We start from the raw sequence: 57,671 nt of genomic DNA on the forward strand, positions 1-57,671 counted from the left end.
CTAAATAGCTAAATTAGGTGTTTTTGTTTGATTCAGCTATTAAAATGTTGAAAAAATACCCCGTTTCATTCAGGTTCAAATTTAAGAGTTCGATTGAATTTAAGAATTCGAAGTTAGTCCCAATCTTATGAAAAATAGCTGTTAAAATCGCTTTAGGAGACTTTCCATAAAAAGTATTATTTTGAGGGTCCAAAATATTCATACCATGCCTTTAGATAAATTATTGCGAATCCTTGGACTGCTGATGATGGTATTTGCTTTTATTAGCGGAGTATATGTTAAATTTTCTTCAAATGGAGGTGAATGGAGCCTAGATAGTGGCTATTCTTTCAAAATAGGTCTATTTTTGATTGGAGCCGCTATGTATTATTTGGCGCGAAAAAAAAGTAACTAAAACAGAACTATGTCAAAGATTGCACTTATTACCGGAGCAACTTCAGGAATTGGAGAAGCCACTGCTATTGAATTTGCAAAACACCATTACAACTTAATCATTACAGGAAGACGGGCAGGAAGGTTAGTTGAATTGGCTAAAAAACTAACTAGTGATTATAATGTCCAAGTAAAAACATTGGTTTTTGATGTGCGCATAAATGACTCTGTGGTTGAATCTATTCATTCATTGCCTGAAGATTGGAAAAAGATTGATGTGTTAGTTAATAATGCCGGTTTGGCGAGTGGATTAGATCCCATTCAAAATGGTGATTTAGAAGATTGGGACAAGATGATTGATACTAATGTCAAAGGATTATTGTATGTTTCTAAAGCTATCATTCCAATGATGATTGCCAACAAAAAAGGCCACATAGTAAATATTGGTTCAATTGCTGGAAAGGAAGTCTATGCGAACGGGAACGTATACTGTGCTTCTAAACACGCCGTGGAAGCATTGACAAAGTCGATGAGAATTGATTTATTGAAAGAAGGAATCAAAGTGTCTTCAGTAAGTCCTGGTTTGGTAGAAACTGAATTTTCTCAAGTGCGCTTTCATGGTGATACTGATAGAGCCGCAGAGGTATACAAAGGGTTTGAGCCTTTAAGTGCTGAAGATATTGCTGAAACGATTTGGTTTATAGCTTCTCGTCCTGCTCATGTAAATATTAATGATGTGTTGATTATGCCAACTGTTCAAGCTTCGTCAATCTATATTAACAAATAACTATTTATTGAGTCAGCTGAATTTTTAGTTTTTCCTGCTCTTCATTGAAATTTAAATAGCTTTTAACTTTGACCAATTGCTGGATCAATTCCAATTGTTTTTTGACAAACTTCTGATGTGCTTCAGACTTTGGTTGAAAAGGACGATGCAAACTGGCACTTACCAATTGGTTGATTTGTTTGTTTAACTCTTTAGTGACTGCGTTAAAGTAGGTATTCCCAAATCGTTCCCATACATAATCAATGGCAATTGAATTGGGGTGAACCATGTCTTCATTGAAAAATCGATAATCACGCAGGTCGTCTATAACTAATTCATAGGCCGGAAAGTATTGCAAAGTAGGCTCTTTCTGTTGCAACTGTTGAATGGCAACCTGTAGCACACTTTTGCTCCATTGATTTTCTCTGAACCCATCGCGTAAATGACGGACTGGACTTATGGTAAAAATGATGTTTAGCGCTGGGTTAAATGCTTTTAAAGAGGTTAATAGGTTGTGATATTGAATTGTAATGTCTTCAACCGTAATGAGTGATTTATTGAATTGTGTAGCTGGGAACTTGTGACAATTGGCCACTAAGCGGTTATCTGATTTTAGCCAATATCCCCATGCGCTTCCAAAAGTGATGATAAGGTGCTTTGCCTTTTTTAAATGTAAATGCGCTTGCTCAATCTTGGAATTTATTTCTAACAGAACTGAATTTTGATCCATCCCTGAATACTGACTGTGGTGGTTCCAACTTTGCCACAACTCATTTTGATAAACTAAATCCTCTTTGCTGTAAGTTTTACAATCAATTGTTTCTTGAATTGCATTCGCGATTGCTAAAGGGTGATACAAAATCCCAAATGGATTTTTTAATACTTGAAATTTATTTGTAATCAACTTATCAGCGATGTGTTCCGAAAAGCAAGAACCATATAAAAGGATTTTCTCTTCATGGTGAACTTGAACTTTTGAGGCAGATATAGGAACAATCGTCCGAAAAGTATTTTGCTCCATCATCTCAACTTATTTATTCGCAGATAACTGTTCTTGTTTCGGTTTCTTGTTCAGCTGCACTTTTACCAATTTCGCGTTCATTTCAGTCTGGAATGCCAAGAAGGCAGCCTTGTGCGATTCTTCAATTGGCTTTGCAGGAGGAAATTTTTCTGCTAAATGATCCACTTGTTTTCCATTCTTCCAAAAGCGGTAACAAACGTGAGGGCCTGTCGCTAAACCTGTACTTCCAACATATCCTAAAATGTCACCTTGCCGAACTCGCTGACCTGATTTCACATTTCGCTTGCTCATGTGCAAATACTGAGTTGTATACACGCTGTTGTGTTTCACTTTTACAAAGTTTCCATTAAATCGAGAATAGGCCGATTCAATGACTACACCGGTTCCAGTGCTCATAATTGGAGTTCCAGTAGGTGCAGCGTAATCTGTTCCCAAATGGGCTTTCCAACGTTTCTGAACCGGATGAAAACGACGTTGGGTATATCTAGAGCTTAGACGACTAAATTTCAAAGGAGACTTTAAAAATGCCTTTCTCAAACTCTTAGCATTTTCATCGTAATAATCGCCGCCTTCTTCAGTCTCAAAAAAGTAGCCGTAGAAGTCATCATTGAAATGGTGAAACTGAGACGCTTTTACTTTTCCTATGCCAATTACTTCTCCATCCACCATTTTTTCTTCATAAACGACTTTGAAATAATCACCTTTTTGGATTCGGTAAAAGTCTATGGACCAAGCATACACTTCTGCTAACTCTATCGCTAAAGAAGGGCTGCCACCATTGTCTTGAAGACTTTCATAAAGCGATGAATTAATCACTCCACCCATTGTCTTTTCTACTATTTCAACAGGTTTTTGCTCCATTCTAATGTTAATGGAATCACCAATGTGATAAATCACATAATCAATCGCATTTGGCTGGTAGATGAAGTATTCCGCTCTATTTGTGCTATCTCTTCGTTGAAGAATAGTATATGGTTTGCCAACTTCTATTTTACGAACATCAAATACATCCCGCGAAGCCTTCGCTAAGGCATCAATGTCAGCATAAGGCACGTTGTATTTTAATAGAATGTTCGATAAGAATTCGTTACGCTGAACTTCTCCACGAACGATATCAAATGAATCGGCTAAAACGCCAAATTCAATGATTGGTTCTGGCTGCAATGTATCTAAAGGTGCTATTTCTACAGTCCCTTCATCATAGTCAATCGTTTGGCTCTGATAGATAAACAGAGCGACCGTGATTGCTAACAAGAATGTTAGAATTCGGGAAATGATACGGAACTTTTTTTTCATCGACTAGTTTCCTTTTTTCAAAAATACGTTTTCTTCCACCCAAGCTTTTCCCCAAGATTCATGTTCTTCTGTTGACCATAATTCAGGATAAAAAATACGTTTTTGAAAACGAGGAGGTAAATACTTCTGCCAATTAGTTCCTCCTGTAGCAGCAATGTCTTCTGGTGCTTTGTGCAAATAACGAACAGCAGATTTGTAATGCATCAACGGCCAATTGATATTTACATTTACGTCTAAGAATCGCAATTCGTTTTTTAGAGCTTCATTTTCTTGATCTTCCTTCGGTAGCTTTTTGAACAAATGCCACAGGTTGGTGTGCTTGAATTCTTTTGCTAATTCTTTGAATTTCTTGTTGTATTTTTTCTCAAATTGCAATAAGGTCAATGTCTTTTTTCCTGTTGCTAATTCTGTAGCGCCTTTTAACCAATAGATGTGTTCGTACATTTTATCAATGTTCTCATCCGTCAATTCGCTATCTATAAATAAATCTCTAAAGTCTTTGTCTACAAGGTTTCTGAAATCTGTAGAGCAAATCTCAATCATTCTGTATTGTCCGGATTGGAATCCACTTGCTGGAAGCAAAGCCATTCTAAATTTCAAGAATTGTTCTTTTTCCATTCCATCAATCATGATCTCAAATGAAGCGGTCAATGCTTTGAAATAGTTATTAATTCTGCGGATACGCGCAGATAAAAATTGGGCATCAATGTTTTCTTTTTCGGCCAGTTGATTGTATTCGTGCAAACTGAGTTTGAAATACAACTCAGTAATTTGATGGTACATGATGAAAATTTCTTCATCAGGAAATGCTGTTCTTGGTGATTGCAAACTCAACAAAGTGTCCAGATGGATGTAATCCCAATAGGTTAAATAGTCTGAATAAATCAATCCATCTAAATAGGCGCCTAAATCTTGACCCATTACGGCATATTTGTCTTTCAGTTGCTGCAACTGATTGATGATTTCTTCGCTAAATTCTGATGATTGTTGATTCTTACTCTCCTCCATTGTGCTCTTCTTGTTTCAACAAAAATACCTGCTTTAAGTGAGACAATCACTCTTTTTTGTGGCAATTATAAACAATAGGATGTGAAGCAAAAAAAGAACCCTCAACTGTTTTGTTGAAGGTTCTTTTGGTTTAATCTAATTTGGAAACTGGGTTGGCTAACCCGCTATAATCTTCTAATTCCATCCGGATAGATCCGACTAAAATTTTAGCTTTCGCCAATACTGGAATCTTGTTTTTGTCATTGGTGATATAGACGGTTAAGTCTTCTTCATCGCTAAAGATTCGACCGGTTTGCACCACTGGATGAAATACCATGCAATCGAACTTCCCTTTATTGACTTTGATTTTGTCTGTTCCTGCATATTTGATTTTTAAATCATAATACTCTTCATCCACAAAAGCTGGAATCGTAAAGATGTCTCCTTTTTTAGCATTTGTAAAGTCGAGGGTTCTTGCAAAATAAAATGCAGAAAGCATGTCTTGAACACCAATTGGTACATTAAACTCTTGTGCCTTTTGGTTTCTCACCATTTTTTTGTGTTGAAAAAATTGGTAATCCTGAGCTTTACTATATCCACCTTCGTTGATTCTTCTCACAAATACCCAAGGAAAAACACCATCAACATCCATATAGGTTTCATACTTGTCTCGGACCTTAAAAAACCAGTCAAAAGTATTGACACTAACTCCCGTACCTACCATGTGGTAAATTTCTCTACCATTTATTTTTTGAGGCGCCTTTTGAACTTCCAATGTAGCTTCTCCTGCAGTCATCCAACCATAGTTGACAGAATATTTTAGTTTCTCTCCTGGCTGGAAAGTCTGGTGTTTTATTGTTCTAAATTGTGCGCTATCTAAATCTTCTTGAAAAAGACCTTGATGCTGATCTGTGGTGAAACCTGCAAGGCTCCCCAAGATGTATACCGCTGTAAATCCAATTAGCTTTTTCATAGTTATATATTTTGTAACTATAATCCAATATCTATGCCAGATGCTTATAGGGTTCATAATGGGACGAATAAATTCCTGTTTTAGGTGTGCGAAATGAGATTGTTCAATTATAAAATTAACGGTTTGTTCTCTATTCTCGTATACAAAACGCTAAAAACTACAATTTATTAATACTGTGTTATAAATGAAATCTACGCTGTTTACCGTATATCTTTTTCATATCGATTCATTGAAATTTGACATTACAAATTTAGTGATTGGTTAAACTAAAATACAGAAAGGGCTTTTACAGATTTTGTAAAAGCCCTTTTTTTTATTGAGCATCGTTGACTTCGGCTGCATATCGTTGACTTCGGCTCCGCTCAGTCAACGATATGCAGTGCTGAGTGTTGTCGATGATTTCGGCTTCCCTCTGTCAACGAGAGGCATTGCCTGTGTATTGTATATTAGCGGTGGCTGAGCGGAGCCGAAGCCCAGCTCATTATACTACTATATTCACAATCTTCTTCGGAACAATAATCACCTTTTTAGGTGTTTTTCCTTCCAACCATTTTTGAGATTCTTCGTGTTCCATCACCGTTTTTTCGATTTCCTCTTTCGATAAATCCAAAGGCATTTCTAGCATGAATCGCATTTTTCCATTAAACGAAACTGGATATTTATGAGAAGACTCCACTAAATACTTGGCCTCAAAAGTTGGGAAAGCTTGAAGCGTGACACTTTTAGTATTTCCTAATTTCTGCCACAACTCTTCCGCAATGTGCGGAGCATATGGAGTAATTAAAATCACCAATTGCTCCAATATGGTTTTGTTGTTCGATTTTAAATCGTTCAACTCATTCACACAAATCATAAATGCACTCACCACTGTATTGAAAGAAAAGCGCTCGATGTCATCTTCTACTTTCTTGATGGTTTTGTGCAATACTTTCAGTTCTTCTTTGGTTGGTTCGGCATCCGTTACGCTGAAGTTGTTATCTCCGTCATGGAACATACGCCAGAACTTACGTAAGAAACGGTGAACTCCTTCAATGCTGTCAGTATCCCAAGGTTTAGATTGCTCTAATGGGCCTAAGAACATTTCAAATAAACGCAAGGTATCGGCACCGTAGCTATTTATAATAATGTCTGGATTGACGACATTTAGTTTAGATTTTGACATCTTTACGTTGTCTTCGCGTCCACATATAAAACCATTTTCTTCTTTTATTAAGTATGGTTTCATCTTATTACCACTGTTAAAGTTCTCTGGATAATTTTTTGTTAAAATATCTTCCTTTATAATATTTTCGAGACCTACATATTCTATGTCTATAGTTTTAAGGTGTGGTTTGCTAAATTGAAATTTAGTAAAAGTAAAATCCAAGTTTTTATTTTTAGACATCTCTTCTAAAACTAGAATTTTATATTTTTCTAGATATTCTTGCGCTCTTTTATCTGTATGAATTGATTCAACTAGGTTCCAAGAAACGTAAATAGGGTTGTCTGCAAAAACTGAACTTAAATGCAGTTTAACTAAATTCTTTACCTCTGATTCAACTTCGAATTCAATTTTTGTAGCGTATGTCATGTTAGCATAATGCCCAATCATTCCCTGATTAATCATTTTCTTAAATGGTTCATCAAAAGGTAAAAACCCTTTGTCGTTTAAGAATTTAGTCCAAAAGCGAGCATACAATAAATGACCAGTAGCATGCTCTGCTCCACCCATGTATAAGTCTACATTTTTCCAATAATTCAAAGCGTCTTGGCTAGCAAATTCACCAGTATTATTTGGATCCAAATAACGAGCGAAATACCATGAAGAGCCCGCCCAACCTGGCATAGTGTTCGTTTCAATTGGATGTCCTTCTGCAGTTTTCCAATTTTCAGCTCTTGCCAAAGGTGGCTCTCCATCTTCGGTTGGTAAATATTTGTCTACTTCAGGCAATTCCAATGGCAATTGACTTTCGTTCATTGCAGAAGGAATTCCATCTTTATAATAAATAGGAATCGGTTCTCCCCAATAACGTTGTCTGCTAAATACGGCATCTCTCAAACGGTAATTGGTTTTTCCTTTCCCAATTCCTTGTGCTTCCATCGCTTCAATTGCTTTTACAATGGCGTCCTTCACTTTCAATCCATTCAAGAAATCTGAATTGCAAATAATGCCTTCTTTGTTGGCATCTGCACCTTCAGAAACATTTTGTCCTTCAATCACTGCAGGAATTGCCAACTCAAATTTCGTAGCAAAATCCCAGTCTCGCTGATCACCACTAGGAACAGCCATTACAGCACCAGTTCCGTAGCTTGCCAATACATAATCGCCAATCCAAATAGGAATCAATTCTCCTGAAAAAGGATGTTTGGCGTAAGCGCCAGTAAATGCGCCACTCACTTGTTTTACATCTGCCATTCTTTCTCTTTCAGAACGAGCTGCAGCCTTTACTTGATAGGCTTCTATGGTTTCTTTTTGCTCAACTGTAGTAATGTGATTGACTAACTCATGCTCAGGTGCAATCACCATAAAACTCACTCCAAAAATAGTGTCAGGGCGAGTGGTAAATACATCTATTTTTTCTTCGTGTTGTTCAATTTCAAATGAAACCAAAGCGCCCACCGATTTTCCAATCCAGTTGCGTTGAATTTCTTTAATCGCATCTGTCCAATCTACTTGATCTAATCCGGTCAACAAGCGCTCTGCATAAGCAGTAATTCGCATGCTCCATTGTTGCATTTTTTTGCGCTCCACCGGATGTCCGCCTCTTTCAGAAACGCCGTCTTTGATTTCATCATTGGCTAAAACTGTTCCCAAAGCAGGGCACCAGTTTACAAATGAATCCGAAAGGTAAGTCATTCGGTAATTCATCAAAATGGCTTGCTGCTCTTTCTCGTTCATCGCATTCCATTCCGCTGCTGTAAACACAGCTTCTTGATCGCCATGAGCTTTTGCAGATGCGTTTCCTTCTCTTGTAAATAAAGCCACCAAATTTTTGATGTCGTCTGCTTTGTCTAATTCAGTATTGTAATACGAATGAAACAACTGCAAGAAAATCCACTGTGTCCATTTATAATAGTTGGGATCTGAAGTTCTCACTTCTCGATCCCAATCGTATGAAAATCCAATTTGGTCCAACTGTTCGCGGTATCTTTTTAAGTTGGCCGCCGTAGTGATTGCTGGATGCTGTCCAGTTTGGATGGCGTATTGTTCTGCCGGTAATCCAAATGCATCGTAACCCATTGGATGCAATACATTGAATCCTTTGTGTTTTTTAAATCGAGCGTAAATATCGGAAGCGATATAACCGAGTGGGTGACCTACGTGAAGCCCTGCCCCTGATGGATATGGGAACATGTCCAACACATAAAATTTCTCTTTTGTGTGGTCTACTTCAGTTTTGTAAGTCTTGTTTTCTTGCCAAAAGGTTCTCCATTTGGCTTCTATCTCTCTAAAATTATAATCCATCTCTATCGGTGCTTTTTGAAGCTGCAAAAGTATCAATAATGCCCTGAAGTAGAAATTAAAAAATACCAGTATCTGAGTAGATGAATTTACCTTTTTGCCGTGAAGAAATAAAAGTGAGTAAAGCTCAACTTTACTGAAACTATTGATTACAATCTAAGATGCATGCAATATCAAAGACAATGAGTTCTAAACGAAAAAGTACCTTCTTAAAAAAGTTGATCTTGCTTTCTATAAAATGTAAGCAGTTTTTTTGGAGGTATTTGATGGGAATCATAGTCTTGTTTTTCTATTCATAATTTCATCCGAATGGTTTTTTACACAGCACAAAACCAATGATTTGGTCTGGTCAATCAAATCTAATTGAAGAATATGATGTTGCATGCACTTGGATTTCTAAAATAATCAAAGTGCATTTGGGAGTTGGATAATGTTTAAATTTTATTTATCATTGTGATATCAAAATGATATTACTATGAAAACAGAAAAGAACGTTAAAGTGTTAAGCGGCTATGTTGCCTTGACCATCTTATTGGTGACTCTACTGATTATTGTTGTTGGTATTGCAGTGACTAAGAATCCAGTTTTTTTGGCTTTAGTTCCACTTATTTTATTTTTAGCTCCTGGATTTTTTACCGTCAATCCAAATGGATCTAAAGTATTGGTGCTATTTGGAGCTTATAAAGGCACCGTTAAGGAAAATGGGTTTCATTGGGCCAATCCTTTTTTCACGAAAGAGCGAATTTCTTTGCGTGCTCGAAATTTTGACAGTGAACGAGTAAAAGTAAACGACAAAGTGGGAAATCCGATTTTGATTAATGTGATTGCAGTTTGGCGTGTGAAGGATACGTTTAAAGCAGCTTTTGAAGTGGATAAATACGAGGAGTTTGTTCGTGTGCAAACTGATGCTGCTGTAAGAAAATTAGCCGGTTCATATCCGTATGATAATTTTGATGATGAACGAGCTGAATTGACTTTGCGATCAGGAATGGATGAAGTAAATGATGCGCTAGAAAGCGAAATTACAGAACGATTGGCGATGGCAGGAATTGAAGTGATGGAGGCTCGAATTGGATATTTGGCATATGCTCCTGAAATTGCAAGTGCGATGTTGAAACGTCAGCAAGCAGTAGCGATTGTGGCTGCTCGAAAGAAAATTGTGGAAGGTGCTGTTGGGATGGTAGAAGATGCCTTGGAACAATTGTCACGTGACAATATTATTGAATTTGATGATGACAAAAAAGCCTCGATGGTTAGCAATTTGATGGTAGTTTTGTGCAGCGATAAAGAAGTAATGCCGGTGATTAATGCTGGGACGTTGAATTAAAAAGATAGAATTTAGACTACTTCCTGCCTGCGGGAAGGCACGGTGCTGTTAGATCCGATAGCTATCGGATTTAAAGAAGAGAAGATTGCAAATTTGAAACTGCAAAATTAGAATTGAATGAGTAAGAAAAAAACATTTGCACTGCGGATAGATCCGGAGCTTTTCAAGCAGATTGAAAGGTGGGCCGACGATGAGTTCCGCAGCGTGAATGGGCAAATAGAATGGATGATAAGTAAAAGCTTGAAAGATGCCAAGCGGCTGAAGTCCAAAAAACAAAATGAAAGCGAAGAGTAGCCTCTTCGCTTTTTTTATTTTTTAGACCTTAGTTTGATATCCAGTTCAAATCTTGAAGAAAACCATCCAAATTGATCATTTCCAAATTGAACTGAATATGGAATAAAATTTAAGGCATACCATTTAGATGGGTTATCAATTCTAAATCCTATGGAAAATTCTCCTCCATAATAGAGTTTGTCTATTTTTATAGACTGACTGGTGTAGGCTTCCTCAGGTCCTCCAGTTCCAAGAATACCACGTGTGTAATTGATGAATGGGCCGGCTGTTAGGTTAAATGAAAATGATTTTTTTCTTAAAAAGTCGTAATCAATTTTAAAACTGAGTGATGAGCTTTTGTAGAATTGTTCTCTTGTGTCAGAAATGAAATAGGGTCTAAAACTACCTGTAGTAAAGTTGGTGTTTATCCTTAGCCGATTCGACTCATCAATGCTTCTTTGATAACCCAAGATGTAGGCCAATCCTAATCCAGTTTCTTCTGAACTATTGTGTAAGCTTAAGCCCATGCCTACTTTTATCCCGCTTTTACTAAATTTAGATTCTTGAGAATTGGCATTTCCAACTGTAAGAATTAAATAGATAGGAAGCAATAAATATTTCATAAGATCAAAAATAGATAAATTAAGTTAAGTGTTTGTTAACCAATATTTATTAAAAATAATTCTTAATCGCAATTCCCATCTACATCACAGCTGTCTCCCTTGGAAACAATCAGCTCGGGCTTCTCTGTTTCAAATTCGCTCCACGCTTTATTTAATGTTTCTAAAAATGCCGCTGTAGGTTGTGCACCTGAAATAGCGTATTTATTATCAAATACAAAGAAAGGAACACCTCTTACACCAATGTTTTGAGCTTCCATTTCGTCTTGCTTAACCTCATAAGCGAAATCGTCAGAGTTGAGCATCCCTTCAACGGCGCTTTTGTCTAGCCCATTTTCTGTGGCAATGGCTATCAGTGTAGTGGTATCATCTATGTTTTTACCTTCCACAAGGTGTGCTTTCAACAATGCTTCTTTCAATTGATCGCCTATATTTTTACTCTTAGCATAATGTAATAGTCGGTGGGCATTGAATGAATTAGCCACAACAGCTTTCTCAAAGTCAAACTTTAATCCTTCTTCATTTGCCATATTCACCACATGCTCTACCATTCCTTTTGCTTGTTCTAGAGGCATTTGTTTGGCTTGAGCCAAATGCTCAATTGCGTTGATGTTGGGTTGAGTAACGATGTTTGGGTCCAATTCGAAACTTTTCCAAGTCACGTTGATGTTTTCTGAGTGAGGGAACTGCTTTAATGCCGCTTCAAATTTTCTTTTTCCGATGTAACAAAAAGGACATCTAATGTCCGACCATATATTGATTTCCATAATTCTTTCAGTTAAAATTTTATTCAAAATTAAGACGAATTTTAGTGTTGAGTTGCAATCCAAGCGACTTGGCGATTCTTACTTTGTTTTAGAGTTTGTCTATGGCTTTGATGTGAATCAAGTAAAATACTGTATTTTTATTTTTCTAAAATTTAATCATTGCTCCTCGTGAATATCAGAATTGTACTACTGATTTTTTTGTGCTGTTTTCTTCATACAACTGCTGTCTTTTCGCAGGATAAATTCTCCGACAATTTAAAGTTGAGTGCAAGCTATCACAGAGGGTATAGTTTGCCTGAGTATTCTAATTTCTTATTGATTGCTAATCGACCTATTCAGTCCTTTGATCTAACCTTGTCGAAACAAACAGTTGGTAAAACTTCTTGGGAGCAGGTGTTTCATTATCCGGAATATGGGTTGTCTCTTTTTTATTCAACATTAGGCAATCAAGAAATCTTTGGAAATGAATTGGCATTGACTTATTTCTTTAAAATTTATATTCTGAATCGAGAGAAGTTCCAATTGTACAATCGGATTGGAATTGGGTTGGATTATGTTACTAAGCGATTTGATGTAGAAACCAATCCAACGAACGTAGCAGTGGGATCGCATGTTAACATTCACTTTAATTGTCGTTTTGGAGGAACATATTCTTTGTCGGAAAAGTTGAATTTTAATGCAGGACTTTCGTTTGATCATTTGTCCAATGCGAATACTGCAGAGCCTAATTTAGGAATCAATTACCTGACGGCTTTTACAGGATTGTCTTATTACATCGGAAATAAAACTGAAAAGAAAAGGTTGGAGTTGCCAGATCACGAACCTAAGAATAAATGGTATTTATTTGGAAGTGTTGGTGGAAAGCATTTGCAATCGTTGTCGACCAAGTATTTTTTAGTCAATTCACTTTCCTTAGAATATGTTCGAGAGTCATATCGAATACTACATTTTGGAGCAGGTGTGGATTTGTTTTATGACTCGTCGGTGCCTGCATTTCTAGAGAAAGAAGATCGAGTGTTTCGTCAACGTGATTATTTTCAAACCGGAATTCATATTTCTCAAACCTTACGATACAACCGATTTAGCCTAAGTTTGCAGGAAGGGATTTATATAGGATTGAAGAATGAAGTGGTGCAAAAGGTGATGTATAATCGAGGAATTATCAAGTATAATTTAACTGATAATTTTAGTGTTCGATTGGCAATGAAATCTCATTTGCACATTTTGGATTACCCAGAAATTGGAATTGGAATTAAATTATAAAGATGAGAAAGATAGGACTTGTCATTCTGTTTTTAGTTAGCTTATTTTCCTGCCAAAAGGAAGAAATAGATACCAAGGTTATTCAGTTGACTCCATTTTCAGAAGTTCAGCTAAATAGCACCTTTGAAATTAGTTTGCAAGAAGATTCATTATTTTATCTCGAATTGATTGGTGACGAGGATTTGATTGATTTTGTAGATTATAAAGTAGAAGGAGAAGTCTTGAAATTGTCGAATTCTAAAAAGTTAAAATGGTTACAGCCGACTAAAAATAAGATTCAAATCATCATTCATTCACTGCCATTATTTAAGGTGGAGGCGAATGAAGCTTGTACTATTTCTACTTTAAATCCAATTACTTCTGAAGAGTTTGGGCTGGTCGTTGGAGGGAAATTAAACAATGCACAGCTGGAATTGAATTGCAATGTGTTCTTTTTTTGGAACAACTTTCCGTGTGGTGGTAAATTAGAGTTGACGGGGCAAACAAATCAAGTGAAATTGTGGACCGATGCATTGTATACCGTCGATGCAAGAAACCTAAAAGCTGGATATGGAAATATTATAAATCGTTCCATTGGCGACATTCATGTGCAAGTAAACGATCGATTGGATTACAGTATTCACAATAAAGGGAATATTAATTTATACGGCAATCCTTCGGAAATTTATGAGATAGAGACTTCTTCTTCGAGCGGAAAGTTGGTGAATTATTGATTAGGTCATATAAGAAAAGCAATCAAGAATAGTTTTTTAATTCTAGTCTTAATTGCTTCAATAAAATTATAATGAGGAGTTTACTTTTATTGTCAAATAGTCACTTATTTATTTAATCAATTCAGCCATTTCCATCAATCGGATAAATTCTGCTCGATAACCTTCATCGTCATCACCTTTTGATTCTTTAGCAATATCAATTACCTCTTTAAGTTGGAGGTCTCCTTTAAATTTTGAGTCTCTTAAAAGGAAACCAAAAGCGGCAACAGAAGTGGAAAATCGAAAGTCAACCGAAGCTTGGCTGAAGCTCAAGTTTTCTTGATAAAGTACTTTTGTAATCAATTTTGAAACATCCTCTTTCGGATCTTTATATCTGAACTTAACTGTTAGTATTTCATTTATTCCTGTCGAATCATTGGTGGTGTTTTGATACTTTAAAGGATCTATTGACACTAATTCCTCTTTTGAATTAGTGGGGATTATTTCATAAAGTGCAGTTACAGTATGACCGGAACCCAATTCACCAGCATCTTTCTTATCATCATTAAAATCCTCTGCTTTTAGAAGTCTATTCTCGTACCCAAGTAGTCGATAAGATTTTACTGTTTTTGGATTGAATTCAATTTGAAGTTTAACATCTTTAGCAATGGTCAACAAAGTTCCACCTAGCTCTGTTACCAATACTTTTTTGGCTTCTAAAAGGTTGTCGATGTAATGGTAATTTCCATTTCCTTTGTCGGCTATTTGTTCCATTTGAGAATCTTTCAAATTTCCTGTTCCAAATCCAAGCACAGAAAGGAATATGTCGTCATTTCTCTTTTCTTCAATCAGTTGGATTAATTCTCCTTGGTTAGAGATTCCGACATTAAAATCGCCATCAGTTGCCAATATTATTCGGTTGTTTCCATTTTTGATAAAATTGTCTTTTGCGACTTCATAAGCCAATAAAATTCCCTCTCCACCTGCGGTTGAACCACCTGCTGACAATCTATTGATGGCGTCTAACAGTTGTTCTTTTTTGTTGCCCTTTGTCGTAGGAAGGACTAGACCTGCAGCACCCGCGTAAACCACAATTGATACTTTATCATTTTCGTCCAATTGGTCAATCAATAAGCGAAGTCCAGATTTTAATAAGCCGAGTTTGTCTGGAGAGCTCATAGATCCAGATACATCTATAAGAAAAACAAGGTTATTGTCTGGAGCTTCTTCAAGTGCCACTTCTTTTCCTTTTATTCCAATTCTAACGAGTTTTCTTTTTGCATTCCATGGACAGTCGGCATATTCAGTGGTTATAGAGAAAGGTTCGTCATTCTCAGGTTGCGGGTAGTTGTAACTGAAATAATTAATCATTTCTTCAATTCTCACCGCGTCTGCAGGTGGCAACATTCCATCATTAATGTATCTTCTTACGTTGCTGTATGCCGCTTTGTAGACATCTATACTGAAAGTAGAAAGTGGCGTTAATGAAGCTCTATGGTAGCTATTCTCCACTATTTGATTGTAAGACTCATTATTATAAGGAGGCAGGCTTGTGCTTCCTATCACTTTTACTCCATCAATGTAGGTGTGACTTTTGTCAGATCTAGAACCTCTAATGTTTAAACCTGAACCACCGTAATCTCTAGAATATGTTCCACCAACTGTTTTGGCCACATCAGCCGCAGATCGAACGGCCATACTTTTAATGTCTTCTGAAGAAACTCTAGTTCCTGTACTTCCTTTGTCTATTTCAACTAATGGTTCTTTGTAGGCGATAACTTGAACTTCTGCTAAAACCGTTCCTGGCTGTAATTGAAGGTCTTTCACAATAGTTTCTTTGGGCTGAATTTTAAGTTGAGAAACCCTTAAAGAAGTATAGCCAACATAAGTTACTTCAAGAGTGTAATTTCCAGGTTTGATTCGGTTTAAAAAGTACTTTCCATCAAAGTCTGTTGATCCTGCAGTGACTTGGTTGGATGAAGAGTCGAGTAGGACTACACTGGCAAATGGCAGTGGGTCTCCATTGTCAGCGTCCGTGATTGTTCCTCTGACACCAGAGTAATTGTTTTGTGATTGAACACAAATTGCACTTAAGAATAAGCTGAGGTAGATGAGATATTTCATGGCTTTTGGTTTTAAGTGAATACTTTCGATTTACATCGATTACTTAAAAGAAAGACAGAAATAGTGGTGAAAGTGCTGCTTTGAGGGTTGAAGTAAAATCTACTTCGCTATAAAATCCTTATTTGTTTGCTCGATGATTTCAAGAATTTCTTCACGCCCTCTTGCTGTGGTTGCAGACGATGAAATCATAATTGGTAATTCGTCCCAAGACTCCAATAATTCCTTTTTGTAGGCTGCAATATTTTTGCCAAAAGCGGAACCTGAAAGCTTATCCATTTTCGTGTATACGATGATGAAAGGAACGCCCTTGGTTCCTAAAAACTCCATGAATTCTAAGTCTATTTTTTGGGGTGGAATTCTGCAATCAATCAATAAGAAAACATATAGTAAATTTTCTCTTTCCAGCATGTATCTGGTGATGAATTGATCCCATTGCTCCCTAGATTTTTTTGAAGCCTTTGCGTAACCGTATCCTGGTAAATCTACCAAGTACCATTCGCTATTGATTATAAAGTGATTGATTAGCTGAGTTTTTCCTGGTCTCCCAGAAGTTTTAGCCAAACTTTTGTGGTTGGTAATCATGTTGATTAACGATGATTTTCCAACATTTGAACGTCCAATAAACGCGTATTCTGGTTTTGTTGGTTCAGGACATAAGTCAACACGGGTGTTGCTCATTACAAATTCGGCTGTTTTGACTATCATGGCGCAAAGTTACAGAATAAAATAGCCTTTGAAATTAGGAAAAACTTGGATTTTCTGCATTTCCATCAAAGTGCACATCTTTGTGTGTTTCATCATTGTGTGTAAACAATTCTCTAGTTACACTTTTCGGCTCAACCAAGCGTCCAATAGATTATTAAATTCTTCAGGATGCTCCATCATGGCTGCATGACCACATTTGTCGATCCAAAATAATTCGGAATCTGGAAGCTTTTCATGAAACTCTTCAGCAACTTTCGGTGGAGTGATGGTATCGTCTTTTCCCCAAATTAAACAAGCTGGCATTTTAAATTTTACTAAATCTTTTTCCATGTTGTGACGAATCGCTGATTTCGCCAAAGCTAAGATTCGAATCAATTTATTCCGATCGTTAACGATTTTGTGTACTTCGTCAACCAAATCATCAGTTGCAACTGCAGGATCGTAAAAAGTAACGGCTATTTTTTGTCTTAAATATTCTTTGTCCTCACGTCTTGGAAATGATCCGCCAAAAGCATTTTCGTACAACCCCGAGCTGCCAGTTAATACCATGGAGTGCACTCTTTCTGGATGTTTTAAGCTATAAACTAAAGCGATGTGGCCACCTAATGAGTTTCCTAAAATGGTGAAATTGCTGTAGTTCTTGAATTTTACAAAATCGTTAATGAAGTCAGCCATAGCGCCCACGCTTGTCTTCAGCAGTGGAGAATCGTACAATGGCATTAAAGGTACAACGACCTTGTATTTTTTTGAGAATTTATCGATCACTTCATTGAAGTTGCTCAAAGCCCCAAACAAACCATGCAAAATAATGATAGTATGTCCTTCACCTTTTTCTAAAAATTCATATTTCCCTTCCTTGATGATGGAGTTTTCGTGACTCATAGCGCTTTCTATTTTTTCAAATGTAATATAATTTAATTTCTCAAGAGCTGCAAAAATTGTGCGGTATTTAACAAGTAACTGTTGAAAATAAAAGCAGCGGATTTTACGCTATTCCCACATTTAACACACCTTTGTTAGGTCAGTATTTACGGGGCTTCTAAGCGATTTTCAAGGCCGTTTTGGTTGAAAGTTATCAACAAAGTGGTAGAAAGTGGTAGATTGTGGTAAAATCTTTTTTATTTTTACACATTAAACCACAATAGCTTTAAATAAACCCATTTAATGGCAAACTTCATTGGCGAATTTGAGTGTAAGCTCGACCCGAAAGGGCGTTTGATGTTGCCGGCAGGCCTTCGTAAACAGTTGGATCCCGCCGCCCAGGAGAAGTTTGTCTTGAATCGTGGGTTTGAAAAATGCTTGGTGCTTTATCCCAAAAATGAGTGGGAAATAATCAGCACAGAAATCAATCAATTGAACCAATATGTGAAGAAAAATCGCGATTTCATCCGCTATTTCTATAGAGGAGCCACGGAATTGGGGTTGGATAGCACCGGAAGGGTTCTGTTTCCAAAACGACTGTTGGAATATGCAGATGTGGCGAAAGAAGTGGTGTTGTTTGCATACTCCAATCGAATCGAAGTTTGGAATAAAGACATCTATGATGGTTTGCTAACCGATGAACCGGAAGATTTTGCGCTATTGGCTGAAGAAGTGATGGGAAACAATAAAAAGCAGGAGGGTGATGGAGGAATATCATAAGCCAGTTATGCTTAGTGAAAGTGTTGATGGTTTAGATATCAAGCCGGACGGAGTTTATATCGACGCTACTTTCGGCGGTGGTGGACATTCCAAAGCAATACTAGAGCAACTTGGTGAGGATGGACGATTGTTCGCTTTTGATCGAGATCCTGATGCGGCTATGAATAAAATTGACGATGATCGATTTGAATTAATCGCGCAGGATTTTAAGTTTTTGAAGAATTATCTGCGGTTTTATAGAGTAAGTGAGTTGGATGGCATTTTAGCTGATTTAGGGGTCTCCTCTCATCAATTTAATGAAGGGAAGCGCGGGTTTTCTATCCGATTTGATGGACCACTCGATATGCGAATGGATCAGAAATCGCCACTGACTGCTGCAAAAATTATAAAAGAGTACGGAGAAGAGGAAATAGCAAACATTTTATTTCAATATGGAGAATTGAGAAATTCTCGAAAGATAGCACAGGTGTTGGTTTTGGCCCGGGCAGAAAAGCCTATCAGAACCATTGAAGATTTGAAAAAAGTACTTCAGCCATTGACGCCTTGGGGCAAAGAGAATCGTTTTTTAGCTCAAGTGTTTCAAGCATTGAGAATTGAAGTGAATGGAGAGTTGGAGTCGTTGAAGGCATTGTTGGAGCAGTCTGTAGAAATGTTGAAGCCTGGCGGTCGATTATCAGTGATTACATATCACTCTTTAGAAGATCGATTGGTGAAGAATTTCATGCAGAAAGGAAAATTTGAGGGGGAAGTGGAGAAGGATTTTTTTGGAAATAGATTGACGCCATTTGAGTTGGTTAATCGAAAGCCGATCGTACCAACAACGGAAGAGTTAGGAGAAAATAATAGATCGAGAAGTGCAAAGCTAAGGGTTGCAAAAAAGATAGAGAATGAACCGGTTTAAGAAAAAGGAAACAGAAAAAAAGGAAAAGCCAAAGACACCTGCTTCGGAAGGAGTGAAAGGGGTGAGAGGGGTGATGTCCGGAAATTTTCTTTCTGGAACAAACGTAGTTTCTTCTCTGCCTTATGTTTTCTTCTTGACTTTCTTGGGGCTTTGTTACATCGGAAACGGGTATCATGCCGAGAAAACGATTCGAGAATTGTATAAAACGAACAACGAGATAAAAGAATTGCGATCAGAATACATCACCACAAAATCGGAATTGATGTACATCAGTAAGCAATCACAAGTGGCAAGAGCAACCGAGAATATTGGCTTAAGAGAATTGACTGAGCCGCCAATGAAGATAGTAGTAGAAAAGAAAGATAAAAAGATAAAAAAGATTGACTAGCGAGAAAGACATACAAAAGGATATTAAGTGGCGGGCCTACCTCGTGTACTTTGCCATATGTCTATTTGGCTTAGTCATAATAGGAAAAGCTTTGTCGATTCAAATATTTGAAGGTGCTGAGCTGAAAAAGAAGGTGGAGAGTTTAACCTTGGTAGATAAGAGCATTGAGGCTGTTCGAGGAAATATTTACGCTTCTGATGGAAGTTTATTGGCGACATCTATTCCGATTTATGAAATCAGAATGGATTTAAATACCGAAGCATTGACCGATGAAATTTTTGGTGCTGGAATCGACTCTTTGTCTTATCAGTTGAGTCATTTATTTAAGGATAGAAGTCCATCTTCATGGAAACAAGAATTGGTAAGAGCTAGAGCAAAAGGAGCTCGCTATCATTTGATCAAAAGGAATGTGCGGTATACTGAATTGAAGCAGATGAAGAATTTTGCTTTGATGAGAAGAGGCCGATACAAAGGAGGATTCTTAACGATTCAGAAAAACAAAAGAGAGATGCCATTTCAAGTGTTAGCCGCTCGAACAATCGGTTACGAGCGTGATGGGGTCACTCCTGTTGGGCTAGAAGGGGCATACTCAAAAGAGCTGTCGGGAATCAATGGTCAGCGGTTAATGCAAAAAATTGCTGGTGGTGTTTGGATGCCGGTTGGCGATGAAAATGAAACGGAACCGCTAGACGGGTATGATGTGTATTCTACCATTGATATTAACATTCAGGATGTAGCAGAAAGTGCGTTGTTGAAGCAGTTGGAAAAGCAACAAGCGGATCATGGATGTGTGGTGCTCATGGAGGTGGCTACCGGGAATATAAAAGCGATTGCGAATTTGAAAAGAAATTCGAATGGTAATTATTACGAAGGCTATAATTATGCGATTGGTGAAAGTACTGAACCAGGATCCACATTTAAATTGCCTGCTTTAGTTGCGGCCTTAGAAGATGGGTATGTTGATTTGGATGATATAGTTGATTGTGGAAACGGAAAGTTGAATTTGTATGACAGAACCATGTATGATTCCAATTTTGATGATGGTGGCTGGGGTAAAATTTCAGTAAAACGAGTATTTGAGGTTTCTTCTAATATTGGGATGGCAAAAATTATTCGTGGAGCTTATTCTAAGAATCCGCAAAAGTTTGTGGACCATTTAAAGTCGATGAGTTTGGCGGAGCCTTTGGGAATTTCTATTGCGGGTGAAGGAAAGCCAAATATAAAAAATACGGATAATAATTCTTGGTCTGGAATTACATTAGAATGGATGGCGCATGGGTATGAAGTCTTGCAAACACCATTGCAAATTTTGACTTATTACAATGCCGTTGCGAATAATGGAAAAATGGTTCGTCCAAAGTTTGCGGATAAAATCAAAAAAGGCCGATCTGTAATTAAGGAGATTGATACGGAGGTTATTAATCCAGCTATTTGCTCTAAAAGTACGATTAACAAAGTAAAGCAAGTGTTGGAAGGTGTGATTGAAAACGGTACTGCCAGAAACTTAGGGAATGCCAACTATAAAATTGCTGGAAAAACCGGAACTGCTCAAATAGCAAACGAAAGCTACGGCTACAAATACGAATCTAAAGTGAGTCACCAAGCTTCATTTGTTGGTTATTTTCCTGCGGAGGATCCTAAGTATAGCTGCATTGTAGTAGTAAATGCTCCTTCACGAAATGTGTACTACGGAAACTTAGTGGCTGGTCCAATTTTTAAAGAAGTTGCTGATAAGGTTTATGCCAATAGTTTAGAGATTCATAAGCCATTAGGCCCTCAGAAGTTTATGGCTGCTTCAGCTATTCCGTACTCCAAAAGTGGGTATGGTGAAGATGTAAAGCGTGTGTTTCAAACCATGGGTGTAGAAATGAAAACAAGTTCTGCCAATCCTGAATGGGTAACCACTTCTACGCAAGAGAAAACGGTCACATTAGAAAATAGAAAAGTCATCGAAAACTTAGTTCCAAATGTAAAAGGAATGGGAGTGATGGATGCTGTATACCTATTGGAAAATGCAGGTTTGAAAGTACGTTTTGTAGGTCGAGGAGCAGTAAAAAATCAATCCATACAAGCCGGAACAAGGGCATATAAGGGAAGTGTAATCGTATTAGAGTTGACATAAATGAAATTACTAAAAGACATATTATATAAAGTAGGAATTCTAGAAGTTCATGGAACTACGGATGTTTCAGTGTCTGGTATTGCCTTTGATTCTAGAAATGTAGAAGATGGAGGAGTTTATATTGCTCAAAAAGGGTTGAAAGTCGATGGTCATGATTTTATTGCTTCAGCTATTTCAAAGGGAGCAACTTCTATTGTATGTGAGGAATTACCAACTGAACGTCCTGATGAGATTACTTTTGTGAAAGTAAAAAGCACCCATGAAGCGTTGGCTTTTATGGCTGCCAATTTATACGATAATCCTTCGGATAATATACAGTTGGTAGGCGTAACAGGTACTAATGGAAAAACGACAACGGTTACATTGCTTTATCACTTGTTCAAAAAGTTGGGTTATAAGGTGGGGTTGCTTTCCACAGTAGTCAATTATATTGATGATAAAGTAGTAAAGGCAACGCATACCACACCTGATGCATTGAATATAAATAAGCTGCTTTCTGAAATGGTGGCTGATGGATGTGAGTTTTGTTTTATTGAGGTAAGCTCGCATGCAGTAGTACAAAATAGAGTGTTAGGCTTGAATTTTAAAGGTGGTGTTTTTACAAATATTTCACATGACCATTTAGATTATCACAAGACTTTTGATGAATACATTGCGGCCAAAAGAGGGTTTTTTACTCAGTTGGGTAAGGATTCTTTTGCGCTTTCAAATAAAGACGATAAGCGAGCAGAAGTGATGTTGCAAGAGTCCAAAGCGAAGAAAAATTACTATGCTGTAAAGGCTGCTGCTGACTTTAAATGTAAAATCATGGAGAGCAATTTTACAGGATTGCTTTTAAAAATTGACGACCAAGAAGTGTGGTGCCCGATTATCGGAAAATTCAATGCTTATAATCTAACTGCTGTATACGCAACAGCGATTTTGTTGGGACAAGATAAGTTAGAGACATTAACGGCATTGAGCAGTTTACGACCAGTTGAAGGTCGATTTGAATACATAAGAGTGAATGACATCTCAGGAATTGTGGATTATGCGCATACGCCAGATGCATTGGAAAATGTGTTGAAAACCATTAAAGAAATCCGAACAGGAAACGAGCAAGTTATCACAGTCGTTGGTTGCGGTGGGGATCGAGATACCACCAAACGACCATTGATGGCTGGAATTGCAGCTGAATTATCTGATCGAGTGATATTAACTTCTGACAACCCGAGAACAGAAGATCCTCAGCAAATTATTGAAGAAATGAAAACGGGCTTAGACCCTGTGAATAAGAAAAAAGCAAACGCGATTACTGATAGAAAAGAAGCGATAAGAATGGCTTGTGCTTTAGCCAAAAGTGGGGACATCATTTTGATTGCAGGTAAAGGGCACGAAAACTATCAAGAAATCAATGGAGTGAGGAATCATTTCGACGATATGGAAATTTTACAAGAGACGCTAAACGAATTAAACGCTTAAACTATGTTGTACTATTTATTTCAGTATTTAAATGAATTGGATGTTCCGGGAGCAGGAGTGTTTCAGTACATCACATTTCGAGCAGCGGCTTCTGTCATTGTTTCACTATTGATTTCAATGGTTTTTGGTAAACGCATCATTGAATTCATTAAAGTACAACAAGTAGGAGAAACGATACGTGATTTAGGATTGGAAGGTCAAAATCAAAAAGCTGGTACACCTACCATGGGTGGGTTGATCATTTTAGCATCTATTTTAATTCCTACTTTATTGTTTGCGAAGCTGCACAATATCTATGTGATTTTGATGCTGGTTTCTACTGTTTTATTGGGTGCAATTGGTTTTGCAGACGACTATATCAAAGTATTTAAAAAGAATAAAAAGGGATTAGCTGGAAAGTTTAAAATCGTTGGTCAAGTGATTGTCGGTTTGATTGTGGGTTGCATCCTATATTTCCACGACGACGTGGTGGTGAAAGAAAAAGTGTTTGATGAAAATGCTCCAGCACACGTGCAGGAATTGATTCACAATGATATTGATAAGTCAACTACAGAAAATTATTATTGGAAAGAAACGAAATCCTTTGTAACCACTATTCCTTTTGTTAAGGACAATGAATTCGATTACGCATGGTTAGTTGATTGGGCTGGAGAAAATGCAATGGATTATGCCTGGTTAATCTTTATTCCGATTGTTATTGTCATTGTAACGGCTGTTTCGAATGGAGCCAACATGACAGATGGTCTGGATGGATTAGCTACTGGAACTTCTGCAATTATCGGAGTGGTGCTCGCCATCTTCGCTTATGTGTCTGGTAATACCATTTTTGCGGACTACCTCAATATTATGTACATCCCAGACTCTGGTGAGCTGGTAATATTTATCGGAGCTTTTGTAGGGGCATGTATTGGATTCTTATGGTACAATTCTTATCCTGCCCAAGTTTTTATGGGAGATACAGGAAGTCTAGCGTTGGGTGGAATTATCGCAGTGTTTGCTTTAGCGATTCGCAAGGAATTACTAATTCCAGTTTTCTGTGGCGTTTTCCTAGTGGAGAATTTATCAGTAATGATTCAAGTGGCATATTTTAAATACACCAAGAAGAAATTTGGAGAAGGAAGGCGAGTGTTCTTGATGGCTCCATTGCATCACCATTATCAGAAAAAAGGATATCACGAAGCGAAAATTGTTTCTCGCTTCTGGATTGTAGGAATTATGCTGGCGATTTTATCTATCGTAACCCTGAAGTTGAGGTAAGATGAAAAAGCGACTAGCGATTTTAGGAGCTGGAGAAAGTGGCGTTGGGGCAGCTCAATTGGCATTGAAAGAAGGATACGAAGTATTTGTGTCCGACAAAGGAAAGATTAAAGAAAAGTACAAGAGCGTTCTTAACAAGTTGAAAGTTGAATGGGAAGAGGAAACTCATTCGGAAGATAGAATTCTATCAAGCGATGAAATCATCAAAAGTCCTGGGATTCCAGAAACAGCGCCATTAATCAAAAAGGCGCTTGAAAAAGGGATTTCAGTGATCTCCGAGATTGAATTTGCCGCACGATATTCTAAGGCACACCTTACTTGCATTACAGGAAGTAATGGAAAAACGACGACTGCCTATCTGATGTATCATGTGTATCAGAAAGCAGGGTTAGATGTTGGTTTGGCCGGAAACGTAGGTCAAAGTTTTGCGAAGCAAGTGGCTGAAGGAGATAGAAAATATTTTGTGTTAGAGCTCAGTAGTTTTCAGTTAGATGGGATGTTTGATTTTAAAGCAGACATCGCCGTGTTATTGAACATTACTCCTGATCATTTAGATAGGTATGAGTACAAAATGGAAAACTATGTGGCTTCCAAAATGAGAATCCTTCAGAATATGGACGAAAACGGTTCATTCATTTATTGGGCAGATGATGAGTATGTGCCCGAAGCTATGAAGAACTATTCCATAAAAGCGAAATGCTATCCATTCAGCGATACACAAGAAATTAAAGACGGCGCAAGCCTAGATAAAATAAACGAGAAATTACAAATAAACATTAATAACCAAACATTCGAGATGTCAATACACGATTTAGCACTACAAGGGAAACACAATCTGTACAATTCGATGGCTTCTGGTATTTCAGGAAGAATTCTTGATCTCCGGAAGGAATTGATTCGAGAGTCATTGTCAGACTTTCAAAACATTGAACACCGCTTAGAGCATGTGACCAATGTTCACGGAATCGAATTTATAAACGATTCCAAAGCCACTAACGTCAACTCAACTTGGTATGCTTTAGAAAGCATGGGAAAACCAACAGTTTGGATCGTTGGTGGAGTGGACAAAGGAAACGACTATTCAATGCTTTTTGAATTGGTGAAAGACAAGGTGAAAGCCATTATTTGTCTAGGTACTGAAAATCAAAAAATAGTGGATGCTTTTGGCGACAAAGTAGAAGCCATTGTTCAAGCCAAAACTGCAAGAGAAGCAGTAACAAAGGCGTATGAATTAGCAACCAAAGGAGATGCGGTATTGTTGTCTCCAGCATGTGCAAGTTTTGATTTGTTTGAGAACTACGAAGATCGTGGTCACCAATTTAAAACTGCCGTAAGAAGCTTATAATTTTATGCAAGCATTATTTAAAAATCTGAAAGGTGATCGAGTAATATGGGCAGTGGTACTATTTTTAGGCATCTTGTCGATATTGGCTGTATACAGCTCCATCGTTTCTCTGGCTTATAAATATCAAGATGGAAACACTGAATATTTTTTATTCAAGCATGGTTTCATTCTGATTGTAGGTTTCGGATTGATGTATGCTGCGCATAAATTAAACTATAAATATTATTCTCGAATATCTCAGATAGCCATTTTTATAGCGATTCCCTTGTTGCTATTTACGTTGCTAACTGGGGCTAGTATCAACGATGCGAGTCGGTGGTTGGTCATTCCGGTGATCAATCAAACCTTTCAAACATCGGATTTAGCGAAGCTTGCCTTAATCATGTTTTTAGCTCGAATGTTATCGAAAAAACAAGATGTTATTAAGGATTTTAATTCGGCTTTTGTGCCGATAATGATTCCAATTTTGATGGTGTGTGGGTTGATATTACCCGCTAACTTTTCAACTGCTGCGATGCTTTTTACTACTTCCATAGTGATTATGTTTATTGGTCGGATTAATTTGAAATACATCATTTCAATGGTTGGAATTGGAATCGTTCTATTGTCGGTTTTTATCGCAATTGTGATTAATTCCAATTATACTGGTCGGGTGGAAACTTGGAAAAATCGGATTGAGAATTTTATGTCTGATAGTTCAGAAGGGAATTATCAAGCAGAGCAATCTAAAATTGCAATTGCTACTGGAGGTCCGTTAGGAAAAGGGCCTGGAGGAAGCACGCAACGTAACTTTTTACCACACCCTTACTCGGATTTTATTTACGCAATTGTAATTGAAGAGTATGGGATTTTGGGTGGATTCACCTTATTGTTAATGTATTTAATTCTCCTCTATCGAGGGATTATCATATCCATAAAAGCGCCCCGAACGTTTGGGTCGCTCTTGGCTGTCGGGCTTAGTTTTAGTCTCGTCTTTCAAGCCATGATAAATATGGCCGTCGCCGTGAATTTATTTCCGGTTACAGGGCAGCCACTCCCAATGGTAAGTATGGGAGGAACTTCTATTTGGTTTACTTGCCTCGCTGTAGGAATTATTCTCAGCGTAAGCCGAAGTATAGATGAAGAAGAAATGGAGGTCGCCAATGCATAATCCAAAAGTCATTATTAGTGGTGGAGGAACGGGAGGACATGTTTTTCCTGCCATTGCCATTGCGAATGCGTTAAAGCAAATAAATCCATCTGTAGAAATTCTGTTCGTAGGAGCAGAAGGGAAAATGGAAATGGAGAAAGTGCCGCAAGCTGGCTTTACTATCATTGGATTACCAATAATGGGATTGCACAGACGTTTGACCGCACAGAATTTGAAATTTCCTTTCAAGCTATTGGCAAGTATGCTAAAAGCGAGAAAAATAGTAAAAGAATTTGCACCTGATGTTGCAGTAGGAGTTGGCGGATACGCAAGTGGCCCGACGCTAAAAGCGGCAATGAATAAAAAGGTTCCTTGCTTGATTCAAGAACAGAATTCATTTGCAGGAGTGACCAATAAAATCTTAGGGCAAAAGGCCAAAACTATTTGTGTAGCCTATGATGGTATGTCTGCCTTTTTTCCAAAAGAGCGGATTATTTTAACTGGAAACCCAGTGCGACAAGAAGTGGTGAAGTTGGAAGGGAAAAGAGAGCGGGCAATTGAGTTTTTCGGATTAGATCCGAAGAAAAAGACAGTATTGGTTGTAGGTGGAAGCTTGGGTGCAAGAAGCATCAATCATGGAATAGAAAAAATGATTGACCGATTTGAAAAAGAAGGTGTTCAATTAATCTGGCAAACTGGTAAACTATTTTCTGAAAGAGCTGCAAAGGCAGTTGCAGGAAAAGAGCATTCAGGAATAAAAACGATGGAATTCATAACAAAGATGGATTTAGGATATGCCGCTGCAGATCTGGTTATTTCTAGAGCTGGAGCAATAGCCGTTTCTGAATTGTGCTTGGTAAAAAAACCTGCTATTTTGGTGCCACTTCCATCGGCAGCAGAAGATCATCAGACCAAAAATGCCATGGCGTTAGTGAATCATAAAGCTGCAGAATTAGTAACAGACATAGAAATTGATAATCAATTAGAATCAACGGTTTTTAGACTGATTTCAAATGAAGAGGAGTTGGGACGATTAAGTTTCAATATTGCCAAATTGGGAATGAATAATTCATCGGATATTATTGCCAATGAAGTATTAAAACTAGTGAAGAAATAATGGAAATGAATAACATACATACAGTTTATTTTGTAGGCGTTGGCGGCATCGGCATGAGTGCCTTAGCGCGCTATTTCCTAACGCATAACAAAGCCGTATGGGGTTATGATAAAACACCTTCAGCCTTGACCAATCGCTTGGAAGAAGAGGGTGTGAAAATTTGGTTTGATGCTGATTTGAGTGAAATACAACAACTCGATAAAAGTAAAACGTTGGTGGTGTATACGCCTGCGATTAAAGTTGGGAATGCACAGTTGGATTATTTCGAATCAAACGGATTTAAAATGTTCAAACGGTCTCAAGTATTGGGATTAATTTCAAGTGCATATAAAACTTTGGCGGTTGCAGGTACACATGGAAAGACAACGACCTCTTGTTTGTTGGCGCATGTGCTGAATGATTCTGCGGTTGCGATAAATGCTTTTTTAGGAGGAATTTCGCGCGATTTTGATAGCAATTTAGTTTTGAATGACGAAGCGCGCTACTTCGTAACAGAAGCCGATGAATACGATCGGTCATTTCTGCAATTGTCGCCTGATATTGCAATTATTACATCTCTGGATGCCGATCATTTAGACATCTATGGTACACCTGATGAAATGGTAAAAAATTACCAAGATTTTGTAAGAAAAATCAAGCCAGGTGGAACGTTAATTACAAAATTGGCTTTATTGCCATCATTGAGTTTTAGAGACGACATTCAAGTGATCACTTATGGTTTAGAAGGCGATGAAGAATATAGTGCCCATCAAATTGAGGTAAAGGAGGCAAAGTATCACTTTGATGTAATGACTCCAGAAGGAAGTTATACTGATTTGTCTTTAGGATTGCCTGGACGACACAATGTAGATAATGCGGTTTCTGTGATTGCGATTGCACATTTGTTGGGTGTGAAAGAAGAAAGTTTGAAAGCATCTTTAAACAGTTTTAAAGGTGTTCAGCGTCGATTTGATGTGCAGTATAACGATGGCAAAAAAGTATATGTGGACGATTATGCGCATCACCCGAGTGAAATAAATGCTTGTGTGCAATCCGTAAGAGAATTGTTTCCCAATAAAAAATTGACGGCAGTTTTTCAGCCTCATTTGTACAGTCGAACGCGTGATTTTGAGGAAGATTTTGCATTGAGTTTATCACAGGTTGATGAGTTGATTTTGATGGATATTTATCCAGCAAGAGAGTTGCCTATTGAAGGGGTGACGTCCGAAAACTTACTGGAGAAAATCACTATAAAGTATAAAGAAGTGTGCTCCAAAGATCAATTGATGGACACCTTGAAAAGTAAAGAAATAGAAGTGTTATTAACCATCGGTGCAGGTGATATTGACCGTTTTGTTCAACCCATTAAAACATGGATAACCAATGAATAAAACAGTAAAAGTTGTCGTTTGGTCCTTGATGGGGATTTCAATTTTAGTGCTGCTTGGTTTTGTAGAAAAAGCAAGAGATTTGCAAACTTGCACTGCCGTGAGCATCCAAATTGATCGAAGTGAGCAGAACTTTTTCATCGATGAAGAAGATGTGGAAGCAATGATTCACGACGAAGTAAAATCAGTGATAAATCGACCATTGGTTGAGTTGAATAGCCATCAAATGGAGTTTCAATTGAACAGTCACCCTGCAATACAGAATGCAGAAGTGTTTAAAACATTGGACGGAAAATTGTCTGTAAAAGTGAAACAAAGAGAGCCAATTGTGCGTGTTTATTCAAGTAATGGAGACAGTTATTACATCGATAAGTTTGGTCGGATGATGCCATTATCTGATAAATATACTGCGCGGGTTTTGGTAGCGAATGGGTTCGTTTACAGCCCATATAGCAATTATGTGACTTATGACTTTTCAAAGAAGTTGCCGGATTCAATTGCCAAGAAAACATTGATTGATGAAGTGTTTAAATATGCCACTTTTATCAATAACCATCCGTTTTGGAAAGCACAGATTGAACAGTTGCATGTTAATAAAGAAATGGATATAGAGTTGATTCCACGTGTTGGAAATCATAGAATTGTATTTGGGAACGCAGATGACATCGAAAGTAAGTTTGAAAAGCTTATTGTGTTTTACAACAAAGGGTTGAGTAATACTGGGTGGAATGAATACAGCGTTATTAATTTAAAATTTAAAGACCAAGTGGTCTGCACAAAACGATAATAGTATGGAGTCTTCTGACATAGTTGTAGGGTTGGACATTGGAACTACCAAAATTGTGGTCATGGTTGGTCGCAAAAACGAGCATGGGAAGTTGGAGGTTCTTGGTATGGGCAAGTCTGAATCTCTTGGTGTTACAAGAGGTGTAGTGGCCAATATTGAGAAAACGGTACAATCTATTCGTCAAGCGGTGGAAGAAGCAGAGCAAAAAAGCGGTGTAGATATTAAAGTCGTGAATGTTGGAATTGCAGGACAACACATTAAAAGTTTGCAGCACAGGGGTATTCGTGTTCGAAATTCATTGGATGATGAAATTGGACAGGATGATATTGATTTGTTGATTAATGACATGCATAAATTGGTAATGCTTCCTGGTGAAGAAATTATCGATGTATTGCCACAAGAATTTATAGTAGATAACGAGCAAGGAATTAAAGATCCTGTTGGAATGTCAGGAATCCGTTTGGAAGCCAACTTTCACATCATTACCGGGCAAGTAGCAGCAGCGAAGAACATTTATAAATGTATTCACAAAGCTGGTTTAGAAGTACAGGATTTGATCTTGGAACCATTGGCATCTTCTGAAGCGGTTTTAAGTCAAGAAGAAAAAGAAGCCGGAGTTGTTTTGGTGGATATAGGTGGTGGTACTACTGATGTTGCTATTTTTCAAGATGGGATTATTCGCCATACAGCTGTGATTCCTTTTGGTGGAAATGTGATTACAGAAGACATTAAAGAAGGCTGTAGCATTATTAAAAACCAAGCCGAATTGTTAAAAATTAAGTTTGGGTCAGCGCTGTCTAACGAAAGTCAGGACAATGAGATTGTTTCTATTCCTGGATTAAGGGGAAGAGAACCAAAAGAGATTTCAATAAAAAACCTAGCGAGTATTATACAAGCTAGATTGGAGGAGATTATAGAGAATATCTATTATGAAATAAAGAATTCTGGGTACGAAAACAAGTTAATTGCTGGGATGGTAATTACAGGTGGTGGAGCTCAATTGAGACACATTGGCCAATTGTTTGAATACGTAACTGGAATGGATACCAGAATTGGTTATCCGAATGAATACCTAGCAAAAGGAAATGCTGATGAAGTAACGAGTCCAATGTTTGCAACAAGTGTTGGATTGGTGATTAAAGGATTTCAAAAACTAGAAAAACAAAAGAATAGAATTAGCCGATCTACACAAGCAGAGCCAGATCCAGCAACTGTAAGACAAGGCGATAAAATTAAAGGCGGTTTCTTTCAGAATATTCTGAACAAAGGGAAGCAGTTTTTTGAGGAAGAAGATTAATTATTTAGAAAAAGAATTTTAGCAGAACAATAAAAACCATAGCATTATGAATTTTGACTTACCAAAAGATCAATCATCGATCATCAAAGTAATTGGTGTAGGCGGAGGCGGAAGCAACGCTGTTAACCACATGTACAAACAAGGGATAACTGGAGTAGATTTCATCATCTGCAATACAGATCAGCAAGCGCTAGACTTGAGCCCTATTCCCAATAAAATTCAGTTGGGTGCAACGCTTACTGAAGGTAGAGGAGCTGGCTCCAATCCGGAAGTCGGAAAAAACTCTGCGATTGAGAATGTAGACGAATTAAAAGAATTGTTCGCCAGCAATACTCAAATGGTATTTATTACCGCTGGTATGGGTGGTGGAACTGGTACTGGTGCAGCACCGATTATTGCGCAAACTGCCCGCGAAATGGGTATTTTGACAGTAGGTATCGTTACGATTCCATTCTCGTTCGAAGGTAGAAGAAGAAAGATTCAAGCCGATGAAGGGTTGGAATCATTAAGAAGTAATGTGGATACTTTACTGATCATTTGCAACGATAAATTGCGTGAGATGTACGGGAATTTGAAAATGTCTGAAGCATTTTCTAAAGCAGATGATATCTTGACTGTTGCTGCAAAAGGGATTGCTGAAATTATTACGGTTGCTGGTTACATCAACGTGGATTTTGAAGATGTAAAAACGGTAATGAAAGATGGTGGTACTGCAATTATGGGATCTGCAAGTGCTGAAGGAACTGATCGTGCAATACAAGCGGTGACGAAGGCTATGGCGTCACCATTGTTGAACGACAATGAGATTAAGGGTGCGAAGTATATTCTGCTAAATATTACTTCGGGCGACGACGAAATTTCGATGGATGAAATTGACTCAATTACAGAATACATACAAGAAGAAGCAGGCAATACTGCGGATATTATTTGGGGTAACGGAATTGATGAAACGTTAGGTGCCAAAGTAAGTGTAACAATTGTGGCTACCGGTTTTGGGTCTAAAAATGCAATTGATGTAAATTTTAATAAGGAGCCTAAGAGAGTAGTAAGAAGTTTGACAGACGAGGTTCCTACTAACATTACGCAGCAAGTAAGAGGTGAAGAAAAGAAGGAAGAAGAACCGAAGGAAAGTTCAAATGAGCCCTTCTTAAAAGCTTCTGAAAATCAAGTAAGTTTTGAATTTGAAATTAAGAAGCCAGAGCCAAGACATACGCCAACTCCTGAGCCAGAAATGAAAAAGCAATCTCAGCCAGAGATTATTCGTCATACTTTAGATGAAGAAATGGACAGCGCCGATGATGATTCTACTCAAGAAGAAACAACTCACCGCAAGACAGTGAGTGATGAGGAGCAAATGAGAAGAGCGCATGAGCGTATTTTGAAATTGAAAAGCTTGAACTTAAAAATGAAGACTCCAGGTGGAATTAATGATCTAGAGAATGAGCCTGCCTACAAGCGCAGAAACATTCGTTTAGATTCTACTCCTCACAGTTCAGAGTCTAACGTTTCTAGGTATACTTTATCTGAAGATGAGGACAAGAAAACAACATTGAGACAAAACAATTCTTTCCTACATGATAATGTAGATTGATATAGACTATTAAATTCCAATTAGATTGACCGTTATTTAGTTGAGTTAAATCACCTAAAAATAATTGAATGTTTATTATTTAATAGAAGCTAGTCTAACGTCTAACTTCTAACAGTGCAGCGGTCTTTTATCTTCTTAAAATAATATTTAGAAGCCATTCTACCTCATTTTAGTTGAGATGGGATGGCTTTTTTTTATCTTTGTGATTCATAAAAATAGAATACCATGACTTTAACGGAACAAATCAACAACGATATAAAAACCGCAATGAAAGAGCGGAATCAACCTAAATTGGCTGCTTTGAGAGCCATTAAATCAGCCTTGTTGCTAGCAGCGACTGAAAAAGGTGGCGGAAAAGATGCTGAGGCAGAAGAAGTGCGCATGTTACAAAAACAGGTAAAACAACGACGTGAAGCAGCTGAGATATACACTACCCAAGGACGTGAAGACTTGGCGAAAGATGAAATAGATCAAGCCATTATCATCGAACAATATTTACCAAAGCAAATGAGTGAAGAAGAATTGGTAAAAGAAATTACTGCAATTATTGGCGAGACTGGTGCTTCTAGTGCTGCTGATATGGGAAAAGTGATGGGAGCTGCCACTAAGAAACTAGCCGGTAAAGCGGATGGAAAAGATATTTCAAGAATTGTGAAAGGAATGCTGAGTTAGTATTTTGTGATCTATAGAACTAAAAAAATAGAGTATAAAGCATGGCGTGGGTCATGCTTTTTTTATGCCTTCATATTCTATAATTTCTGATTAAATCTCAAATTAAATAACTATAAATCATCTAAAGTTAAATCCGGAAGCTATTGGGCCTAACTGCGCAGCGGTCTAAAATCTAAGAATGATCTACTTATTCAACTCAAAAAATAACTTCTCATTAAAAATTTCAACCGTTCGGTGATGGCCTCTATCAAAAAGTGGCAACGACTCAAAAGTTCTGGTGTAATAAGGAAACGGAGGTTCCATTTGATTCATTTGTGCATCATAGACAACCAAAGCTGGAATTCCTAGATTTTCGGTACGTGTAAAATCAGCAATAAGATAAAAGTCATTGAGGGATTCTATGTCAACAATGTTTAAATCATTGTCCATTAAAACACCCTTAAAGTCTCCATTAATTACATTAGGCGTATTGTCACTATAAAAGAAATAGACCTTATTAGTAAACTTCATTAGCGTGTTAAAAGCCGAAGTAATACTTTTGTTTTGTTCTTGTTGTTCTGCCTTTATTTCTTCATACTTTTCATCTAGCCCCATTTTTTCTAATAGCTCGAGTTGTTTATCAGCAGTATTCAACCGAACCAATAAAGCTCCAGTTCGAAGATTGATGACGGCTAGTTTGGCAATGTCTTTTCTTTTGCGACTGACATCAGTCTTATCTTCAACTGATTTTTCTTGGGCAAAAAGGCCAATGCAAGTGGATAGAAGGAAAACGAGTGAGATTATTTTTTTCATGGTGCTTATTTTCTACAACATTATAGACAATGTGTAACGTTTTTTCGTCTACTATAGTTTAATTCTTGCTAAAATTAAGGATTTACAAAAAGGTCTTGTGTTTGATTAATGAAAAGCCAAACCAATAAAGATATAGCATGAAAAAATTTAACTTATTAAATCAAAAGTCAATAGTATTGTCGTTCATCATTGCCATTGTATTCTCTTCTTGCACAATGGTCAAGTCGGGAGATGTCAATAATTTTAATCGAGTGAAATACCACCCACATCTCAAAGGGGTAAAATTGACAAAAACAGATAAGATTGATCAGTCTAAAACTTCTGAATTAAGTCAAGTCGAAATTGAAGAATATAAAACGAAAAAGCTAGAAAGAACAGCTGTCGATGCTGAGCAATTAGCAATTACTGAAGGTTCTTCTAGAAAGTTTAAGCAATCAACTGCAGAAAGGAAAATCACTAACACAGTTGAGCGGAAAACTAAAAAGAATAAAATAGAAAATAACGAAGGTAGCCTTAATGATTTTTCACCAGTCATCGCATTGAATGGATTAAGCAATTGGACAGACTTGATGCCTGTGAAAAGAGCCATGTTGAATGTACCACCTGTTGATGATGATTCAGGGATTAGCGGCCTTATTTGGCTACTATTGGTAATTCTGCTAGTACTTGTGATTCTTAGTATCCTTGCGAATCTTGGTGGAGGAGTAATAGGTACACTAGTAGCAGTTTTGTTAATCCTGTTAATCTTGAGTTTATTGGGGATTATCTAGAACTAGCATTATAGTTCGATCAATATAGAAAAAAGACCTTGGATGCTCCAAGGTCTTTTTTTTGTTTAACAATATCGTGTCCAATTGGTTAGTTTTGTTATATTTGGTTATAACAACTAAATCAAAACTAAATCTATGCTAAAACTGATTCTGCTCTCACTTTCCTTAATTTTCGTGTTCAATTGTACGGCTCAATATACTGCAGCAGATTATTATAACGATACTAAGTTGTTTGCGCAAATTAGTAGTTATAAGCAACAAGGTAAAATAGATTCTGCCATAGTATTGATGGAGGAGGTAAAGAAGAAATTATTGCCTCAAAATAAAAGTTTTGGAGATCAATTGCTTAAGCAGTATGATAGTTCTGAAAGTCGTTCTCTTGACCCTTCATGGATCCTTAATTTGAAGAGTCGGCTTAATGATATTAAACCATTGCCATCGCCACCGAACAAAGATGCAATTGAAAAGATATTAAATGCGCTTTTAGCACAAGATAAGGCATTGGTGAAGTATAAAGATGATAACAGCCTTTACGGTGAAAATGGGAATGATTCATTGGATAGTGTAAGAAGAGAAATTACTTCCCGATTTGATAGTGTTTGTGAAGCGGTCGGTGGTTGGCCAAGCAGCTATTTGTATTCTTTGGATGGGTCGTTGGTGTTGTTGCTTTTGCATAATGGAGAGATTACAAAGAATAGAGTGAAACAATATTATACTCATGCAGCTGAACTTTGTCTACAAGAAAAAGAAAGTTGGAATGTCGCAATTGGTATTTTAGGTGCTAGAAAGCAATATTTCGGATCAGATGTTCGAAGAAAGGGAGTAATCAGCGATACTTTATTTAATGTTCTGAATAATCTAACGATAGAGGATAATAAAATGATTTTACCATACTTGGTTTGGTTCGCTTCTGACCTCTCGAATAATGGGCGATCCACATTGAGAATAATTACAAATGACAGAATTGTTGGGGAAGACATAAAATGGAATATTATGAAATATAAATTTGTTTCACAATTACCCGAAGAATTATTAAAACTCTTAAAAGAAGGCGGATTTGATTACCCTAAAGAATTGACGGAGGATAGAATTTTAATTGAAGTAGATTCAAAGGCAGATCAAAACGTAATGTATAAATTTCAATATTTATAATTTTTCATTGACAATCGAATTAGGATGTTAAGGTGTTTTGTAAAGAGAATGTTCATATTGTTAATTGGAATATTTCTTTCAGGGTATTTACAAGCTCAAGATTTACTTATTCAAAAGTTTCTAAAATTAGAGATTGTCAAGGTAAACTATGCTACGGGGAATTTTCAAGAGTGCATTTCAGTGTTTGAAACTAACAATCTAAGTGAGATTCTACCAACCCGGGATCATTATTTAATAGCGGATTGTTATCAGAAAATTGGTCATATCAAAGCCGCACGCAATTTAGTGCATAAAGCTATTGTCAATGGAGCGAAATTCGATTGGCTGAGCAGTTATCCTGAATTAAAGCAATCCTTTTCATTTACAGATTCTATTTATTTTAGTAATACTTACCAGGAAGGATTGAAGAAACAAGATTTTGCAATCTACAGTCAATTGGTTTCCATGTATGAGTTAGATCAAAATGCAAGGCTACTGTGGATGAAGAGAAGAGATAGCTGCAGCCAAGATTTAATGAATCAAGTGGATGCTAAACATAAAGTTACACTGTTTGAAATGATTCGTGAGCATGGTTGGTTGGGAGGGAATAATCTATTTTTGGATGATTACTTTTTTCCAGTCTTTTTACACGTCACTAGTTTCGATTCAAATATTCAAGAGTTTGATTCTTTGCGTGCTGAGCTGCAAAAGTTAGTATTGTTAAATCAATTACAACCTTCAACTTATGCTTTTTGGGTGGATCGATATATGGTGTTTAATCTAAAAATCCCCCAAAAATATGGCACCTTTTGGAGAAGTAGTGAGGAAGGTAAAGTATTGGATGAATTACAGGACCCTGAGAATATTGATTCTGTTCGGCAATCTATAGGTCTTTCTACTTTGCAACAATACAAAGCCTATAATTCATCTGTGACTTTGCCTAAATGGTATCATCCAGAATAATTAGATTTTTTTTCACAAAAAAAGAGCCCCAAAATAATTGGAGCTCTTTCTATATAATTTCAGTCGGTTGGGAGAATTACATCATTCCACCCATTCCGCCCATACCACCAGGCATTCCTTGCGCACCACCTTCTTCAGGGATGTCAGCAATAACACACTCAGTAGTCAATAACATGCTTGCGATAGACGCAGCGTTTTCTAAAGCAACACGAGATACTTTGGTTGGGTCGATTACACCTGCATCGAATAAGTTTTCATAAACTTCTGTTCTTGCGTTGTAACCGTAATCGCCTTTTCCTTCTCTCACTTTCTGAATCACGATTGATCCTTCACCACCGCAGTTAGCAACGATTTGTCTCAATGGTTCTTCAACAGCTCTTCTGATAATGTCGATACCTGTTTTTTCGTCTGCATTGTCGCCTTTTAAGCCATCTAATGCTACTAAAGCGCGAATGTATGCAACACCACCACCAGGAACAATTCCTTCTTCTACAGCAGCTTTTGTTGCAGCTAAAGCATCATCCACTCTGTCTTTCTTCTCTTTCATTTCTACTTCAGAAGCAGCACCTACATAAAGAACAGCTACACCGCCAGCCAATTTAGCCAAACGCTCTTGCAATTTCTCTCTGTCGTAATCAGAAGTAGTATTTTCTACCTGAGCTTTAATCTGAGAAACTCTAGATTGAATATCTTCTTTGTTTCCAGCACCATTTACAATGGTTGTATTGTCTTTGTCAATGGTAATTTTTTCTGCTTGACCTAAATATGATAAATCAGTGTTCTCTAATTTATAACCTCTTTCTTCAGAAATTACAGTACCACCAGTCAAAATAGCAATGTCTTCCAACATCTCTTTTCTTCTGTCACCAAATCCTGGCGCTTTTACCGCAGCAATTTTCAGTGATCCTCTGATTTTATTTACCACCAATGTAGCCAGCGCTTCGCCTTCTACATCTTCAGCAATAATCAATAAAGGTCTTCCTGATTGAGCAGATTTCTCAAGAACAGGTAATAAATCCTTCATGTTAGACACCTTCTTGTCGTATATCAATACGTAAGGATTGTCTAAATCAGCAATCATTTTCTCTGTGTCGGTCACGAAGTAAGGAGATAAATATCCTCTGTCGAATTGCATTCCTTCTACGATTTCTACAGTCGTTTCAGTTCCTTTTGCTTCTTCAACAGTGATTACACCTTCTTTTTTCACTTTAGCCATTGCCTCAGCGATCAATTTTCCAATAGAGCTATCGTTGTTAGCAGAAATGGTAGCTACTTGCTCAATTTTCTGAATATCATCACCAACTGTTTGAGAAACTTTCTTCAATTCAGCAACGATAGCCGTTACTGCTTTGTCGATTCCTCTTTTCAAATCCATTGGGTTAGCGCCCGCTGCTACGTTTTTCAATCCTGCAGTAATGATCGCTTGTGCTAAGATCGTTGCAGTAGTTGTTCCATCACCTGCATCGTCTGCAGTTTTAGAAGCTACTTCTTTTAGCATTTGAGCACCCATGTTCTCCACCGTGTCTTTCAACTCGATTTCTCTTGCAACAGATACTCCATCTTTTGTTACTGATGGAGCGCCAAATTTTTTATCAATAATTACATTTCTACCTTTAGGGCCTAGCGTTACTTTTACAGCGTTCGCTAAAATATCTACACCTCTTTTCAGTGCATCACGTGCTTCTAAGTCGAATGTTATTTCCTTTGCCATTTTCTTTAATTTTTATATTTAAACAATTGCTAAAATATCAGATTCTCTCATAATCAAGTAGTCTGTTCCTTCTAAAACCAACTCTGATCCTGAATACTTGCCATAAAGAACTTTATCGCCAACTTTTACAGTCATTGGTTCTTCAGGTTTTCCATTCCCCACGGCTACTACTACGCCTCTCTGTGGTTTTTCCTTAGCGGTATCAGGAATTATAATACCTCCTGCCGTTTTCTCTTCTGCTGCAGCTGGTTCTACAAGAACTCTATCTGCAAGTGGTTTAATGTTTACTGACATATTTTGTATTTTAAGTGTTATTAATTGATGTAATCGCTAGGTCATATTTTGTGCCAATGGTAATTTTTCTAAAAATTGACAGAGTAGGTGAATTTTGGGCATAAAAAAAGTGTCAGAATATGACATTCTGACACCTTAAAATGAATTTTACTCGTTCTTTTAAATCTTACTCAGCTTCTTCTGCTGGAGCATCATTTCCACCTGCAGGCATTGGCGTCTCTTCTTGTAAAAGAGGTGCTTGCTCAGTTGGAATTATAATTTGGTTGGCTTCATTGGTCAATTCAGACTCTGTTTGCTCAACTGAAACGGTTGTGTGATCATTAAATGTTGCGGATACGACACTTAGCACTACTAGTGCAATCGCCAATGTCCAAGTCGCTTTCTCAATAAAGTCGGTCGTTTTTCTCACTCCCATTACTTGGTTAGAAGATGAAAAGTTAGAAGCAAGACCCCCTTTTGGATTTTGTACTAGTACTACTAGAATCAAAAGGATAGCGATGATTAAAATCAATACGGATATAATTGTGCCCATTCTGTTTTTATTTATTTAGGTTCTTCACCCAGTTTATTAATTTGGTTTGCAAAATAAATTCTTTTTTCTGGATATTTCAAGGCTAATTTTTCATAAGCTGAAATTGCACGCTCTTTATTGCCTTGTTGCGCATAAATTTTTGCTAATGTTTCAGTTACCAAGTCATCGTCTTCCTTCACACTTAGCCTTGCCATGTTGGCTGGAGAATAAAATTCTCGTTTAGGACGAATTTGTGGTTCAGTTTTAATGAACTTACTGATTAAATCGTCTTTTTTAGGTGCAGGAGTCTCCTTTTTTGCCTCAATTTTAGTCGGATTATTAAAAAGTCCCAACCATTCATTAAAACTATGTTCGCCTGTGGGGGAATCAACAGTTGCTTCAGGAGCATTGCTTGCCGTTTCTTCCTCGTCTAATTCTTCTTCATCGTCTAATTCATCTGCTTCCAACAACAAAGTACTGCTTATTGCCGAACTCAAAATTTGTCGTTCTAAGAATTTATCTTCTTCTGTTTTTTCTTCTTTTGCTGGAGCAGCTGTGGTGTCAACTTCTTCTATTGGAGCAGGAGGAATGGTTTTAAATGCCGCCGGTTCTGGATGCACCTCTTCCTCTAGTGGTGGAGTTTCTATTGGCGCAATTGGGTCACTTATTTGTTCATGAGGAACAAAAGCAATCGGATCAATGGAAGTTTCTTTGGATGCTAAAGTAGGTTCTGGTATTGGGGATTCAGCAACTGGTTCTTGATCCTGAATAGGCGAAACAAATGGAGGTTCTATTTCAACTACTGGTGGAATGTATTGCTGTTCTGGTGCAATAGTTTCACTTTTAATGACTGCTGGTGTGCTATTTTTTTCTAAAATTAACCGATGCAATACTTTTCGGTCATTAGCATAGGCTGCCGCTAATCGCAATTGATTTTCAAATGCAATGTTTCCCGAATTGTGGAGTGCTTTCGCCAAAATAACCTGTCCCGCTTGGCAATAAGGATATTCACTTGAAAATTGCTTCAGCAATTCAATGGATTCCTGTTGGATACTTTCAGGTTGTTTTACAAATGATATGAAGTCGTTTCTGTTCATTACCAATTACTCACTGATGCATTAAAAATATCTTGAGTTAATTTATTATTAATTGATTCAATGAGTTGATCTTCCACAGTAGATAAATTCTCCGAGGACGAGAAGTCTTCAAACTGGGTGAATGATTTCTCAAAACTTTGTGTTTCGTCAATAGTGTTTGTAAACTTAACATTTACGGTCATGTTTAGTCGTGTTTGCGCTGCTATTTCGTTTCCTTGTATCGCTAAAGGAACCGCTTCGTATCTGGTTATCGCTCCCTCAAAACGCAAATCGCCGGCCTCTCTCACTAAAGTTAAATTGGTTTGAGAAATAAATACATCTTTTAGCGCTTCTGTAAATTTTTGACTTACCGTTACCTGTGCAATAGGGGCATAGTTCGGAAACAAAGCAACCGATACCGTTTTTACTTTTGGATCTATAGAAGCACCCGTAAATGAATAACATCCGTAGAAACTGGCCATAAAGGTTATCGCTGTGCTCAGGAATATAGATTTTAGTGTTACTCTCATAAGTCTGCAATATTATATTCTTTTATCTTACGATAAAGCGTTCTTTCTGAAATTCCCAATTCTTTCGATGCATTTTTACGTTTTCCATCATACTTTTTCAATGCTCGTTTGATTAATTCCTTCTCTGTGTCAGCTATAGATAAAGAATCTTCTACTATCTCATGGTTGGATTCTTCGGTCTCCTCATCGTCATAATTCGCAGTAGAATTATTTTCAACTGGTTGGTTGTATTGCTGAATTCGAACTGGTAATTCTGGTTTTTCAGGCGCTCCTTCATCGTCATATAATCGCTGAATAATTTGAGCGCCTTCCTTACTATTGACGAAACCATTCTCTGAATTCAAGGCTTTGTAAACCAGTTTTTTCAAATCGGTAACGTCTCGTTTTAAATCAAACAAGACTTTGTACAAAATTTCTCGCTCATTCATGCCTGCTTCACCGTCTTCGCTTTTATAAATAGCTGGTAAATGATGGTTGTCAATGGTCGGTAAGTAATTTTTTAGCACATTTTCGTCAATGTCTTTCTTTTTCTCAATAACTGAGATCTGTTCCGTCACATTTTTCAACTGACGGATGTTTCCCGGCCATCTAAAGTTTTCTAACAACACTTTTGCTCGGTCTGTTAGCTGAACTACTGGCATTCTGTATTTGGCAGCAAAGTCAGATGCAAATTTCCGAAACAACAGATAAATGTCTTCTTTTCGCTCACGCAATGGTGGGATTAGAATCGGAACAGTATTTAATCGATAATACAGATCTTCTCGAAATTTATTGTTTTTAATAGCTTCCGGAATGTTTACGTTAGTAGCCGCTACTATTCGAACATTCGTTTTTTGGGTTTTTGAAGACCCCACTTTTAAGAATTCTCCAGTCTCAAGTACTCTTAACAAGCGCACTTGTGTTTGTAAAGGTAATTCAGCTACTTCATCCAAAAAGATGGTACCGCCATCAGCTACCTCAAAATATCCTTTTCGAGCTTCATTGGCGCCGGTAAACGATCCTTTTTCATGTCCAAATAGTTCTGAGTCAATTGTTCCTTCTGGAATAGCGCCACAGTTTACTGCAATGTATTTATTGTGCTTCCTAGCACTTAATTGATGAATGATTTGAGGCATGTTTTCTTTTCCGACCCCACTTTCTCCACCAACCAACACTGATAAGTCTGTGGAGGCTACTTGAACAGCAATGTCAATAGCTCGAAGTAAAACCGGTGAATGTCCGATAATACCAAAACGTTGTTTTATTTGATCTACTGTCATTGTTAATTATTTACTACTGTACCTAATAAAGTCCCTGTTGTGCAATCTTCAATTAACACATTCACATAACTCCCAATTTTATAATCTCCTTTTGGAAAAACTGCCACTGCATTCTGAGGAGTTCTTCCAAACAATTCCTGATCAGATTTCTTAGAAACACCTTCGATTAATACTTCATAAGTTTTACCGACCATTTCATTGTTTCTGAAATGCGTATTCTCTCGATGCAATCGAATGATTTCTTCCAATCTTCTTTGTTTCGTATCTTCTGGAATATCGTCTTCAAATTTACGCTGTGCCACTGTGTTTGGACGTTCAGAATACTTGAACATATATCCTAAACCATATTTTACATAACGCATCATTTCTAACGTGTCCTGATGGTCTTCTTCTGTTTCTGTACAAAATCCAACAATAATGTCCGTAGAAATTGCGCAACCAGGAATGATTCTATTGATGGAATCAATTCGCTCTTTGTACCATTCTTTGGTATATCCACGATTCATCAACTCTAAAATCCGAGTGCTTCCTGACTGAACTGGCAAATGAATATAGCTGCACACATGATGGTATTTCGCAATCACATGCAATACATCGTCTGTGAGGTCTTGTGGGTGAGAAGTTGAAAATCGAACCCTTAATAAAGGACTAATTTGTGCCACTTGTTCTAATAATTGTGCAAAATTCACACTCTCAGCTTTCTCTTCTTCTGATAAGTTTTTGAATTCTTTTTTCAATCCGCCACCATACCATAAATAAGAGTCTACATTTTGTCCCAGTAGGGTAACTTCTCTATAACCGTTATTAAACAATTGCTGTGCTTCATTGATAATACTTTCCGGATCTCTACTTCGCTCTCTTCCTCTTGTAAAAGGAACCACACAGAAAGTGCACATATTGTCGCAACCTCTGGTAATAGAAACAAAAGCGGTTACACCATTTTCATTCGTGCGCTTTGGAATGATGTCTCCATAAGTTTCATCTTTCGATAAAACAACATTTACTGCTTTTTGACCATTGTCTACTTCGTTCACCAAATTGGGTAAATCGCGATATGCATCTGGACCAACAACTAAATCTACCAGCTTTTCTTGATCAATTAATTGAGATTTCAATCGTTCAGCCATACATCCTAAAACGCCAATGATCATTTTAGGGTTATTCTTTTTAATGGTATTAAAATTTGAAAGTCGTTTTCTTATTGTTTGTTCAGCCTTGTCCCGAATGGAACAGGTGTTCAATAAAACCAAATCAGCTTCCGCCAATTCTTTGGTGGTGTCAAATCCATCTTGAGATAGAATGGAAGCAACCACTTCGCTGTCTGCAAAGTTCATTTGGCAACCATAGCTTTCAATGTATACTTTTCTGCCAGAGTTATTTTTTTGTTGAGTTTCCTGTATTAAAGCTTCACCCTGCCTGCTCTCGTCTACTTCTTTAATTCCTTCTTTCAGCATTTCTTGAAAATTATTCTTTTTTGGATGCTCAAAATTAGCCATTTTTTAAAAGTGTGACAAAATGACATATTTTTTAAGATAATTTAATTTTGGGGTATTTGTTGATTGTATTATGCTTTAAATTAGTTATTTGTAAAATAATTAGAAAATTGGGCTTGTGAATACTTTTGTTAGCTAATTGTTTTATCTTTTTATTTGTATCGAATTTTTCACTTTATAGTTATAAAAAATCAAGAATGGCCAAAAACTTAGTAATAGTTGAATCACCCGCAAAAGCAAAGACAATTGAAGGATTTTTAGGGAAGGACTTTGTTGTGAAATCGAGTTTTGGACACATCCGTGATTTGCCTGGAAAGGACATTTCCATTGACATAGAAAATAATTTCGAACCCAAATATGTTATTTCAGACGACAAAAAGAAAATTGTTGCTGAGTTAAAGAAATTGGCTAAATCATCAGAGATTGTATGGTTAGCAACGGATGAGGATCGCGAAGGGGAAGCCATTTCATGGCATTTATTAGAAGCGCTTGAGTTGGATGAAAAAAAGACAAAGCGAATTGTTTTTCATGAAATTACAAAAGGTGCGATTACGCATGCAATAGAAACTCCAAGAGCATTGGATAAAAATTTAGTCGATGCTCAGCAAGCAAGAAGAGTGTTGGATCGATTGGTGGGATATGAATTGTCTCCTATATTATGGAAGAAAATTAAACCATCATTGTCTGCCGGTCGTGTGCAGTCGGTTGCCGTTCGCTTAATTGTAGAAAGAGAGCGTGAAATCATGAATTTCAACGGATCTTCTTCTTATCGGGTGATTGGAAATTTCTTGATTGATGGTAAAACATTATTGAAAGCTGAATTGCCAAAACGATTCACTAAAAAAGAAGAGGCACATGCCTTTTTGGAAGCTTGTGCTAAATCAGAATTTAAAATTGCTGACTTAGAAACAAAGCCAGCTAAGAAATCGCCAACTGCTCCTTTTACCACATCAACGTTGCAACAAGAAGCCAGTAGAAAACTAGGTTTTTCAGTAAGCCAAACCATGATGGTGGCTCAGCGCCTATACGAAGCTGGAAAAATCACCTATATGAGAACGGATTCTGTCAACTTATCAGAAACTGCTTTGAATGGAGCTAGAAACGAAATTGTCTCGTCGTATGGTAAGGAATACGCTCAAACTAGAAAATATTCAACCAAGTCAAAAGGCGCGCAAGAAGCTCACGAAGCCATTCGACCAACAGACTTTTCAGTTCATGAAATTGGTGGAGCAAATCAAGAATCGAGATTGTATGATTTGATTTGGAAAAGATCAATTGCTTCTCAGATGAGTGATGCTCAATTGGAAAAAACAACCGTCAAAATTGACGTTTCTAAAGGTGATCAAGATTTTGTAGCCAAAGGTGAGGTGATCAAATTTGAAGGTTTCTTGAAGGTATATTTAGAATCTACTGATGATGAATCAGACGAAGAAAAAGAAGGTGTATTGCCACCAATGAAAGTCGGTGAAAAGCTGGGGATGAAAGAAATTTCAGCAACACAACGATTTACGCAGCACCCACCAAGATACCAAGAAGCAAGTCTGGTTCGAAAGTTAGAAGAATTAGGTATTGGCCGTCCGTCTACTTATGCACCAACGATTTCAACTGTTCAGAAAAGAGGTTATGTTGTTAAAGAGGCTAGAGAAGGCGTGGAAAGAAAGTATGTGCAAATTATACTTGACACGAAAGGATTAGACGAAGAAACAAAAACAGAGACAACAGGTGCAGAAAAGAATAAATTATTTCCAACCGATATTGGGATGGTTGTGACAGATTTCTTAGTAGAGCATTTTGAGCGCATCATGGATTATGGGTTTACTGCAGACGTAGAAAAACAATTTGATGATATCGCAGATGGGGAACGGAAGTGGAATAAGATGATAGAAACATTTTATAAAACTTTTCATACCAATGTGGTTGATACATTAGAAAATGCAGATAGAGCAAGCGGAGAAAGAGAGCTTGGGAAGGACCCAAAATCAGGTAAAAAATTAATCGTACGAATTGGTCGATTTGGTCCTATGGCCCAAATTGGTGATTCAGAAGATGAAGAAAAGCCTCAATTTGCTAGTTTATTGCCAACACAGAATCTAGAAACCATCACTTTCGAAGAAGCATTAGATCTATTTAAGCTTCCGCGTGAAGTAGGCGAATATAAAGGTGAAATGATGGTGGCTGCAATCGGTCGATTTGGACCTTATATCCGTTACGGAAAATTATTTGCCTCTATTAAGAAAGCTGATGGCGATGATCCGATGACCATTACTCAAGAAAGAGCAGAAGAGATTGTAAAAGCCAAAATTCAAGCTGAGATAGATAAATACATTAAGGTGTTTGATGAAGATCCTGATGTTCAGGTATTGAATGGCCGATATGGCCCCTACATTAAGCACGGCAAGAAGAATGTGAAAATTCCAAAGGATGTAGAACCAAGTTCATTAACACTGGAGCAGTGTTTGAAATTATCAGCCGAAGCGCCAGATAAAAAGGGTGGTAGAGGATCTGCAGCAAAGAAAACAACAGCTAAAAAAGCACCTGCGAAGAAGGCGCCGGCCAAGAAAAAGCCTGCAGCAAAAAAGACGACTCCTAAAAAGAAAAAGTAATGGATTACTTAGATTTTGTTGAAGGTGTCCAGTTGGAGAAAATAATTGGTTCTGATGACTATCAGATGGACCACTTGAGGAATACTATTCGCATTCGGACCACTGAAAATAAAGGTGCTTTTGAATGGTTGCCAACTGATAAAATAGCAATTTTAGGAGTAGAGGAAGAGAGAGGGAATCCTAAGAATGCAGGTGCATCAAACTCTCCTGACCAATTTAGAAAGTATTTCTACAAACTATTTAAAGGAGTTGGCTTTGCAGATATTGTAGACTTAGGAAATATTAAACCGGGGAATACACTCTCCGATACTTATTTTGCTGTTTCGGAAACAGTAAGTAATTTGATTAAAAATGGAATTATTCCGGTAATTATTGGGGGTACAAAAGATTTGACTTTTGCTAATTTTCAAGCCTATAAAACACTGGAGCAAACTGTTAATTTAACAGCGATTGATTCAGCCTTTAATATAGGAGATACTGCTGCACCAATTAATTCTACAAATTATTTAAGCAAAGTGGTGTTACACCAGCCTAACTTTCTTTTTAATTTCAGCAATATCGGTTATCAAACCTATTTTGTAAGTCAAAATGAGGTAGGATTAATCGATCAACTCTATTTTGATACCTATCGATTGGGATTTGTTCGTTCTGATATTCGAGAAAATGAACCAATTATTCGAAATGCTGACTTTGTTAGCTTTGATATTTCTTCTATCCGACAATCAGAGGCTCCTGCATGTGCAGCTGCCACTCCAAATGGATTGTTTGGCGACGAAGCATGTCAGTTGGCACGATATGCTGGATTAAGCGATAAATTGACCTCTATCGGATTTTATGAAGTAAATCCTTCGCTTGATTTTCATGGACAAACAAGTCACTTATTGGCACAGATGATTTGGTATTTTATGGACGGTGTATTTAATCGAAAAAAGGATTTTCCTGCTTGTAATAAAACCGAATATGTTAAATATACCGTTGCAATGGAATCTCACAAAGACGACATTGTATTTTATAAAAGCGAGAAAAGTGACCGTTGGTTTATGGATGTTCCTTACCCAAATGCAACAGGAAGTAAATACGAAAGACATTTGTTAGTGCCATGTAGTTATTTAGACTATCAGGTTGCGTGTAATAATGAGCTGCCAGACAGGTGGGTTCAGACGTTTAAGAAGCTCCGGTAGGCTTTTTAGGAAAATAAAAATTCAAGAGAATCGTTAAAAAAGTTTAACAGCTTACAAATTTTAGGTATTTTAGTGCACCAAAATCTTTGTTAAAAAGAAATTTCATCCTATGAAGAAACTGTTACTTAGTGCGTTAGTTATTTTTACAACTGTGAGTTATGCACAACAAGATCCGCAATTCACCCAAAACATGTTCAATAAGCTTGCTGTAAACCCAGGATTTGCTGGAACTAACAATGCTTATTGTGGTACTTTATTATCTCGTCAACAATGGATGGGATTTGAAGGTCGCCCACAAACCAACCTTTTTAGCTTTGATGCAAAGATTCGCCCTTTTGATCGTTTCAATAGTGGTGTAGGTTTAACCGTTTGGCAAGATGAGCTAGGTCCAGAAAAGACATTTACCGCTAAACTGGCTTATGCATACCACAAAAATATCGGTAATGGATTGTTATCCGTGGGTGTTGAAGGTGGATTTTACAATAAAACAATTAATGGAAACTGGGTAACGAATGGATTTCTTGGAGATGGATCTGAAGATGCATCAATACCTAAAGGGCAAGCTTCTGACCCAACCTTTGACTTAGGCGTAGGTGCTTATTATACGACTTCAGATTTTTATGTTGGTATATCGAGTACACACCTTACCGCCCCGCAACTGAGTGGCAATGCAGAAAGGTCTTCTTTTAATTACAATTTAGCACGTCACTTTTATGTGATGGGAGGATACAATATTAGCTTTAGTAGTCCGTTTGTATTAAAACCATCAATCTTTATAAAGTCTGACGTTTCCTCTACTCAAGTTGATGTAAATGCAATGTTAGAGTACAATGAGTTTGTTTGGGCAGGATTGTCATACAGATATGAAGATGCAGTTGCCATTCTAGCAGGAGTTAATGTTCCAATGGTAGAAGGATTGAAAGTTGGAGTATCTTACGATTATAACACCTCTATTTTAAATGAATACAATAGTGGTACTTTAGAATTTATGTTAGGGTATTGTTATCCAATCAAGAATCCACTTAAAATACAGCGATATAAGAGTGTTCGATTTTTATAAAAAAAAGTTTACATTTGAAACCTTTTAAAAAAAAGAAGGTATAATGAACTCTTCAACCAAGGCTTTGTAGTAATAGCCTTATTAGTAAATAGAAAAAAATGAAAAAGTTAGTCATATTAGGAGCGGTTATAGCTTTGTTTTCTTCTTGTAGTCAGGAGAACGGCGAGCTTATAGGAGTGCAAGGACGGGAGATTTTTTATCAGCCTGTCCCATACGGCATGTTATTAATTCCTCAAGGTAGTTACACAATGGGTAACGACGACCAGGATATAACAAGTTCTGCTGTTGCGCAAACAAAAGTAGTTTCTGTTGCGGCCTTTTATATGGATCAAACAGAGATTTCAAACAATGAATACCGACAGTTTGTCTATTGGGTTAGAGATTCAATCGCTAGAAAAATTCTAGGGGAAGAAGTTTCTGAAGATTACTTGCATACTGTAAACGTTTATGGTGAGGATATCGATCCACCAATCATCAACTGGCAAATGAAATTCCGTTGGGATGGTGATGAAGAGCGTGAAGCTTTAGAGGTGATGTATTTGCCAGATTACGAACGTTTTTACGGCCGTAAGGAAATTGATACTCGAAAGTTAATGTTTGAATATTCTTGGATTGACTGGCAAGCTGCTGCTTCTAGAAAGAATAGAGAGCAAGGTAAAATCGACCGTTCTGTATTTATCAAGAAAGACATTATTAATATTTATCCTGATACATTGGCTTGGGTGCATGACTTTACCTATTCATTCAATGAGCCAATGACAAATGCTTATTTCTGGCACCCATCTTATGATGATTATCCATTAGTAGGGGTGAGTTGGAAACAAGCAAGAGCTTTCTCAATATGGAGAAGTGAATTGTTGAATAATTTCTTGGATCAAAGAGGCATGACCACTGTTCAATATTTCAGATTGCCTACTGAATCTGAGTGGGAGTGGGCTTCAAGAGGTGGTTTAGATAACAACCAATATCCTTGGGGTGGTCCTTACATCAGAAATACAAAAGGTTGTTTCTTAGGAAACTTCAAGCCTTTACGTGGAAATTATGTGGATGATGGTGGTTTAACTACTGTTGCGGTTAATGCATACAACCCAAATGATTATGGTTTATTCTGTATGGCTGGAAACGTTGCTGAATGGACAAGTAATGCATTTGATGAGGCATCATACAACTTCGCACATGATTTGAATATGGATTATGTTTATGAAGCAAAGGAATCTGATCCGCCTTCATTAAAAAGAAAAGTCATTCGTGGAGGTTCATGGAAAGATGTTGCCATGTATTTGATGAATGGAACAAGAACATACGAATATCAAGATACTGCAAAATGTTATATCGGATTCAGAAACGTTATGTCCTACTTGGGAAGAGGAACTAACGACCAATTATAATATTGAGCAAAGAATTTACACTAACTAATTATTATTTATCAATTTTTTTTTAAACTACTTATTTAAATATTATGGGATTTGTTGAGTTTTTATTTGAGACCAAGAAAGGTAAAAAGGTCATGGGACTTTTATACGGTATGGGTGCTGCAGTTGTAATTATTGGCGCTTTATTTAAAATACAACACTGGCCAGGAGCATCAGGTATGCTTATCATTGGTTTGAGTGTTGAAGCATTAATTTTTGCAGTATCAGCTTTCGAACCACCACATATGGAAGTGGATTGGACGTTGGCATATCCTGAATTAGCTGGAATGGAAGATGACGCATTAACAAAGCCTTCTAGAAGAAATGTAGGTGGTGGAAGCGGTGATGCTGTTTCTCAAGAATTGGATAAAATGTTAGTTGAGGCTAAAATTGGTCCTGAATTAATCGAAAGTTTAGGTCAAGGATTCAAGAATTTATCTGATCATACTTCACAATTGAATAACATCTCTGACGCATCAGTAGCAACGAATGAATTTGTAGATAAAGTTAGATCTGCTTCTTCAAATATGGGACAATTATCTGATTCTTATTTGAAGGCATCTGAGAGTTTAACAGGTATTTCTGTATCGCCAGAAGCTGGTAATTCTTACTCTGAGAATTTAATGTCAATTTCTGCAAAATTGTCAGAATTGAACAATGTATATGAGTTGCAATTGAATTCCGCTAGTCAGCACATGGAAGTGACTAACAAAGCTTTTGAAGGAATGAGTGATTTAATCTCAAACTTGAATAACTCAGTTGAAGACACTCAGAAATACAAAGAGAATATAGCTGAATTGTCTAAAAACTTAGGCGCATTGAATAGAGTATATGGTAATATGCTTACTGCAATGAATGTGAATGCTTAATTATATTGAGCGTAATTAATTATTTACAAACAGACATTTAAAATACTTTAAATAACATGGCAGGAGGTAAGTTGCCACCACGGCAAAAAATGATTGGAATGATGTACCTAGTGCTTACAGCGCTTTTGGCACTAAACGTTTCCAAAGAGATTTTAGATTCTTTCGTAATCATCAATGATGGTTTAGAAAAGACAGTTATTAATTTTAAAAGCAAGAACTCCGATTTATATGCGGACTTCGAGGCTTCATATCAAGAGAATCAGAAAAAGGTAAAGCCTTACTATGATAATGCGCAAGAAATTAAAGTTGTAGCAGATGCTGCTTCTGATTACATTGACAGAATCAAAGTGAATATTATTGCATTACTTGAAAAGATGGATACTGCTTCTGTTATTGGTCCAGACCAATTTGGAAATGATACCATTTTAAACTTAGCACGCATAAGTTCAAAGGATAATACAGATGTAGGAACTTCTATTTTAATAGGTAGTGAACCTTCTACTCCTAAGACTGGAGATTTATCCGCAACTGCTTTGAAAGGTAAATTGGATGATTTTAAGATGGTTGTTGCAAGTAAGGTGGATACATCTTCTGCAATTTATCAATCGTTGATGAAAACATTTGATTTTAGCAATAAGAAAGAAAGCGGTGGAACAGAATCAACATGGGAGGCATTTAACTTTTATGGTGTGCCTGCAGCAGCGTCAATCACTTTATTATCCAAGTTTCAAACTGATATTAGAAACTTTGAATCGGATGCAATTAAATATTTGTATTCTGAAGTAGATGCAGCTTCGTTTAAATTTAACAAATTAGAAGCAGCCGTTATTTCCCCTTCTAATTATATATTATTGGGAGATACATTTAGAGCAGAGATTTTCTTAGCAGCAATGGATTCTACTAAAAATCCAAAGATTGTAGTTGGAAAAGATATTGTTCCAGATGGAGAAGGTTTTAAATCTTCAGGTGACTCATTAAATGTTAGAATGGTTGACGGTAAAGGTTATGTAAAGGTGCCAACTCGTTCGGAAGGAGAATACACATGGAAAGGCGCAATTAATTTTGAAGCTCCAGGTGGAAAGATTATTCCTAGAACGTTTGAAACGACTTACATGGTTGCAAAACCAAGTACGACTATCTCAGCTACGAAAATGAATGTTTTCTACATGGGAGTTCCGAATCCTGTTTCAATTTCGGCTCCAGGTGTACCTGCTGAATCTATTCGTCCATCTATTTCTGGTGGAGGTGGTAAAATTACAAAGGGTACTGGTGGCGATTGGATCGTTACTGTTTCTTCTCCTGGTGATGTAAAAATTACTGTGAATGCTGAGATGAATGGTAAGAGTAAGATGATGGGTTTCATGGATTTTCGTGTGAAGCAAATTCCTACTCCTAAAGCATTGGTATCTGGAAAAAATAGTGGTGCACTTTCCCCAAGAGTATTGGCTGCTGTTTCTGGCATATTTTTAGATATGGACGGTTTTGTTTTTGATGTTAAAGTTGATGTATTGTCTTACGAGTTTAGTTATGTGGTTGATGGTTTTACCAGTACCATTAAAGTAAACGGTGGTAATATCACTGAAGACGTAAAAGATAAATTACGAAGAGTAAAAAGAAACACAACAGTTTCGTTTGAGACTATTAAAGTGAAAATGCCTGACGGTACAACACGATTCTCTACGCCTGTAGTGTTTAAAATGATATAAATTTATAATTATGAAAACTCATTTAAAGTCATTAGCGGTTTCATTTTTGATCTTGTCTGGCAGTGTTACTATGGCGCAAGATGTCTTGGATGGGGTATATATTAAGGAGAATACACCTACTAGAAAGGTAATTCCTTATACCCATGTAAGAGAAGCAGATGTAATGTATACAAAGCGTGTTTGGAGAATGGTGGAGTTAGCTGAAAAGCAGAACTATCCAATGAAATTCCCAAATGAGCCTATTAATGAATTGGGCTATGTGAGAATGAGTTTGATTGATGTAATGAAGCAAGGTATTGATGAAGGGACTATTCAAGCTTATGATTCAGAAATTTCTGGTTTTACTGTGAAGTTAACTCAAGCAGAAGCTGCAGATAAAATGCAGTATACCGAGATCGTTACAGATTATGATGAGAATGGTTTTGAAACACAAACTGAATTACCTGTTGCTTTTTCTAGTGCTGATGTGGTAAGGTATGAAATCAAGGAAGATTGGTTTTTTGATCGTGAACGTTCTGTTATGGATGTTAGAATTATCGGTATTGCACCAATTTTTGTAAATCCTAAAGATCAATCAATGGTTAGACCATTTGTTGTTTATTTCCCTGAGGCACGTTATGTGTTTGCAAATGCGGAAGTATATAGTTCAGGTAATGATGGAGCTAGAATGACTTTTGATGATTATTTCTGGAAAAGAATGTTTAGTAGCTATGTATATCAAGAAACGAATGTTTATGACAACAGAAAGCTTAATTCGTACACGACAGGGATTGATTTGTTATTAGAGTCTAATAAAATCATGGAAGAAATAATAAATTTTGAGCACGATATGTGGCAATACTAATTACAAGATTACATTAGAAAGGGAGTCCAATTGGACTCCCTTTTTTATTTCCAGTAATCGTTGTAAAATTCTTTCAAGCTACTTTTATGAATGATATGACCTCCCTGATAGGTGAGTATCGTTCGATTAGTTTGTTTGTAGGTAGATAATTTTCTGTTGAAGGATGTTTGGTTTTCAAGAATGTATTCATCAGTTTCTCCAAAAACACAGTACACCTTCGCTAGGTTAAATTTCTCACTTTCCTCTAGTTCATCGGGTATTAGTGAGCCCCATAAAATGAGCTGACCAACCGAAATGGAACTTTGATTAAACCATCGGCATAATGTAGCCACTCCTTGTGAAAAACCAAAAAGGGTTATTGTAGCATTCTTATATTGTTCTATTTTAAATTTCTCAACTACCAAATCAATATAATTAACGTAATCAATTATGGCATCTTCTCTCTCATAAGAAGTCATCCAATTTGAACCGATTCTTCCACTTGTTCCTTTTAAGTAGAAATGATTGTTGGCTTCTGGTGCAATTACAAAAGTGTCACCTAAATCCCTAAATTTTTCTAAAAAATGTTCAGATGATTGGCCATATCCATGGAAGACAATCCAAATCGCCTTAGTATTTTCATCTAATTGACCTAAAGAGTATATGTTAGCTGTTTTCGGAACTATTAGTTTCTCTCTTGAAATACCTTCTTTCATCAATCTAGTTTTAATACTTTTGCGTCATGGTTGGAATCAATAAAATTACATTAAGTTTTGCAGATCGTTTTTTGTTTAATAATGTCTCATTCATTATAAATAAGCAAGAAAGAATCGGTTTAGTTGGAAAGAATGGTGCAGGAAAGTCTACCATGCTTAAAATTTTAGCGGGTGCTCAAACTCCTGATTCCGGTAACATATCTACTCCATCTGATTTTTCATTGGGATATCTTCCACAAGATATGGAATTTGAAGAAGGCAGGACTGTTTGGGAAGAATCTTCAACTGTATTTGCTAAACTAACCGAAGTGCATTCTAAAATTGATAACATCAACCATGAGTTAGTAGTAAGGGAAGATTATGAATCGGATTCATATATGAAATTGCTCGATGATTTAACGCATTTAAACGAGGAGTTGATATTAATGGATGCGGGGAATGTAGACGCTTTAATAGAGCAGCTCTTGTTAGGATTGGGATTTAAACGATCCGATTTTACCCGCCAAACTTCCGAATTTAGTGGAGGATGGAGAATGCGAATTGAATTGGCAAAAATTCTTTTGACTAATGCTGATTTATTGCTTCTCGATGAGCCAACTAACCACTTGGATATTGAGTCTATTCAATGGTTGGAAGATTTTATGAAAACCTATGATGGCGCTATTGTTTTAATTTCTCACGATAGAGCATTTCTAGACAATGTAACCAATCGAACCATAGAAATTTCTTTGGGTCGTGTATATGATTACAAAGCCCCTTACACGAAATACATTCAACTAAGACAAGACAGAAGGGAACAAGAAATTGCTGCATTCAATAATCAACAAAAACAGATCAAGGACACGGAAGAATTTATTGAGCGATTTAGATCTAAAGCTACAAAAGCTGTGCAAGTGCAGTCTAGAATTAAGCAATTGGATAAAATTGATAGAATTGAAATAGAAGAAGAGGACAATGCGGCCATGCGTTTTTACTTTCCTCCTGCACCTCGTTCGGGGAAAATTGTGGTTGATATTAATGATGTAGGTAAAGCTTATGGCAATAAACAGATTTTTGATCATGCTAGTTTAAGCTTAGTAAGAGGTGAAAAGGTGGCGTTTGTTGGTAAGAATGGTGAGGGGAAGTCCACCATGGTGAAACTATTGGTTGGGATGGAAAAGCATACTGGAACTATTACAATAGGCCATAATGTAGAATTGGGGTATTATGCACAAAATCAATCTGAGATGTTGAATGGTGATAAAACGCTATTTCAAACCATTGATGATGAAGCAAAGGGTGACATGCGAACCAAAGTTCGTGGACTATTGGGATCATTTTTGTTCGGAGGAGAGGATGTAGATAAAAAAGTTAAAGTGCTTTCTGGAGGTGAAAGAGCCCGTCTAGCCTTTTGTAAATTGCTATTGGCACCAATTAACCTATTGATTCTTGATGAGCCTACAAATCACCTTGATTTGCGTTCTAAAGAAATATTAAAGGAAGCTTTGATCGCTTATGATGGCGCAATGATTGTCATTTCACACGATAGAGATTTTCTTCAGGGGTTGACAGAAAAAGTATATGAATTTAAAGATGGCAATGTCAACCAACATATTGGTGATGTTTATGAATTCTTGAGAAATCGAAAAGTAGACTCTTTCAAAGAAATTGAAAAGGGAGTTGGAAGTAAGAAGCCAGAAGTAAAGATTGAACAACCAAAACAAGAATCTAATCAGAATTTATTTGAGCTAAAGAAGGACTTGAAAAAAGAGTGCAAGAGTTTAAAAAATACGGTTCAAAATCTAGAGAAAACTATTTTCGCATGTGAAGAGCGTGCTGAAAAAATGAATGAAAAATTACACGATCCCAACTTTTATAAAGACAAAGAATACGACCAAGTATTGAAGCAATGGCAAGACAATAATGGGGAATTGGAAATTGCTATGGAGAAGTGGGAAAGCGCCCAAGAAAATTATGACAAAAAAACAGCCGAACTTGAAAAGCTCGGCTGAGGATAATATTTTAAATTTAGTTTCCTAATTCAGAAAGGAACTTTATTCGCATCAATCTTAACTCTTGTTCGGAATAAATACCTTCAAATTCTTCTACAGCATCTTCGATGGAGTCGGTAAGAGTTTCACGGAAATAATCAAATATTTCATCTTGGTATTCTTCATCTAATAGTTCACCAATGCAATAGTCTAAGTTAATTCTAGTTCCTGAATGAACGATATGTTCAATATCTTCCAATATTTCATCGATAGACTTTCCTTTTGCTGAAGCTATGTCTTCAAGTGGCAATTTTCGATCTACACTTTGTATGATGTAAACTTTTAGACCTGATTTGTTGACTACAGATTTAACAACCATATCATCAGGACGATCTATTTCATTTTCATCCACATACTTTCGTATAGAATCGATAAAAGGTTTTCCAAACTTTTCAGCTTTACCTTGGCCAACACCTGTAATATTGGTCAACTCCTCAATAGTAATAGGATATCTAGTTGCCATATCCTCTAAAGAGACATCTTGAAACAAAACATATGGTGGTAAGTCTTTTTCTTTAGCCACCTTTTTTCGTAAATCTTTTAAGATTGAATACAACTGGTCATCACCGGCGCCACCACCTTTTGAACCACCATCTACCTCTTTCTCATTGTCATCCTCACTGTAATCATGAGGTTTTACTAAATCAACCTTACCAGGCTTCTTTGCAAATTCTTTTCCTTTCTTACTCACTTTTAAAACCCCGTAATTTTCTATTTCTTTAATTAAAAAACCATCAATAATGCACTGTCTTATAATAGATTCCCAATGCTTTGGATCGTCACTAACACTTCCACCTTCGCCATATAACTCATGTGTAGTATGGTTGTAGGTTTTGATTTCACTAGTTTCTTTTCCCGCGATAAAATTAGAAATATATTTTGCTTTAAATTTCTCTTTTAACGCAAAAATTGTTTGAAGAAGAAGGGTTACTTCCAATTGCCCGTCATACTTATCTTTTGGGTTTAAACAATTGTCACAACTTCCACAGTTTTCATCTGTATATTCTTCACCGAAATAGTGTAAAAGTTGTTTTCTTC

51 protein-coding genes (1 of these 51 running past the window's edge) are annotated in these 57,671 nt (G+C 37.0%); 31 read left to right on the forward strand and 20 right to left on the reverse strand.

All coding sequences use genetic code 11. The annotated features are described in order from the left end of the window. Positions 1–205 precede the first annotated feature (205 nt). Together ACTB0X_RS07580 and ACTB0X_RS07585 are read left to right on the forward strand one after the other, a co-directional pair. Complete coding sequence (locus tag ACTB0X_RS07580; protein ID WP_463024395.1) at positions 206–394, forward strand: hypothetical protein; 189 nt, start codon at positions 206–208, stop codon at positions 392–394. A 9-nt stretch (positions 395–403) separates the two neighbouring features. Then, the gene (locus ACTB0X_RS07585) at positions 404–1,159 is read left to right on the forward strand and encodes an SDR family NAD(P)-dependent oxidoreductase (RefSeq protein ID WP_463024396.1); all 756 of its coding nucleotides are present in this window, start codon (positions 404–406) and stop codon (positions 1,157–1,159) included. Between the two features lie 4 nt (positions 1,160–1,163). On the opposite strand, the gene ACTB0X_RS07590 is transcribed toward ACTB0X_RS07585, so the two are convergent. The 5 genes from ACTB0X_RS07590 to ACTB0X_RS07610 form a co-directional block, all read right to left on the reverse strand. Continuing rightward, on the reverse strand, positions 1,164–2,162 hold the full coding sequence (locus ACTB0X_RS07590) for a GSCFA domain-containing protein (RefSeq protein WP_463024397.1): 999 nt from the start codon (positions 2,160–2,162) through the stop codon (positions 1,164–1,166). 6 nt (positions 2,163–2,168) lie between these two features. After that, positions 2,169–3,455: a peptidoglycan DD-metalloendopeptidase family protein gene (locus ACTB0X_RS07595; RefSeq protein WP_463024398.1), complete on the reverse strand. Its 1,287-nt coding sequence runs from the start codon at positions 3,453–3,455 to the stop codon at positions 2,169–2,171. A 3-nt stretch (positions 3,456–3,458) separates the two neighbouring features. Beyond that, positions 3,459–4,463, reverse strand: a complete 1,005-nt coding sequence (locus ACTB0X_RS07600) for a tryptophan 2,3-dioxygenase family protein (protein WP_463024399.1) — start codon at positions 4,461–4,463, stop codon at positions 3,459–3,461. Positions 4,464–4,593: 130 nt separating this feature from the next. Continuing rightward, positions 4,594–5,415 carry a DUF3108 domain-containing protein gene (locus ACTB0X_RS07605; protein ID WP_463024400.1) on the reverse strand — a complete coding sequence of 274 codons (822 nt, stop codon included), beginning with the start codon at positions 5,413–5,415 and terminating at the stop codon, positions 4,594–4,596. Between the two features lie 481 nt (positions 5,416–5,896). After that, positions 5,897–8,860, reverse strand: a complete 2,964-nt coding sequence (locus tag ACTB0X_RS07610; protein ID WP_463024401.1) for a leucine--tRNA ligase — start codon at positions 8,858–8,860, stop codon at positions 5,897–5,899. A gap of 472 nt (positions 8,861–9,332) precedes the next feature. Here ACTB0X_RS07610 and ACTB0X_RS07615 point away from each other — a divergent pair, with 472 nt between their 5' ends. Both ACTB0X_RS07615 and ACTB0X_RS07620 read left to right on the forward strand, forming a co-directional pair. Continuing rightward, positions 9,333–10,184: an SPFH domain-containing protein gene (locus ACTB0X_RS07615; RefSeq protein WP_463024402.1), complete on the forward strand. Its 852-nt coding sequence runs from the start codon at positions 9,333–9,335 to the stop codon at positions 10,182–10,184. 117 nt (positions 10,185–10,301) lie between these two features. Next, positions 10,302–10,478 carry a type II toxin-antitoxin system antitoxin gene (locus ACTB0X_RS07620; protein ID WP_463024403.1) on the forward strand — a complete coding sequence of 59 codons (177 nt, stop codon included), beginning with the start codon at positions 10,302–10,304 and terminating at the stop codon, positions 10,476–10,478. 14 nt (positions 10,479–10,492) lie between these two features. Here the strand turns inward: ACTB0X_RS07620 and ACTB0X_RS07625 are convergent, their stop codons facing one another. After that, positions 10,493–11,080 carry a hypothetical protein gene (locus ACTB0X_RS07625; protein ID WP_463024404.1) on the reverse strand — a complete coding sequence of 196 codons (588 nt, stop codon included), beginning with the start codon at positions 11,078–11,080 and terminating at the stop codon, positions 10,493–10,495. A 62-nt stretch (positions 11,081–11,142) separates the two neighbouring features. Continuing rightward, positions 11,143–11,844: a DsbA family oxidoreductase gene (locus tag ACTB0X_RS07630; RefSeq protein ID WP_463024405.1), complete on the reverse strand. Its 702-nt coding sequence runs from the start codon at positions 11,842–11,844 to the stop codon at positions 11,143–11,145. A gap of 261 nt (positions 11,845–12,105) precedes the next feature. On the opposite strand from ACTB0X_RS07630, the gene ACTB0X_RS07635 reads away from it, so the two are divergent. Together ACTB0X_RS07635 and ACTB0X_RS07640 are read left to right on the forward strand one after the other, a co-directional pair. Next, on the forward strand, positions 12,106–13,107 hold the full coding sequence (locus ACTB0X_RS07635) for an acyloxyacyl hydrolase (RefSeq protein WP_463024406.1): 1,002 nt from the start codon (positions 12,106–12,108) through the stop codon (positions 13,105–13,107). Positions 13,108–13,109: 2 nt separating this feature from the next. Next, entirely contained in the window at positions 13,110–13,820 is a 711-nt protein-coding gene (locus tag ACTB0X_RS07640) for a GIN domain-containing protein (protein WP_463024407.1), read from the forward strand. A 108-nt stretch (positions 13,821–13,928) separates the two neighbouring features. On the opposite strand, the gene ACTB0X_RS07645 is transcribed toward ACTB0X_RS07640, so the two are convergent. From ACTB0X_RS07645 to ACTB0X_RS07655, 3 genes are all read right to left on the reverse strand, one after another. Beyond that, positions 13,929–15,923: a YfbK domain-containing protein gene (locus tag ACTB0X_RS07645; RefSeq protein ID WP_463024408.1), complete on the reverse strand. Its 1,995-nt coding sequence runs from the start codon at positions 15,921–15,923 to the stop codon at positions 13,929–13,931. 99 nt (positions 15,924–16,022) lie between these two features. After that, complete coding sequence (gene yihA, locus ACTB0X_RS07650; RefSeq protein ID WP_463024646.1) at positions 16,023–16,625, reverse strand: ribosome biogenesis GTP-binding protein YihA/YsxC; 603 nt, start codon at positions 16,623–16,625, stop codon at positions 16,023–16,025. Positions 16,626–16,745: 120 nt separating this feature from the next. Continuing rightward, positions 16,746–17,510 carry an alpha/beta fold hydrolase gene (locus tag ACTB0X_RS07655; RefSeq protein WP_463024409.1) on the reverse strand — a complete coding sequence of 255 codons (765 nt, stop codon included), beginning with the start codon at positions 17,508–17,510 and terminating at the stop codon, positions 16,746–16,748. Between the two features lie 282 nt (positions 17,511–17,792). Here ACTB0X_RS07655 and mraZ point away from each other — a divergent pair, with 282 nt between their 5' ends. The 14 genes from mraZ (at position 17,793) to ACTB0X_RS07725 (ending at position 33,703) form a co-directional block, all read left to right on the forward strand. Then, complete coding sequence (gene mraZ / locus ACTB0X_RS07660) at positions 17,793–18,269, forward strand: division/cell wall cluster transcriptional repressor MraZ (protein WP_463024410.1); 477 nt, start codon at positions 17,793–17,795, stop codon at positions 18,267–18,269. Further along, on the forward strand, positions 18,253–19,170 hold the full coding sequence (gene rsmH, locus ACTB0X_RS07665) for a 16S rRNA (cytosine(1402)-N(4))-methyltransferase RsmH (RefSeq protein ID WP_463024411.1): 918 nt from the start codon (positions 18,253–18,255) through the stop codon (positions 19,168–19,170). Before mraZ ends, rsmH begins: the two co-directional genes overlap by 17 nt. Further along, positions 19,157–19,558 carry an FtsL-like putative cell division protein gene (locus ACTB0X_RS07670; protein WP_463024412.1) on the forward strand — a complete coding sequence of 134 codons (402 nt, stop codon included), beginning with the start codon at positions 19,157–19,159 and terminating at the stop codon, positions 19,556–19,558. Before rsmH ends, ACTB0X_RS07670 begins: the two co-directional genes overlap by 14 nt. A 91-nt stretch (positions 19,559–19,649) precedes the next feature. Then, positions 19,650–21,680 (forward strand): penicillin-binding protein, encoded by a 2,031-nt coding sequence (locus ACTB0X_RS07675; protein WP_463024413.1) that lies wholly within the window; start codon positions 19,650–19,652, stop codon positions 21,678–21,680. Continuing rightward, on the forward strand, positions 21,681–23,141 hold the full coding sequence (locus tag ACTB0X_RS07680; RefSeq protein WP_463024414.1) for a UDP-N-acetylmuramoyl-L-alanyl-D-glutamate--2,6-diaminopimelate ligase: 1,461 nt from the start codon (positions 21,681–21,683) through the stop codon (positions 23,139–23,141). A 3-nt stretch (positions 23,142–23,144) separates the two neighbouring features. Then, positions 23,145–24,398 (forward strand): phospho-N-acetylmuramoyl-pentapeptide-transferase, encoded by a 1,254-nt coding sequence (gene mraY / locus ACTB0X_RS07685; RefSeq protein ID WP_463024415.1) that lies wholly within the window; start codon positions 23,145–23,147, stop codon positions 24,396–24,398. 1 nt (position 24,399) lies between these two features. After that, positions 24,400–25,743 (forward strand): UDP-N-acetylmuramoyl-L-alanine--D-glutamate ligase, encoded by a 1,344-nt coding sequence (murD, locus tag ACTB0X_RS07690; protein ID WP_463024416.1) that lies wholly within the window; start codon positions 24,400–24,402, stop codon positions 25,741–25,743. A gap of 4 nt (positions 25,744–25,747) precedes the next feature. Then, the gene (locus ACTB0X_RS07695) at positions 25,748–26,893 is read left to right on the forward strand and encodes an FtsW/RodA/SpoVE family cell cycle protein (protein ID WP_463024417.1); all 1,146 of its coding nucleotides are present in this window, start codon (positions 25,748–25,750) and stop codon (positions 26,891–26,893) included. Then, positions 26,862–27,989 carry an undecaprenyldiphospho-muramoylpentapeptide beta-N-acetylglucosaminyltransferase gene (gene murG, locus ACTB0X_RS07700; RefSeq protein ID WP_463024418.1) on the forward strand — a complete coding sequence of 376 codons (1,128 nt, stop codon included), beginning with the start codon at positions 26,862–26,864 and terminating at the stop codon, positions 27,987–27,989. Before ACTB0X_RS07695 ends, murG begins: the two co-directional genes overlap by 32 nt. Then, positions 27,989–29,359, forward strand: coding sequence for a UDP-N-acetylmuramate--L-alanine ligase (gene murC / locus ACTB0X_RS07705; protein ID WP_463024419.1), 1,371 nt, complete (start codon positions 27,989–27,991; stop codon positions 29,357–29,359). Before murG ends, murC begins: the two co-directional genes overlap by 1 nt. Further along, on the forward strand, positions 29,352–30,143 hold the full coding sequence (locus tag ACTB0X_RS07710) for a cell division protein FtsQ/DivIB (RefSeq protein ID WP_463024420.1): 792 nt from the start codon (positions 29,352–29,354) through the stop codon (positions 30,141–30,143). Before murC ends, ACTB0X_RS07710 begins: the two co-directional genes overlap by 8 nt. Before the next feature lie 4 nt (positions 30,144–30,147). Beyond that, positions 30,148–31,440 (forward strand): cell division protein FtsA, encoded by a 1,293-nt coding sequence (ftsA, locus tag ACTB0X_RS07715; RefSeq protein WP_463024421.1) that lies wholly within the window; start codon positions 30,148–30,150, stop codon positions 31,438–31,440. A gap of 46 nt (positions 31,441–31,486) precedes the next feature. Further along, positions 31,487–33,031, forward strand: coding sequence for a cell division protein FtsZ (gene ftsZ, locus ACTB0X_RS07720; RefSeq protein WP_463024422.1), 1,545 nt, complete (start codon positions 31,487–31,489; stop codon positions 33,029–33,031). A 225-nt stretch (positions 33,032–33,256) separates the two neighbouring features. Next, a complete protein-coding gene (locus ACTB0X_RS07725) occupies positions 33,257–33,703 on the forward strand; it encodes a GatB/YqeY domain-containing protein (RefSeq protein WP_463024423.1) in 447 nt (148 codons plus the stop codon). Positions 33,704–33,886: 183 nt separating this feature from the next. On the opposite strand, the gene ACTB0X_RS07730 is transcribed toward ACTB0X_RS07725, so the two are convergent. Beyond that, entirely contained in the window at positions 33,887–34,495 is a 609-nt protein-coding gene (locus ACTB0X_RS07730) for a hypothetical protein (RefSeq protein ID WP_463024424.1), read from the reverse strand. Positions 34,496–34,632: 137 nt separating this feature from the next. Between ACTB0X_RS07730 and ACTB0X_RS07735 the strand changes: the two genes are divergently transcribed. The 3 genes from ACTB0X_RS07735 (at position 34,633) to ACTB0X_RS07745 (ending at position 37,359) form a co-directional block, all read left to right on the forward strand. Beyond that, the gene (locus ACTB0X_RS07735) at positions 34,633–35,265 is read left to right on the forward strand and encodes a hypothetical protein (RefSeq protein ID WP_463024425.1); all 633 of its coding nucleotides are present in this window, start codon (positions 34,633–34,635) and stop codon (positions 35,263–35,265) included. Positions 35,266–35,400: 135 nt separating this feature from the next. Next, positions 35,401–36,417, forward strand: a complete 1,017-nt coding sequence (locus ACTB0X_RS07740; protein WP_463024426.1) for a hypothetical protein — start codon at positions 35,401–35,403, stop codon at positions 36,415–36,417. 48 nt (positions 36,418–36,465) lie between these two features. Further along, on the forward strand, positions 36,466–37,359 hold the full coding sequence (locus ACTB0X_RS07745) for a hypothetical protein (protein ID WP_463024427.1): 894 nt from the start codon (positions 36,466–36,468) through the stop codon (positions 37,357–37,359). A gap of 76 nt (positions 37,360–37,435) precedes the next feature. Here the strand turns inward: ACTB0X_RS07745 and groL are convergent, their stop codons facing one another. The 7 genes from groL to miaB all read right to left on the reverse strand — a co-directional run bounded on the left by groL (position 37,436) and on the right by miaB (position 44,236). Continuing rightward, positions 37,436–39,070: a chaperonin GroEL gene (groL, locus tag ACTB0X_RS07750; RefSeq protein ID WP_463024428.1), complete on the reverse strand. Its 1,635-nt coding sequence runs from the start codon at positions 39,068–39,070 to the stop codon at positions 37,436–37,438. 18 nt (positions 39,071–39,088) lie between these two features. Then, the gene (locus ACTB0X_RS07755; protein WP_463024429.1) at positions 39,089–39,364 is read right to left on the reverse strand and encodes a co-chaperone GroES; all 276 of its coding nucleotides are present in this window, start codon (positions 39,362–39,364) and stop codon (positions 39,089–39,091) included. A 166-nt stretch (positions 39,365–39,530) separates the two neighbouring features. After that, positions 39,531–39,896 carry a preprotein translocase subunit SecG gene (gene secG, locus ACTB0X_RS07760; protein WP_463024430.1) on the reverse strand — a complete coding sequence of 122 codons (366 nt, stop codon included), beginning with the start codon at positions 39,894–39,896 and terminating at the stop codon, positions 39,531–39,533. 11 nt (positions 39,897–39,907) lie between these two features. Then, positions 39,908–40,972, reverse strand: coding sequence for a tetratricopeptide repeat protein (locus tag ACTB0X_RS07765; protein ID WP_463024431.1), 1,065 nt, complete (start codon positions 40,970–40,972; stop codon positions 39,908–39,910). Then, positions 40,972–41,481, reverse strand: a complete 510-nt coding sequence (locus tag ACTB0X_RS07770; protein ID WP_463024432.1) for an LptE family protein — start codon at positions 41,479–41,481, stop codon at positions 40,972–40,974. The genes ACTB0X_RS07765 and ACTB0X_RS07770 overlap by 1 nt, the downstream gene beginning before the upstream one ends. After that, the gene (locus ACTB0X_RS07775; RefSeq protein WP_463024433.1) at positions 41,478–42,740 is read right to left on the reverse strand and encodes a sigma-54 interaction domain-containing protein; all 1,263 of its coding nucleotides are present in this window, start codon (positions 42,738–42,740) and stop codon (positions 41,478–41,480) included. Before ACTB0X_RS07775 ends, ACTB0X_RS07770 begins: the two co-directional genes overlap by 4 nt. 2 nt (positions 42,741–42,742) lie before the next feature. Next, entirely contained in the window at positions 42,743–44,236 is a 1,494-nt protein-coding gene (gene miaB / locus ACTB0X_RS07780) for a tRNA (N6-isopentenyl adenosine(37)-C2)-methylthiotransferase MiaB (RefSeq protein WP_463024434.1), read from the reverse strand. A gap of 194 nt (positions 44,237–44,430) precedes the next feature. Between miaB and topA the strand changes: the two genes are divergently transcribed. From topA to porN, 7 genes are all read left to right on the forward strand, one after another. Further along, positions 44,431–46,836, forward strand: a complete 2,406-nt coding sequence (gene topA / locus ACTB0X_RS07785) for a type I DNA topoisomerase (protein WP_463024435.1) — start codon at positions 44,431–44,433, stop codon at positions 46,834–46,836. Continuing rightward, positions 46,836–48,017: a formimidoylglutamase gene (locus ACTB0X_RS07790; protein ID WP_463024436.1), complete on the forward strand. Its 1,182-nt coding sequence runs from the start codon at positions 46,836–46,838 to the stop codon at positions 48,015–48,017. The genes topA and ACTB0X_RS07790 overlap by 1 nt, the downstream gene beginning before the upstream one ends. A gap of 109 nt (positions 48,018–48,126) precedes the next feature. After that, positions 48,127–49,077 carry a PorP/SprF family type IX secretion system membrane protein gene (locus tag ACTB0X_RS07795; RefSeq protein WP_463024437.1) on the forward strand — a complete coding sequence of 317 codons (951 nt, stop codon included), beginning with the start codon at positions 48,127–48,129 and terminating at the stop codon, positions 49,075–49,077. A 98-nt stretch (positions 49,078–49,175) separates the two neighbouring features. Continuing rightward, positions 49,176–50,465, forward strand: coding sequence for a T9SS ring complex lipoprotein PorK/GldK (porK, locus tag ACTB0X_RS07800; protein ID WP_463024438.1), 1,290 nt, complete (start codon positions 49,176–49,178; stop codon positions 50,463–50,465). 71 nt (positions 50,466–50,536) lie between these two features. Further along, positions 50,537–51,358, forward strand: a complete 822-nt coding sequence (porL, locus tag ACTB0X_RS07805) for a type IX secretion system motor protein PorL/GldL (RefSeq protein WP_463024439.1) — start codon at positions 50,537–50,539, stop codon at positions 51,356–51,358. Positions 51,359–51,414: 56 nt separating this feature from the next. Beyond that, complete coding sequence (porM, locus tag ACTB0X_RS07810; protein ID WP_463024440.1) at positions 51,415–53,064, forward strand: type IX secretion system motor protein PorM/GldM; 1,650 nt, start codon at positions 51,415–51,417, stop codon at positions 53,062–53,064. Positions 53,065–53,074: 10 nt separating this feature from the next. Next, positions 53,075–53,908 carry a type IX secretion system ring subunit PorN/GldN gene (gene porN, locus ACTB0X_RS07815; RefSeq protein WP_463024441.1) on the forward strand — a complete coding sequence of 278 codons (834 nt, stop codon included), beginning with the start codon at positions 53,075–53,077 and terminating at the stop codon, positions 53,906–53,908. A 44-nt stretch (positions 53,909–53,952) separates the two neighbouring features. On the opposite strand, the gene ACTB0X_RS07820 is transcribed toward porN, so the two are convergent. Beyond that, positions 53,953–54,603 carry an alpha/beta hydrolase gene (locus tag ACTB0X_RS07820; RefSeq protein WP_463024442.1) on the reverse strand — a complete coding sequence of 217 codons (651 nt, stop codon included), beginning with the start codon at positions 54,601–54,603 and terminating at the stop codon, positions 53,953–53,955. 26 nt (positions 54,604–54,629) lie between these two features. On the opposite strand from ACTB0X_RS07820, the gene abc-f reads away from it, so the two are divergent. Then, positions 54,630–56,594 carry a ribosomal protection-like ABC-F family protein gene (gene abc-f / locus ACTB0X_RS07825; protein WP_463024443.1) on the forward strand — a complete coding sequence of 655 codons (1,965 nt, stop codon included), beginning with the start codon at positions 54,630–54,632 and terminating at the stop codon, positions 56,592–56,594. 16 nt (positions 56,595–56,610) lie between these two features. On the opposite strand, the gene recQ is transcribed toward abc-f, so the two are convergent. Next, positions 56,611–57,671 carry the 3' portion of a DNA helicase RecQ gene (recQ, locus tag ACTB0X_RS07830; RefSeq protein ID WP_463024444.1) on the reverse strand. Its footprint extends 1,135 nt past the window's final position, so 1,061 of the gene's 2,196 nt are visible here — the last part of the coding sequence; the start codon falls outside the window, past its right edge; it ends in the stop codon at positions 56,611–56,613.

It is taken from the genome of Acidiluteibacter sp., from assembly GCF_055129545.1.

Coding starts and splice junctions, on each gene's coding strand:
- ftsA (WP_463024421.1), top strand. CDS start 30,148: ATGGAGTCTTCTGACATAGTTGTAGGGTTGGACATTGGAACTACCAAA.
- murG (WP_463024418.1), top strand. CDS start 26,862: ATGAAGAAGAAATGGAGGTCGCCAATGCATAATCCAAAAGTCATTATT.
- ACTB0X_RS07790 (WP_463024436.1), top strand. CDS start 46,836: ATGGATTACTTAGATTTTGTTGAAGGTGTCCAGTTGGAGAAAATAATT.
- porL (WP_463024439.1), top strand. CDS start 50,537: ATGGGATTTGTTGAGTTTTTATTTGAGACCAAGAAAGGTAAAAAGGTC.
- ACTB0X_RS07770 (WP_463024432.1), bottom strand. CDS start 41,481: ATGAGAGTAACACTAAAATCTATATTCCTGAGCACAGCGATAACCTTT.
- ACTB0X_RS07655 (WP_463024409.1), bottom strand. CDS start 17,510: ATGAGTCACGAAAACTCCATCATCAAGGAAGGGAAATATGAATTTTTA.
- ACTB0X_RS07670 (WP_463024412.1), top strand. CDS start 19,157: ATGAACCGGTTTAAGAAAAAGGAAACAGAAAAAAAGGAAAAGCCAAAG.
- ACTB0X_RS07695 (WP_463024417.1), top strand. CDS start 25,748: ATGCAAGCATTATTTAAAAATCTGAAAGGTGATCGAGTAATATGGGCA.
- groL (WP_463024428.1), bottom strand. CDS start 39,070: ATGGCAAAGGAAATAACATTCGACTTAGAAGCACGTGATGCACTGAAA.
- ACTB0X_RS07605 (WP_463024400.1), bottom strand. CDS start 5,415: ATGAAAAAGCTAATTGGATTTACAGCGGTATACATCTTGGGGAGCCTT.
- ftsZ (WP_463024422.1), top strand. CDS start 31,487: ATGAATTTTGACTTACCAAAAGATCAATCATCGATCATCAAAGTAATT.
- topA (WP_463024435.1), top strand. CDS start 44,431: ATGGCCAAAAACTTAGTAATAGTTGAATCACCCGCAAAAGCAAAGACA.
- ACTB0X_RS07735 (WP_463024425.1), top strand. CDS start 34,633: ATGAAAAAATTTAACTTATTAAATCAAAAGTCAATAGTATTGTCGTTC.
- murC (WP_463024419.1), top strand. CDS start 27,989: ATGGAAATGAATAACATACATACAGTTTATTTTGTAGGCGTTGGCGGC.
- ACTB0X_RS07645 (WP_463024408.1), bottom strand. CDS start 15,923: ATGAAATATCTCATCTACCTCAGCTTATTCTTAAGTGCAATTTGTGTT.
- ACTB0X_RS07600 (WP_463024399.1), bottom strand. CDS start 4,463: ATGGAGGAGAGTAAGAATCAACAATCATCAGAATTTAGCGAAGAAATC.
- secG (WP_463024430.1), bottom strand. CDS start 39,896: ATGGGCACAATTATATCCGTATTGATTTTAATCATCGCTATCCTTTTG.
- ACTB0X_RS07585 (WP_463024396.1), top strand. CDS start 404: ATGTCAAAGATTGCACTTATTACCGGAGCAACTTCAGGAATTGGAGAA.
- porK (WP_463024438.1), top strand. CDS start 49,176: ATGAAAAAGTTAGTCATATTAGGAGCGGTTATAGCTTTGTTTTCTTCT.
- ACTB0X_RS07725 (WP_463024423.1), top strand. CDS start 33,257: ATGACTTTAACGGAACAAATCAACAACGATATAAAAACCGCAATGAAA.
- ACTB0X_RS07610 (WP_463024401.1), bottom strand. CDS start 8,860: ATGGATTATAATTTTAGAGAGATAGAAGCCAAATGGAGAACCTTTTGG.
- ACTB0X_RS07590 (WP_463024397.1), bottom strand. CDS start 2,162: ATGATGGAGCAAAATACTTTTCGGACGATTGTTCCTATATCTGCCTCA.
- ACTB0X_RS07765 (WP_463024431.1), bottom strand. CDS start 40,972: ATGAACAGAAACGACTTCATATCATTTGTAAAACAACCTGAAAGTATC.
- murD (WP_463024416.1), top strand. CDS start 24,400: ATGAAAAAGCGACTAGCGATTTTAGGAGCTGGAGAAAGTGGCGTTGGG.
- ACTB0X_RS07730 (WP_463024424.1), bottom strand. CDS start 34,495: ATGAAAAAAATAATCTCACTCGTTTTCCTTCTATCCACTTGCATTGGC.
- ACTB0X_RS07820 (WP_463024442.1), bottom strand. CDS start 54,603: ATGAAAGAAGGTATTTCAAGAGAGAAACTAATAGTTCCGAAAACAGCT.
- mraY (WP_463024415.1), top strand. CDS start 23,145: ATGTTGTACTATTTATTTCAGTATTTAAATGAATTGGATGTTCCGGGA.
- mraZ (WP_463024410.1), top strand. CDS start 17,793: ATGGCAAACTTCATTGGCGAATTTGAGTGTAAGCTCGACCCGAAAGGG.
- abc-f (WP_463024443.1), top strand. CDS start 54,630: ATGGTTGGAATCAATAAAATTACATTAAGTTTTGCAGATCGTTTTTTG.
- porN (WP_463024441.1), top strand. CDS start 53,075: ATGAAAACTCATTTAAAGTCATTAGCGGTTTCATTTTTGATCTTGTCT.
- rsmH (WP_463024411.1), top strand. CDS start 18,253: ATGGAGGAATATCATAAGCCAGTTATGCTTAGTGAAAGTGTTGATGGT.
- ACTB0X_RS07740 (WP_463024426.1), top strand. CDS start 35,401: ATGCTAAAACTGATTCTGCTCTCACTTTCCTTAATTTTCGTGTTCAAT.
- ACTB0X_RS07775 (WP_463024433.1), bottom strand. CDS start 42,740: ATGACAGTAGATCAAATAAAACAACGTTTTGGTATTATCGGACATTCA.
- ACTB0X_RS07630 (WP_463024405.1), bottom strand. CDS start 11,844: ATGGAAATCAATATATGGTCGGACATTAGATGTCCTTTTTGTTACATC.
- ACTB0X_RS07755 (WP_463024429.1), bottom strand. CDS start 39,364: ATGTCAGTAAACATTAAACCACTTGCAGATAGAGTTCTTGTAGAACCA.
- miaB (WP_463024434.1), bottom strand. CDS start 44,236: ATGGCTAATTTTGAGCATCCAAAAAAGAATAATTTTCAAGAAATGCTG.
- ACTB0X_RS07795 (WP_463024437.1), top strand. CDS start 48,127: ATGAAGAAACTGTTACTTAGTGCGTTAGTTATTTTTACAACTGTGAGT.
- porM (WP_463024440.1), top strand. CDS start 51,415: ATGGCAGGAGGTAAGTTGCCACCACGGCAAAAAATGATTGGAATGATG.
- ACTB0X_RS07745 (WP_463024427.1), top strand. CDS start 36,466: ATGTTCATATTGTTAATTGGAATATTTCTTTCAGGGTATTTACAAGCT.
- ACTB0X_RS07620 (WP_463024403.1), top strand. CDS start 10,302: ATGAGTAAGAAAAAAACATTTGCACTGCGGATAGATCCGGAGCTTTTC.
- ACTB0X_RS07580 (WP_463024395.1), top strand. CDS start 206: ATGCCTTTAGATAAATTATTGCGAATCCTTGGACTGCTGATGATGGTA.
- ACTB0X_RS07615 (WP_463024402.1), top strand. CDS start 9,333: ATGAAAACAGAAAAGAACGTTAAAGTGTTAAGCGGCTATGTTGCCTTG.
- ACTB0X_RS07680 (WP_463024414.1), top strand. CDS start 21,681: ATGAAATTACTAAAAGACATATTATATAAAGTAGGAATTCTAGAAGTT.
- ACTB0X_RS07625 (WP_463024404.1), bottom strand. CDS start 11,080: ATGAAATATTTATTGCTTCCTATCTATTTAATTCTTACAGTTGGAAAT.
- ACTB0X_RS07595 (WP_463024398.1), bottom strand. CDS start 3,455: ATGAAAAAAAAGTTCCGTATCATTTCCCGAATTCTAACATTCTTGTTA.
- ACTB0X_RS07710 (WP_463024420.1), top strand. CDS start 29,352: ATGAATAAAACAGTAAAAGTTGTCGTTTGGTCCTTGATGGGGATTTCA.
- ACTB0X_RS07640 (WP_463024407.1), top strand. CDS start 13,110: ATGAGAAAGATAGGACTTGTCATTCTGTTTTTAGTTAGCTTATTTTCC.